Origin of the sequence: Fibrobacter sp. UWR3 (genome assembly GCF_900143055.1) — a bacterium.
GTDB lineage: Bacteria > Fibrobacterota > Fibrobacteria > Fibrobacterales > Fibrobacteraceae > Fibrobacter.
On sequence record NZ_FRCW01000002.1, the window covers coordinates 343,040 to 400,710 of the forward strand.

The following is a 57,671-nucleotide window of genomic DNA, read 5'->3' on the forward strand; positions in this document are numbered from 1 at the left end:
CAAACGGGACGCCCGTGAGCGACAAAGCCACAGGCGTTAAGCCGTGGCGATCGCGAGAGCGAGTGAGGAACCGGAGGTTTCGCACCCTAGACGACGAACGAGCGGTCTTATAAAACCTTTTTGCGTTGTAAAACAACGCAAAAAGGACTACCCAGGCAGGGAGACCCAGGTAGTCCCTTGTGTGTTGTGGGGATGTGCGCGGAATACGCACACCCTGTGTGTGTGTTATTCTTCTTTCTAGAAGTTCTTCAGAGGCATCTTAGAAGATGTCGCTCAGGGCGTTTCCACGGAGGAAGGCGGGCACGTCGTAATCGACGCCGCTTGCCTTCTTGATGGAACCGGGGTCATCCTGCACCGTCTTAGAGGCAACGGTAGTCGCGAGGGCTTCCTGACGCATGAAGGTCGGGGTCTCGAGCGACTTCGCATCCATCTGCACAGACTTCGCCGGGGCTTCATGAACGCCGTTCATGTCGTCGGTATCGGCGATTTCGGAGAATTCCTGGGTGTCGTGCAGGGAAGCGTTCGGCGTGCCGAGCATGACTTCTTCGGCAGGAGCGGTTGCCGAGAAGCCCGGGGCGGCAAAGCCGACCGGATTTTCAACGGAGGGCATCGGGATGGTGCCACGCGCGATGGCGGCAAAGTTGAAAGCCGTCGGGCGCGGGGTCGCCTGCACCGGCTGCGGAGCCACGGGGGCCTGCTGCACCGGGGCGGCAGGAGCAGCGGGTGCTGCCTGCGGGTAGTTGGCGGCAGGGCCACCGATGCTGTTCACGAGGTCGGTCGGGCGCGGGGCAACTGCGGGCTGTGCAGCCGGCTGCGTGAAAGCAGCGGGCTGGTTGCCGGTACCACCGCAACCAGTCGCGATGATGGTGATGCACACCTTCTCGCCAAGTTCCGGGAGGAGGATATCGCCGATGATGATGTTCGGGTCACCCATGTCGCCCACAGCTTCGTAGATGTGGTCCATGGCCTCGCTGTATTCCATCATGGAGAAGTTTTCGCCGTGGGACACGTTCACGAGCACGCCGGTAGCGCCTTCCACGTTCACGTCTTCCAGGAGCGGAGAAGAGAGCGCCATATCGACGGCCTTGAGGCCGCGGCCGTCGCCTTCGGCAATGCCGGTACCCATGAGGGCGGAACCGCCGTTGGTCATCACGGTCTTCACGTCGGCAAAGTCAACGTGGATGAGGCCGTGGCGGAACATGATGTCGCAAATGCTGCGCACTGCGTTGCCGAGGATTTCGTCGGTAAGCTTGAACGCACCGTCAAGAGTCATGCTCCTGTCCACGATGTTCATGAGCTTCTTGTTGTCGACGACAATCATGGTATCGACCTTGTCGCGCAGGTCCTTGATACCCTTGTCGGCATTACGGCCACGCACAGGGCCTTCGTACCTGAACGGCTTGGTCACGACGGCAATCGTGAGGATGCCCATTTCGCGGGCAACCGCACCGACCACGGGAGCAGCGCCCGTACCCGTACCACCGCCCATACCGGCAGTGATGAAAATCAGGTCGGCGCCCTTCATGGCTTCCTTCAGGTCGTCGATGTTCTCTTCGGCTGCCTTGCGGCCCACATCGGGCTTCGCGCCGGCGCCAAGAGTCTTCGTCGTCTTCTGGCCAATGGCAATCTTGTGGTCAGCGAGGCTCAGTTCAAGAGCCTTCGCATCGGTATTGACGGCATAGTATTCTACGCCTTCAATGTTCATGCCGACCATGCGGTTTACGGTGTTTCCGCCGGCGCCACCTACGCCGAACACCTTCACCTTCGCGTTATTGAGGGTGGTTTCGTCCATCTCGATGTGGGATGTGATTTCACTCATGGTTTATCTCCCTGTGATTGTTTGAGTGTTTGATGTTTTAGTTAAAAGTACGTGCGAACCATGTCCTTGAACCATTGGATTCCCTTCTTTACGGAAACAGTCAACTGCGCGCCCGTATCGTGCTTCTTGTTTACGCTCTGCTGGCGTGCAGCATAGTGCAAGAGGCCGATGCCGGTTGCATAGGACGGCTTATGGAACGCTTCCTGGATACCGCTCGTACCCTTCGGGTAACCGATGCGGACCGGTTTCTTGAATACCTTCTCGGCAATCTCGTCGATGCCCTCGAGAGCGCAGCACCCGCCGGTAAGCACGATGCCACCGTTGATGAGGCCGTCAATCTTGTGGGTCTCGAGATTATCCTTGATAATCTTGAATATTTCTGCCACGCGGGCAGTAATCACCCTTGCAAGGAGTTCGCGGGAGCACTGCACGTCGCCACGGTCGCCGACGCCCGGAACCGGGAACGTCTCGTCTTCGAGAAGGTTGTTCAACTTGCAGGTACCGTACTTCTTCTTGATCTCTTCGGCCTTGGAGAGCGATATAGGCACCTTGAGGCACTTGCTGATGTCGCTGGTAATCTTGTTGCCCGCGAGGTCGAGCGAGGCGGTGTAGCGGACAGACTCGCCCACGAACACGGCGATATCGGCAGAACCCGCGCCAATATCTACCAGGGCAACGCCCAGTTCCTTTTCGTCGGGAGTAAGCACGGCGTATGCGGCGGCAAGGGGTTCGAGCACGAACTCCACGGTATGCAGCCCCGCGCTGCGCACGCACTTGTCAAGATTCTGGATGGCATTGAGCCTCGAGGTGACCACCTGCACTTCCACGCCCAGGCGACGGCCGTTGAGGCCCTTCGGGTTACGGATGCCCGGCTGGTCGTCGAGCGTGTATTCGCCGGGGAACACGTGGATTATCTGGCCCGCGTTCTCGGGAATGGTGCTCGCCTGATCCTTGACGGTCTCAATATCCTGGCTGCGGACTTCGCCGGTCGGGAGCGTAATGAGGCCCCTGTAATTGAATGAGGACACGTGCTTCCCTGCAATGCCCACGTAAACATCGTGGACATCCACGCCCGCTGTCGATTCGAGCGTCTGCGCGGCCTTCTTCAGCGTTTCGACAACGTTGTCGAACTCGTCTGCGTTCTTCAGCGGAAAATCGCCGCATTCGAGCACGCGCACGGAAGATCCATTCGCCACACCGACGAACAGATTGATTTTAGAGGCACCGATGTCCAGACCGAACAGCAAGTCCTCTTTCCTTATTTCATTTTTGGGTTCATCCATTGACACACCTCTTATCAAAGTTCCTTACATAGGCAAAGCCAACAAATCGTAAATCCACTTCACCTGCACAACGTATATCTTGCGGGAATCCCGCCTTGACCATATCGTAAAGGGCGAACATGTCACGGTTCCAGCCCGACTGGGGGTAAAGCACGTGGAAAGCGACATCCCTGAAAAACACCTCGAAGGCGCGGTCCTCTGCAGACCACCCCACCTGCGACACGAGCGAATACTGCCTGGGGTCGAGTTTCTGCATTTCGGCGAGGAACCTGCTTATCGCCTTCACGTTCTCGAGCGAGCCCTGTTCCACGACGGGGAGGCGGAACGCGGTCGACGTAGAAAGCGGAAGCGGGAGGCCCCTCTCGGAATAGACGGTCGCCTTCCCCGCATCGAAATACGACACAACGGGTTTCGATTCCTCGAGCGAGATGGACATCGAAGACGGGAAATGCTTCGTGACCGAAACGGACCGGATGAGCGGGGAGCGCATGAGCATCTTCTCGATAGAATCGGGAACGACTTCCGACATGAGCATGCCCGGTTCCACCTGCGCGTTCTGGATAACGTCTTCCCAGGTGAGCATTCGGTTACCCTCGATATCGATATACTTCAGGTGGCGAAGCTCGAGCGGGTTGAAGCGCTGCACATAGAAGCGGTTTTGCCACAGAGCGACACCTGCAGCCACGACGAGGATGCAGAGAATCCAGCCACAACGCTTGAACCAGCGTAAAGCACCCTTGAACCCGCGCTTGATCTTCTCCTTGCGGGCCTGCTTACGCTTGCTCTCGTTATAGCCTATGCGACGGCCTAGAAATGTCGTCCCGGATTCGCTCAAATACATTCCTCCAAGATACGGGTCCCGAGTTTATAGATGTTGCCTGCACCCATGAGAACGACCACGTCGCCTTCACGGAGTTCTTCCTTGAGGATAGGCAAGATGTTCGCCTGGTCGCCCACGAAGCGCGCATTGCGGTGCCCGCGGTCGCTCGCGCTGTTTGCCACGAGTGCGCCGGTAACGCCTTCAATGGGGCGTTCACGCGCGGGGTAAATGTCGGCAACCAAAAGCACGTCGCAGTTCGCGAACGCCATGCCGAAGGCTTCGTGCTGGTCGCGGGTACGGCTGAAGAGGTGCGGCTGGAACGCCACCACGATTCGCTTGTCGGGGAACGCCTCGCGGAACCCGAGAAGCGTGGCGGTCGCTTCCGTCGGGTGGTGCGCGTAGTCGTTGAACACCATAACGCCCTTCTTCTCGCCCATGAATTCGAAACGGCGGGTCACCCCCTGGAATTCGGCGCATGCCTTGCGCGCGATATCGGGTGCAATGCCTTCCTCGTTCGCGAGCGCCACGGCGGCAGTTGCGTTGAGCACGTTGTGGCGTCCGGGAATCTGGAGCCTGAATTCGCCGAGGCTCTCGCCATCGTTCAGGATATCGAATACCGGGTAGCCCTTCTCGAAACGCAGGTTATCGACGCGGTATTTCGCCTGGCGGCTAAAACCGTAGGTAATCACGGGTTTCCTGACGCGCGAAAGGATTGCCTGCACGTTCGGGTCATCGAGGCACAGAATCGCCTGCCCGTAGAAAGGAATCTTGTTCACGAACTGCACGAACGCATCCTTGATATCCTCGATGTTCTCGTAGGTATCGAGATGGTCGGCATCGATGTTCGTGACAATCGCCGAAGAAGGCATCATCGAAAGGAAACTGCGGTCGAACTCGTCGCTTTCGGCAATCAGGTAGTCGCCGCAGCCCACCTTGGCGCCGCTGCCCTTGCCCTTCACCACGCCGCCCACGATAATTGTCGGGTCGAGGCCGGCCTCTTCCCAGATCTGGCCCACGATGGACGTGGTCGTCGTCTTGCCGTGCGTACCCGCAATCGAGAGCGTGTACTTGAGGCGCATCAGCTCGCCGAGCATTTCGGCACGGCGAATCACCGGAATGCGGCGATTGCGCGCTTCCACGAGTTCGGGGTTGTCGTGCGGGACAGCCGAGGAATAGACCACGAGGTCCGCGTTTTCCACATTCTTCGCCTCGTGCTTCGGGGCAATCGCGATCCCGAGCCCCTTCAGGTAATCGATAACCGGGCTCTCGCCCGTATCGGAACCGCTCACCACAAACCCATTGTCGTGAAGCACTTCCGCGATGCCGGACATACCGGCACCACCGATGCCTACAAAGTGCAGTTTACGGACACGCTTACAATCATTTATCTGCATTATGCGTTTTCCTTTTCCATGATGACTGCCGCAATGCGGTCTGCGGCATCGGGCATCCCGAGGCCCTTTGCCGCGGCGGCCATCTTCTCAAGTTTTTCTTCGTCCGAGAGGAGCGAGAGCGTCTTGTTCCACAAGTCGTTCGGGTCACTGTCGAGTTCCACGAGGGCGGCACCCGCCTTCTCGACCACACGGGCATTGTGTTCCTGGTGGTTCGCAGTCGCGTGCGGGAACGGCAACAGGATAGAGGGCTTGCCGAAGGCAAGGATTTCAGCGAGGGCCGATGCGCCCGCACGGCTGATAATCAAGTCCGCATGGCTCATGTAGGAATAGATACCGTCGAGGAACCCGCGAATCGCCACGTTCGGGACATTCCCCACGCGGGCGGTAATCGTATCCACGTTCTTCACGCCCACCTGCCACACGACATTCACGTCGTCGCGGGCGGCGATATCCTTGATACTTTCTTCAATCTTGTTGTTGATGCCTACGGCACCCTGCGAACCGCCCACGATAAACACGGCCTTCTTGCCTTCCGCAAATTCAGCCGGGCGCGGAAGTGCACCCGCATCGGGGAGCTTACGGACCGGATTACCGAACACCATGCACTTTTCTGCGGGGAAGAACTTCGCCGCATCGTCGGAGGTCACAAAAATCGTCTTCGCGTAACGCGAACCGACCTTGTTCGCGATACCCGCAACCGCATTCTGTTCCTGCAGGTACACGGGAATGCCGAGCGAGCCTGCCGCAAGCACAATCGGGAGCGACACGTAACCGCCGGTAGCGACAACTACATCGGGCTTTACCTTCTTGAGCACGCTCTTTGCACGCACGAGCGACTTGGAAAGCTTGAACGGGAGGGCAAGATTCTTGAGGAACGGGCCACGGTGCAGCGGTTCTGCCGTAATGTACTCGTAAGGCCAGTTCTTTGCCACAAGACGTTCCTCCATGGAATCCTTACGGCCTGCAAACGTGATGTCTTCGACACCCATCTTCTTTAGGCTCTCGGCAATGGCGACTGCCGGGAAAATGTGGCCACCCGTGCCACCGCATACAAACAGGAACTTTTTCATGTTTCAGCCCTCGTTATATTAAATCCACCTATGGTGTAGGTATCCGTGTTGATGCCGCCCATATAGGGTTCGGTCAACTTCTTGCCGGTACCCGCCTTTGAAATATTCAAGAGAATCCCGATAAAGAGCCCAGCAACAATAAGGTTCGTACCGCCATAACTGATGAAAGGCAGCGGCTGACCCGTCGTAGGCATCAGGCCCGTACTCACGCATACATGCACCAAGAAATTGAAGAAAAGCGAAACCGTAAGCGCCACCGCCAGGTACTTGCCGAAACGCGTCGTAGAATTCCTCGCAATCTCGAAACCCTGGTAGAAAAGGATGCTGAAGGCGGCAAGCACGGCCAGCGTGCCCACGACACCGAATTCCTCGCCCACCACGCTGTACACCACGTCCTTGTGGGCTTCGGGCAGGTACCCCAGCTTGTGGGCGCTGTTACCGACACCCGTGCCCAGGATTCCGCCGTTACCCAGCGCTTCCAGGGATTGCTGCGTCTGGTACATCTTCTTCTTTACAAGTTCGGTCTGCATCGCAGGGTCACCCGACGAGAAGAACGCATCAAACCTGTCCTTAACATGCTGGTATATGGGTTTATCCTTGCTCCCAGAAATGGCCTTGACAAGTTCCTTCAACATGACCACGACAGTACCTGCAGCAGCGGCAATGCCGTAACTCTTGAGCATATGCTTGAAGTTTGCGCCAGCCACCAGGAGCATTATCGTAAAGATTCCAGCAAACATGCCGACCATCGAGAAGTTCGGCTGCAGGGCAAGCAGGATTGCCGCAATCAAGAACGGGATGCCAGGCTGGATAATACTGCACTTGAGCGACTTGATTTCGGTACCGGCATCGGAAAGCTTTGTCGCCACCATCAAGATAAAACCGAACTTGAGGATTTCGGAGGGCTGAATACCCCAAATCCAGCGATTCGCCCCATTGATGGTCGGGCCAAACAGGACTGCGGCAAGCGTCAGGGCGCACCCGACAATAAATACCGGGCGGGCCGCCTTTTTCCAGATGGAGTAATCCACCCGGGATGCAACAAACATGGCGACAAACGCAATCAGGACCTTGCTGCAGTGAGCCTTCAGGTAGAATTCGGGATCCCCGTACTTCTTTATCGCAGCAGGAGCGGACGCAGTATAAACGACAGCAACGCCGAACAGTATCAACAGGATTGTCGATACCAACAGCAGCTTGTTTACGCCTACGGACTGGTTGTTACTCATCGCTATCTAAAGCCTCTTTACCTACAGTTGCTAGTCCTTGGAAACCGGAGAAAGTTTCGTGAGCGCATCCACGACCTGCTCCATGTGCATGCCGCGGCTGCCCTTCACCAGCACGACATCGCCTTCCGACACGACATCGCCCAGAAATTCAATCACTTCCTGCACGGAATCGAAGTGGTACGCCTGCGCCATGCCGGCAGCACGCGCTCCCTTCACGAATTCCTGCGCATCCTTGCCTACCGCAAGGAGGAGGTCAAAGTTCATCTCGGGCACGAGGGCGCCGATTTCCTTGTGCAAATCCTTGCTCGCCTTGCCCAGTTCGAGCATGTCGCCGAGCACCGCGATGCGGCTCCCGCGAATATCCATGTGGCCGATGGTCTGGAGCGCCATACGGGTAGAAGACGGGTTCGCATTGTAGCAGTCGGACACAATCTTGAAGCCCGCCGCCTTGCGGATTTCCATACGCATGTTGGTCGCACGGAAGTTCCCGAGGGCACGCGCGATGGTGGTACGCGGCACGCGGAATGCATCGCCCACGGCAATGGCTGCAAGCGAGTTGTAGAGGTTGTGCGTGCCCGGCACGTTCAGCACAAAGTGCGTACGCCCGATATAGAAATCGGCACAGGCATTCTCGTTCCAGGTAAGCTTTTCGGGCTTGATGATACCGCGCTTCACGCCGAAGGTCACCACGTTCATGTTCCTCGTCTTGCGCACCTTGCAGAGGCGCGGGTCGTCCGCATTCACGATAAGCGTGCCGCCCGCCTTCAGGCCTTCCCTGATGGTGATTTTCTCCCTGAAGACTCCGTCCAGGTCACCGAGACGCTCAAGATGCGAGGCGCCAATGTTCGTAATTACCGCCACGTCGGGTTCCACCGCAAGCGAAAGCGGGCGAATCTCGTCGGGGCCACTCGTGCCCATCTCGACGACGGCCGCCTCGTGGCTATGCTTCAGCTGGAACAGCGTCATCGGGACACCGATATGGTTGTTGAAGTTCCCCTGCGTGGCGTGCGTATTGTATTTCGCAGAAAGCACCGCCTTCACCATTTCCTTCGTGGTGGTCTTGCCGTTACTGCCGGTAATGGCAACCTTCTTCACCTTGAAGAGGCGCTGGTAGCCCTTCGCGAGCTTGAGGAGGGCCTTGGTGGTATCGTCCACCGGGGCGTACATCTTGATGGTATTCTCTTCAACGGATTCCTTGTTTACTACGCTCATCAGCGCTCCATCCTTTTCCATTTGAGGAACAAACTTGTGGGCATCGAAACGCGTGCCCTTTATAGGCCAGAACACAACGCCCTTGGCCTTCTCGCGTGAATCCAGGCAAAGATTCACCTTCCTTTTCAGAGTGCGGGCCGGAACGCCGACTGCATCGGTTTCCAGGATTTCCAGCATCTGTTGCACTGTCAAATCAAGTTTCAGCATTCTTCCATCGCCTTCACCGCCTGTTCGCGGTCGTCAAAATGGTGTTTCGTCTTCCCGACAATCTGGTAATCCTCGTGCCCCTTGCCCGCAATCACGAGCCAGTCGCCATCCTTCAGGGCAGCACATGCCTTGCGAATCGCCTCGGCACGGTCGGGGACAACCTCGAACTTTTCCGTCTTCATTCCGGCACGCACGTCCTCGATAATCGCAAGCGGGTCTTCCGTGCGCGGGTTATCGGAGGTGAGCCAGGCCTTGTCGGCAAGGGTTTCCGCAATATGCCCCATAATCGGGCGCTTGGTGCGGTCACGGTCACCGCCACAACCGAACACGGTCGAAAGCGTACCGCGGCAGAGGCTGCGAGCCGTATTCAGCACGCGCTCGAGGGCATCGGGCGTGTGGGCGTAATCCACAATCACGTGGCGGCCACCCTTGTTCCAGACCTTCTCAAAACGGCCCGGCACACGCACGCTCGCAATTGCCGCACGCATAGCGAGTTCCTGAATCCCGATGGCATTCGCCCAGGCGAGCACCAGCAATACATTATCCACGTTGAATTCGCCACATAGCGGCGTTTCCAGCTTTTCCTTCGCAATCATCGGGAGCAGCATCTCGAGCCCTTCCTCGGTGCTCTTCACCGCCCCCTCAGGCTTCACGTCGGCCTTCGCATTCCCGAGGCGCGATACGGCAACCGCCTTGCGGCCGGCCGCTTTCATCTCGTCAAAAATCTTTTCGCCATGCGCATCGTCGATGTTCAGTACCGCAACGCCATCTTCCGCAAGATACTTCGTGAACAGGAGTTTCTTTGCCTCGAAGTAGTTTTCCATCGTCTTGTGGTAATCGAGATGGTCCTGCGTGAGGTTGCTGAAGAGCGCGCTCCTGAAGCGGATTCCCGCCACGCGCCCCTGCACCAGCGAATGCGAGGAGGCTTCCATCACCAGGTCGGTGCAGCCCGCCGCCACGGCCTTCGCGGCAAAAGCGAACAGGTCCAGAAGCCCGGGCGTCGTAAGCGTCGCCACCACGGAGGTATCGCCAATCTTGTTCTTGATGGTCCCGAGGAGGGCCGTCTTCTTGCCCGAAGACTCGAGCATTGCGTTCATCAGGAAAGCGCTCGTCGTCTTACCGTTCGTACCGGTAACGGCATGGCAGGCCAGTTTCGCGAACGGGTCCTTGTAGAAAATCCTTGCGGCCTCGAGACGCGCCGCCTTCACGTCGGACACCTGAATCCACCTGGAGGTAAGCCCTTCGGGCGCAGGCAACTCGCTCACCACGGCAACGGCACCCGCGGCAACGGCATTGCGCGCAAATTCCTCGAAACCTTCCGTCGAAAGCGAGAAGAACAAATCACCAGGCTTCGCACGGCGGGAATCGTCGCACAGAACCTTCACAGACAAGTTCTGCATCAATCCTTCCGAAATCATCAGCCTCTCTCCTTGAGCGTCAACTTGCAAATGGTCCCCTTGCGGAGTTCTTCCTCGGGCTTCGGGGACTGCGCCACTACGCGGCCCTTGCCTTCGTATTCCACATTCACGCGTATATTGCCCATAATTTCCATAGCGTCACGGAGCGAAAGCCCGTTCAGGTCCGGCATTCTGGATGCCGAAACGTTCCCGAGCGAAAGCACAATGCCCGCATCGCCCGTTCCGTCCACATTCTGCGACATCACGCGGTTGCCTTCACCCACGAAGGTAACCTTGCAGCCCTTGTCATCGGCAAGTTTCTTGGCGCCATCGACAGTCAGGCCCATAAATTCCACATCGCAAGGGTTCTGCGGCTTGACCTGCGCGAGGTTATGCGAAAGCGGCGATGTTTCCGGATTGTAGTAGATGCCTTCCATAATCCGGCGGAAAATCGGGCCCGCGGTAAGGCCGCCCACGTGCTTGCCCTGCGGGTCATCGACCAGCACCAGGCACACGTAGCGCGTATCTTCCACAGGGGCAAGGCCAATGAACGATGCCACCTGATGGTCGCGGTCATACTTCTGCGTTTCCTGGTTGAACTTTTCTGCCGTACCCGTCTTGCCGCCGAACAGCACATCGGGAATCTTCTTCGAGACCACCTTCTTCGCTGTACCGCTGTTCACCACGCGGTAAAGCATGGAGCGGATTGTCGACGCCGTGCTTTCAGAAATCACGCGGCGCACGGGAGTCGGCGCTCTTTTCTCGACAACGCTATCCTGGGCATCGCGCCATTCACGCACAATCATCGGTTCCATCAATACGCCACCATTCGCGACTGCCGCATAAGCCATCGCCATCTGGATAGGCGTCACGGAAACTGCGTGGCCAAAACCCATCGTCTTCAGCGTACGGTCATCGCGCTTGAGTTCGTAGGGCTTGAGCAGGCGGCCATTTTCCTCGCCGGCAAAGAACTCCGACGTCGGCATACCGAAACCAAAACTGCGCGCCATGTGGTAGAGCTTGTCCGCGCCCACCTCGTCGGCAATCTTTGCAAACACGATGTTCGAGGATTGCACCATCGCCTCGCTCATGTCCATGTCGCCGTAGATATGCGTATCGCAAATCTTTTCCGATTTCGGGTTCCATTTCCAGCACTTGCCCTCGTTCTCGTAAACGCGGGCCGGGTCAACCACCTTGTTCTCGATTGCCGCAGCGGCGGTAATCACCTTGAAGGTAGAACCCGGTTCGTACGACATGGAGACGATATCGTTTTTCGACATGCGGCCAACGCCCTGCGTCTTGGAGTTCGGATCGAACGTCGGGTAGCTCGCCATCGCAAGTATTTCGCCCGTGTACGGCTCCACCACAACCGCGCTCGCGCTCTTCGCGTCAAATTCCTCGACACCGTCCTTAAGTTCCCTCTCGACAATTTCCTGTATGTTCTTGTCGATGGTAAGCACGAGGCTCATACCGGGTTCGGCCTTCGCCACTTCGCGGGAACGCGTGTAAAGGTCCTTCACCCCGACCCTGAGGCCACTAACGCCCCTCAGCTTTTCGTCAAAGGTAAGTTCAAGGCCCATGCTGCCCTTTCCATCGTGCCCCACCTTCCCGATGAGCTGGCTCGCAAGCTTACCCTGCAAGAAAAGGCGGCTATAGTTGTTCGCCGAATCGCTGACATTATCCGCGAACACGTTTCCATTACGGTCCAGAATACGGCCACGGTCGGCATGCACGTTTTTCGTGCTGACCACCATGCTCTCAGTCTGCGTCTGGTAAACTTCGCGGTTCACCACCTGGATGTTTATCGTCTGCCACGCAAGGATAGCGATGAGGCTCATCAGGAGCCACTTGATAAAGGCGAGCGGTTCTATCTGGACTTTGTTATTCACCGGCCCCTCCTTCGCCAATGACCTTCACCGGCACGGCATTCAATTCAAGCCCAGCAACCTTGGCAAAGTCCTTCAGGCGTTCCAGCGAAGAATACTGGTTCACCTTGAGTTTCAACTGCAGTATATCGCTCTCCAGGACAGTCGTCTCGTTCGAAAGCCTGCTATATTCCTTGTAGAGCGCGTTGATCTTGTTCTGCAAGTATAGCGGAGTCATGATACCGATCACGATAGCGAACGCGGCGAGCACGACGATCAGAGCGATCATCTTGTTCGTCTTCAGTACAGGCATTTTCACAGTTTCGCTCATACCCGTTCGTAAACCCTTAGTTTTGCAGAGCGAGCCCTGCTGTTGTTCGCAATTTCTTCGTTTGTCGGCAAAATCGGCTTGCGATTGACCTTCCTAAGCTTCTGGTGATTGCCACCGCACACGCATACCGGCAGGTTCTCCGGGCAAATGCAAGCGCGTTCGAATTCGGCAGCCGTTTCCTTGACACAGCGGTCTTCCACGGAATGGTAGCTCATCACCACCAGGCGGCCACCCACCTTGAGGCAATCCACCGCGGCGCGGAGGCTGTCCTCGATTTCCTTCAGTTCACCGTTCACTTCCATGCGTACCGCCTGGAATACGCGGGCCAAAAGGCCGTTCACTTCGCGCTTCTTGTCGGGGAATACCGATTCCACAACAGACTTCACGTCCGAGGGCAAGATGGCACGGCCTTCCTTTTTGGCGATAGTCGCCATTTCTACAAGGCGGGTCGCAAGTTTGAACGCACGGTCCATATCCGAATTCTTGCGGAGAGCACCGGCAAGCGTTTCTGCATCGACATTCTTGAGCCATTCCTGCGCAGAGGTTCCTTCACGGCGGTCCATGCGGAGGTCGAGCGGGTTATCGCCCACAAAGGTGAACCCGCGCTTGGAATCGTCGACCTGGTGGCTGCTGATTCCCAAATCGTAAAGGATGCCATCCAGAGTGTTCGGCGCAATCTCGTTCTTCAGCTCGCCAAAACGCACCGGATGCACCACGAACTTGCACTTCACACCCGCAAGGCGCTTGGTTGCAAACGCAACCGCTTCCTCGTCGCGGTCAAACGCGTGAAGCGTTCCTTCTTCGTTTAATTTATTTGCAATCGCGTAGGAATGTCCGCCACCGCCCAGCGTACAGTCGCCATAGGTACCGTCAGGCTTGATGTTCAACCCATCAAGGCATTCGGCAAGCATCACGGGGTCGTGATAGAACACGCCATCGGTAGCGCCGGCAAGAGCCGCAGAATATTCGTTTGTCTGTAAATTAGTTTGTCTGAGGTCAGCGTTTGCCATCAAGACCTCCCGACGAACCGATTAGGCGGAACATTTCGTCGAACGACTTCTGAGCAGCATCGGTATCGATCTTGCTCTTGTTTTCGAATCGTTCGGGGTTCCACAATTCCAGAGAGCGTCCACGACCGGGAGTGTAAACCACTTCTGTCGTGAGACCCGCATATTCCAACAATTTCTTGGGAATAAGAATGCGGTTCTGGCCATCCATTTCTACTAGGCTGGCATCGAGCTGTTTCCGGAATTCATCGGCTCGAGGGCGATCTATGAACGCATCGAGTTCGGCCATGAATTTGGCGTACTCAGGCAGCATGTACAACCGGAGGGTGTGGTCCGGGTCGCGAGCGACTACGAACTCAGTCCCTTCGGAAGCCCACAGCTGGCGACGGAGTTCCCTAGGGAAGGAAGACCTTCCCTTTCCGTCTATCGCCGTCTTGGCGCTGCCTATGAAATAACCTAAATCCATTTGATTCCTTGACACACTTTGCCACAACACTTATAACACATGGTAAAATTAAACATTTTCTACCACTACGGCAATAAAATTTTGGAATATCGCCCCCAGAAACCGGAAAACTTACAGAAAGCATACCTCGTACCGAGGTCCGATTTTGTTTTAGTGTTCAGATGTGCATTAACAAAAAAAAATGACCCTATCGGGCCAAGTTGGATTTATCAAACTAAATTTTGACTACGCTATGAAAAAGTTCAAGCTTACCAAACTGAAGATCAAGATCATCGCGATTGTCCTATTGTACCCTACCCTAGTCGTAGGGCACAACATCTATTTTGATGAAACTACGCTCTTCGGCATGCTGGCGCTGCCCTCTACCATCTGGTTCGGCCTTGCCATTTTCATCATGTGCAATGCCGGAGCGCTCCCTCCTGGAGCCAAGCCATACGAATACGTGGTCGAAGACGAGTTCGACAAGGCGCTAAAGAGCATGAAAAAGAATAAGGGAAAGGACAACAAGCCCAAAAGAAAATACCAAGGGCTTGATAAGTGAGACAAGGGAGGGCTAAAAGCCTTCATTTTGACATTTTAGCAGACCAAATCGGTTAAAAGTAGTCATTTAGTCTGTTTTTTTACAAACAAGGTAACAACATTTGTCTTTTTTCCAAACAAAATATGACAAAAAGAAGTCCTTTTAACACAGAATCTGCGCTAAAAGGCGTTAAAGCAGCAAATTTTATCACACACAAACTAATATATTGCAGACTAAACGTCCACAAGCAAGGCATTTGGTCTGCTATTTTGGCAAAAAAGCCTTGCGGATTATTTGCACGGGCACCTAGCGATTTTCACGCAAATACTTGATGGCGGCAAGGCCCGCAATGGCGCCCTCGCCCACGGCGACAGCGACCTGCAACGTACCGCCGGTGCAGTCCCCCGAGGCAAACAGGCCGGGAACCGTCGTCATGTAATCCTTGTCCAGCACGACGCTGCCGCCGTCAAAGGCGGCTCCCGCCTTCCGCGCAAGATCCATGGCACTTGCGCTGCCGAGGGCGACAAACAGTCCGTCGAGTTTCAGTTCCTCGCCATCATCGAACTTTACGCCGGCAAACGTTCCCTCGCCCACAAGGCCCGCGAGCTTTCGCTTGTCAATCCTTACTTTGTCTGTGAATTCAGCCGTCGGTTCCACACCATTCGTAAGGAGCGTCACACTTCCGACCACATTCAGGAGTTCATTGCATTCATGCAGGGCATACTCGCCCGACCCAAGAACCGCGACATCCTTCCCGCGGTAAAAGAACGCATCGCACACCGCGCAGTAGCTCACGCCGTGGCCTTCCATCTCGGCCATACCCGGGAGAGGAGTCTTCTTGCGGGCAGAACCCGTCGCCATGATGCACGCGCGACCACGGTACTCGCCCTTGAGCCCCGTCGCCACGAATTCCTTCCCGTCGAAGAACAGGTCGGTCACCTCGTCCTCTACAAGGTTCGCCCCAAGACGCTCGGCCTGCTTCTTGCCCACCTCATAGAGTTCTGCGCCCGTCAGCGGTTTCTCGAGCCCGTAATAATTCTCTATCATATGCGCCTTTTCGAGCGCACCGGCGCCCTTCCCGACCAAGATAACGTCCAATCCGGCACGCAACGCATAAAGCGATGCTGAAACGCCTGCCGGGCCCTGTCCAATAATCAACATATCTGCCATAAATACCTCTCGTTGTAAAAATACGAAATTTCCACACATTTTTTTACACTTGTTTTCAAAAAGCGGTTTTGCATACGGGACAAATTAAGTTATTTTAGATAATAGAATAGAGGATTTTATATGGAATGTAAAAAGCCCCGCGACATGTTCGTCGAAGCAGGCTACGGCCCGAACTTCGCCGACCAGCTAATCCAGAACGCATTCAGCAAACTCTTCGAGGGCGACCCCATCGACGAGCGCGTGTGCTTTGATGCAGCCGACGACATGGCATACATCATCGACATCGGCCACGACGACATCCGCTCCGAGGGCATGAGTTACGGCATGTTCATTGCCGCCCTCACCGGCCACGACAAGCTTTTCCAGAAACTCTGGAACTTCGCGAAGAAATACCTGCGCAACGACGACGGCCCGCACAAGGGCTACTACTCCTGGCAAGTCTCCACCACCGACTTCTCGATGATGGACCCGGGGGCTGCCCCCGACGGCGAGGAATACATCGCGGCAGCCCTCCTCATCGCCGCAAAGAAGTTTAGCCGCGACGACTACAAGCAGGAGGCCATCGAACTCATCAACTGCATCAAGAACAAGCCGTTCAACGAACTCGTGGGCCCGATGATCGACCCCGAAAGGAAGCTCATCAAGTTCTCGCCCGTGCTGGGCAACGACTTTACCGACCCGAGCTACCACACCATCGCGTTCTACCGCGCCTACGCCGATGCGACCGGCGACAGCGAGTGGCTCGAAATTGCGAAGAACAGCATCGAGTACCTGAAGAAGGCCGCCCACCCCGAAACCGGCCTCTGCGGCGACTACTCCGAATACGACGGCACCCCGAAGGCAATGCCCTGGTTCCCCGAAAGCAACTGCTTCAGCGGAGACGCCTGGCGCGTTGCGCTCAACCTGAGCCTCGACTACGCACTCTTTGGCGGCGACGAGAGCGAGAAGGAAATCTGCACGCGCCTGCTGAACTTCTTCGAGAACAGGAGGCCCTACCTCTCTGACTACGCGACCGACGGCGGGCCCTACCCGCGCCAGGGCCGCAACGCCACGCTGGGCATTATCGCGATGAACGCAGCCGCCACGCAGGTACTCGATTCCGAAGACCCGCTGGTAAAGCCCTTCGTCAAGGACCTCGCGGCACTTTCCGTCCCGTTCCGCTTCTGGCGCTACTACGACGGCATGCTCTACATTATCGGGCTCTTGGCCACCGCCGGTAAGATTGAATTCTAGAACAAGGAGAACACGATGAAACAGAGAACCATCCTCATTGGCGCTACCCTTGCGGCAGCACTTGCATTCACCGCCTGTGACGACATCCGCGTGCAGGAATTCCCCGACGGAAAGGTGCGCATGGAAACCACCTACGTCAAGGACAAGAAGCAGGGCCTCGAGAAGGAGTACTACAACAACGGCACTCTCCGGCGCGAGACCACCTACAACGCCGACCGCAAGGAAGGCCTGCAGAAGGAATACTACGAGGACGGCACGCTCCAGGCCGAAACCCCGTTCGCCGACGGCTACATCGAGGGCGAAGTCGTGAAGTACCACAAGAACGGCAAGCTCGCCTCCAAGGCCAAGTACCAGAAGAACAAGCAGGTTGAATTCGGCGAGGTGTTCGACCCCGACGGAACTCCCGCGACCGACGGCAGCTACAAGGACCCGCGCGACGGATACGCCTACCAGTGGATTCGAATCGGCACGCAGCTCTGGACCGCAGAGAACATGAACTTCGGCACCTACGAAGGTTCCGTGTGCAACCAGTGCAACCACTGGGGCCGCCTCTACAACTTCGAGAACGCGAAGAAGGCCTGCCTCGAAGGTTTCCACATGCCCACCAAGGATGAATGGAAAACACTCCTCACCTTCGCCGAGACAAGCGGCAAGGTCGGCACCGTGCTCAAGGCCGGCTTCGGCTGGGACCCCATCAAGGAAGGCGGCAACGACTACGGCAACGGCAAGGATGAACTCGGGTTCGGCGTGAAGGCCGGCGGCGCACACTTCGCGAAGAGCGATGTTCCGCTGAAGGAACGCAAGTTCGAAGATGCCGGCAAGAAGGCCTACCTCTGGACAGCCGAAGGCGAAGTGCTCGTGTTCTACCACGACAAGGACATCGCGAAGTTCGAGAAGTTCAATCCCGAATTCGGCGCAAGCCTCCGCTGCCTGAAAGACTAGGCAACAATGTGAAATGTGTAGTGAGGAATGTGGAATGAAAAATTGCTCCGGCCAAACCGGAGCGATTTTTTTCAACGAGAAACTTCTTTCGTCTTTCGTCTATAGCAAGTCTCGCAGAGACTTGCGTCCTTTCGTCTAAATCACGTCGTGTATTCCGCGTTGATCTTCACGTAGCCGTAGCTCAGGTCGCAGGTAAACGCGCTTGCGGATGCCTGCCCAATGTTGAGCACGAGCGTTACTTTGTATTCACGCTGGCGCACCACGGCATGGAGTGCCGCCGTCTGGGCCTCGTCAAGCTGGAGCGGGCGCCCGCCTTCCAAGACCTTCACGTCGCCGAAGTACAGGTCGGTGTGTTCGGCCACCATGTTGCAACCGCTGGAACCCGCGCTGCTGAGGATGCGGCCCCAGTTCGGGTCTTCACCGAACATCGCGCACTTCGCAAGGTTGCTGGTACCGATAAAGCGCGCCATGCGGAGCGCTTCTTCGTGGCTTTCGGCCTTCTCGATACGCAGTTCGATAAGCTTGGTGGCACCTTCGCCATCACGCACGATGTCTTTTGCGAGGCTCTGCATGATGAGCATGAGAGCAGCACGGAACTCGCCCTGTTCGCTCAAGCTCAGGTCCTCGTAACGAAGCCCGCTCATGCCGTTTGCTAGCAAGATGCACGTGTCGTTCGTGCTCGTGTCGCCGTCCACCGTAATCGCATTGAAGGAATCGGCGATGTCGGCACGGAATTCGGCAAAGAAGTCTATGGGGAGCGAGATGTCGGTCGTGATGAAGGCAAGCATCGTCGCCATGTTCGGGTGAATCATGCCCGAACCCTTGCAGGCGCCGCCAATCGTAATCACGCCCTTCTCCGTCTGGATTTCCACGGCGTGGCTCTTGAGGGCAAGGTCGGTCGTGAGGATTGCGCGCCCGAATTCCTCGGAAGCATCGGCATGCAGTTTTTCCACGAGCTTCGGGATTCCCGCCTCGATCTTGTCCATCGGCATCAGGTGGCCAATCACGCCCGTGCTGCAAACGAGCACGCTCTTCGGGGTAAGGCCAAGAGCCTCCTCGGTCATCACGGCCATGCGTTCGGCATCCTTGTAGCCCTGTTCGCCGGTACAGGCGTTCGCGTTGCCGCTGTTCACCACGACTGCAGTCGCGAAGTGTGCGTGTTCAAGCGCAGCCTTGTCGTACAGTACCGGAGCGGCCTTCACCTTGTTGGTGGTAAAAACGGCGAAACAGCGGGCCGCCTTCTCGCTTTTCAAAAGCGCCATGTCGGCGTTACCGCTGGCCTTGATGCCAGCGCAAATTCCAGATGCGGTAAAGCCCTTGGGTGAGCAAACGCCGCCTTTTTCCAGCACAGTGTACATAGTATCTCCTAAAAAGAAGCTTTCTTTGCGATTCGGGGCTCGCAACGCCCGTTAAAATTTTTACCTTGTAGAGCATGGAAAAGATCAAGTTTACACAGGAAGCTTTCGACAAGCTCATCAAGGACCTAGAAAATTTAAAAAATGTTGAACGCCCGCGCGTATTGCAGGAACTGGTTGATGCCCGTGCGCAAGGCGATTTGAGCGAAAACGCCGAATACCACGCAGCGAAGGAACGCCTCGCCTCCATCGACAACATCGAGATGCCCAGGCTCCAGGACCAGATTGCCCGCGCCGAAGTCGTCGCGTTCGACCCGAATTCCGACACCATCCGCTTTGGCGCGAAGGTCACGCTCCTCAACGCAAAGACCAAGAAGAACGTCGTGTACCAGCTGGTGAGCCCCGAAGAGGCAGACGCCCTCAACGGCAAAATCAGCTTCAAGAGCCCCATCGGAGCCGCCCTCATGGGCCAGAAGAAGGGCGAAACCATCGAAGTCACGACCCCGAGGGGCGTAAACAAGTTCCAGATTATCGACTTCAGCTAACTGGACCCGCAGATGATTATCGCGCTCATCGGCAATGACGATTTCTCGAAGGACATGCGCATCGAGAAATTCCTGCAAGATACCCTCGGCGACCGCAAAGACGACCCGATGGCAAAGCAGATTCTGTTCGCGACGGACCCGAACATCGCCTCCATCGCGGAGTCGGTCATTACTGCATGTGACAGCGTATCCATGTTCTCGCCCGAACAGACGGTCGTCGTCCGCAAGGCCGACGAACTCAAGGCCGACGACACGCGCGAACTCACCAAGTGGCTGAGCCACAAGCCCAACTGCACACTCCTTTTCGAGTTCTCGAAACTCGACGGGCGCGGGGAACTGTACAAGACACTCAAGAGCGTGGGCGAAATCGAGAAATTCGACGAACCGCCCCAGTACAAGATGGCCGACTGGATTGCGGCCGCAATTCCCTCGCACTTCAACAAGGCAATCGACAGGGACGCCTGCTACTACCTCGCCGACGCGCTCGGCAACAAGACGAAAATCGTCTGCGAGGAAGTCGAGAAGGTCCTGATGTACGACCCCAACTGCAAAAAAATCACGCTCGACCTCGTGAAATCCATGGTGGTTCCGCAGCGCAAGAACGCGTCGTACGAAATAAACACGCCGTTCGGGCTACGCGACGTGAAGGCATACACCCGACTGCTGAACGAAATGTTCAGGAACGGCGTGGAAGCAGTCCCCATAGTCGCATCGCTCTACTACTACGCCATTGACCTGCTGAACTTCATGACCCTGACCGAAAAGAAGATGTCACCTGCCGATGCCGCAAAGGCCATGGGCAAGAACGACTACGTGTTCAACAAGCTGGGGCGCGCCCCGGAATGCGCCAAGCGCTGGAGCAAGCCTCTGCTCTGCAGGGTAATTCGCCGCCTCTCCGATATCGACTACGAAATCAAGAGCGGAAAGTGCAGCACGAAGATCGCACAAGAACTCGCCCTCGCTGCACTCGTCGTGCGATAGTGCAACTAGGGACGGCATACGCACGGCTGGCCCTCCCTCTCTAAAACAATTCCAATATAAACAGAGAAGCCCGCTTGGAGCGGGCTTCTTAAGTTCTTGAAGGAACGGCTTAGTTCCAGTCGTCCTGGACGTCGTTTGCAGCAGGTTCCGGTGCGGCGGGAGTTTCCGCAGCGGGCTCGGATGCCGGAGCAGGTTCTGCGGCAGGGGCAGGTTCCTGTGCAGGAGCCGGACTGGTTGCTGAGCCTGTCGAAGCATCAGCGGCAGGAGCGCTCTGAGCAGCGGGCTGTGCTGCAGGAGCAGCCTGTTGTGCAGGCTGTGCAGCCGGAGCCGGCTGTTCCACCTTCTGCATCTGCGGAGCGCCCTGTTCAGCCACTTCGGCGGAAGGTTCGGAAAGTTCCACGTTGCCGATGTAATTGCGGATAATGCGCGGGGTCACGAAGATCACGAGGTCCTTCTTGACCACGGAATGACGCGTATACTTGAAGAGGTTGCCGAAGAACGGAATGTCCTTGAGGAACGGAATGCCGCTCTCGGATTCCTGGGTCTCGTTACGGGTCAGGCCGCCGATAATCACGGTCTCGCCGTCAGCCACCACGACCTTCGTCTTGGCTTCCTGCGTACTGATCACGATTTCGCCCTTGGAGTCGTAATCGTAGGAGTTGTTTTCCGGGTGCAGGTCAAGCAAGATGCGGTTGTCGCCCGAAACGTGCGGGGTAACCGTCAGCTTGATACCGGTTTCGACGAGCTGCGTAGAAGATTCACCGCTATCGTCAATCACGCGGATAGAAACCTTGTCACCCATGAACACCTGGGCTTCGGTATTGTCGAGCGTAGAGACCTGCGGGCTCGCGAGCACTTCGGTAGAAGCGTCACCCATCAGGCTCGACACGGCGAGCTTCAGGTTGTTGTCGAACAGGCTCGTGGTAATAGTCGTTGCGGCACCGCTAACAGCAGGCGTTGCACCGTTGTTCGGGAAGGACGTAACCATGGCAGCGCCACGGCTAGACCCAGCCTGGCTTCCGTAAGTACCGTTTGCCGCACCCGGAGTCATAGAGACGTTGTTGCCGAGCATCGCGCTCCAGTCCACACCGAGTTCGCGGGCGCGCTGGCTGTTCACCACCACGAGCTTCGCAGTAATCATGATCTGGAGGGTTTCCACGTCAAGTTCGGTAAGGGCGTTTTCCATCTGCTCAATCTTAGAATCGGTATCGTACACGATAATGGAGTTCGTGCGTTCCACGACGGTGATACGGCCACGACCGCTCTTCATGCTTTCGAGCACCTTCACGAGTTCGTCGGCCTTCGCGTGGTGAATCTGGAAGTTCTTGCGTACGAGCGGAGCAGTATCTTCCTGCTGCTTTTCCTCGTCGGCAATCTTCTTCTGCTTGGCCTGGTAAGTACTCTGGCGCTGAACCACGATGTACTTGTCCTGAATAACCCAGGTGAGGTCATTGATTTCGCAGATAATGTCGAGCGTTTCCTGCCAGGTTTTCTTGGTGACCTTGATGCTCATCTTGCCCTTCACATCGGGAGCAAGCAAGATATCGACACCCGCAACCACAGAAACAGAGCGGAACACGGCACTGAAGTCAGTGTCCACGAACGAGAAGTCGTACAGCTTCTTGTTGGGTTCCACGGAACCCGACGCGGGGGCAGCACAGACCGAGGAGAGTCCCACTACCAGGGACAGGACCATGAGTATTTTAATCAGCTTTTTCACTTTTGACCCCCAAATTTATCGGGAAGACCCATAGAGTAGCGACGGCTCACGCCAAATTCTTGAATAAGGAAGAGCACGTCTGTTTGTGTGATTTTAAGAACTTTTCCGTTGAGAATCTTGTCGCCTTCCTTAAGCGTGTAGGATATGGAAGGATTCTTGGATTCCACGAGGAGCGCCATCGGGACATCGGATTCCCAGATAATACCGACAAGTTCGACCTGGTCGATGTTGATGCCTTCTTCCACGAGGCCCTTGATTTCGACAAACGGGTCACGACGGCCGAAGGAACTGTAGGTCACGCGGTCATCGTAGAGGCCGTCGAGCTGGCTGCCAGCAATCTCGCCATTTTCGGAAAGAATCTCGCCCCTTTCCTTGTCGACCTGCTTGAGGCGCTCCGTCTGCACGGCGGAAAGTTCATCCATGTAACTGACTGCGCGCTTGTTCACGAAGCCGATGTGGCTACCGAACTGCACCTTGCAATAGAGGCCCGAAACATCGAGGCTCACGAGGCGGTCACCGAAGGTGAGGCGCTTGAGCACCTGCGAGTTGTCGTTGGGCGCGGCAAAAAGTTCAATTTCGTCGGCGACGACAATGAGTTCACGTACCACAGGGCGCAGGTGGAATGTCTGCGAACCCGAGACGAGCTTCTTGCTTTCCTTGTCGTGCTTGCTCACGAAAGTTTCAAAGGAGGGCTTTTCTTCGGCCGACTTCATCCAGTCGCGCACGAAGATTCCATCCGGATGGGCGCTCCAGAAGAGGAAGCCATCCTTCTTGATAGTCGTTTCCCGGACCTGCAAAATAAGTGCACCTTCCTGCACCACGATAACGGGCTTCGCGTTCTGCTGCAACTGCACCTTGAGGCCGTTCGCACCCCAGGTCACGTGCTTCACGAGCGTACCCGCACCAATCTTGAACACCGGCGACTTTTGCGGGCCGGCAAGCCCGATAACAATCGTACCCGCCTTGTCCGGACCAGTCACGTTCTGCAGTTCAATCGGGGTGGTCGCCACCAGGCGGAACTGTTCCATGCCGGAACCCACGAGCACCGTCATTTCCTTCAGGTTCGGGAGGAGTGCAGAAATCTTGCCGCCTTCCTTGATAGCCTTGTCGAGGTTCTTCTGTTCCTCGGCAATGCGCTTCTCTTCTTCCTTCGCGGCCTTTTCTGCAGCCTTCTTCTCTTCGAGGGCGCGCTTCTCGGCTTCTTTCCTTTCGGCAGCCTCGCGCTTGCGTTCCTCGAGAGCAGCCTTTTCCGCAGCCTTCTTTTCTTCGAGAGCACGCTTTTCAGCCGCCTTCTTCTCTTCGGCTAAACGCTTCTTTTCTTCGGCAGCAGCCTTTTCTGCGGCCTTCTTGTCGAGAGCGGCCTGCTTTTCGGCAGCCTTCTTCTCTTCGGCAAGGCGCTTCTTTTCTTCAAGGGCAGCCTTCTCGGCGGCCTTCTTTTCTTCGGCGGCACGCTTCTTCTCTTCGAGGGCGGCCTTTTCAGCAGCCTTCTTCTCTTCGGCAGCGGCCTTCTCGGCAGCCTTCTTGCGGTCAGCAAAGAGCTTCGAGAGCGTCCAGGCCTTCCCGCCCTTGCCGGCGAGTTTCAGCATAAAGTCCGACTTGTTGAGAGCAATCTCGTTCTTGTCAGATTTAATCGCAGAACCGACAATCAAGTCAATCTTCAAGAAATCCGACCCGCGGAAGGGTTCCTTGTAGACCTTCATGGACTTGACCCATTCCGAGGAGGGGTCAATTTCAAACGCACCCATGCCAAGAGCGAACTCACTCGTCGAAAAACCGAGGGTAAGCTTGTGCGACTTGGCATCGTACTTCTGGAAGAATGAGGGCAAATCCTTGTCCGAGGCAAACTTGAACGTGACGGCGCAATTGCTCTTATCGCAACCGAAACTCACATCCTTAATCTGAGCAGCGTTCACGGCCACCGCGACGAACAGGAACAAAGTAATTAATTTGTTCATCATCATGGGCCAACCTTCTTGGATGTATAGGTGGTCAGGTTAAACGACACCGACACCGTAATGGGAGTCCAGCCGTGGGTTTCCGCCTTCTGGAGTTCGGCGGCAATTCCCGAGTAGCGGTTCAACCTGAGGTTCGTAATCGCCGTCGGGTAATTGAAGTTCGCAATTTCAGCAAACAGGTAGCCCAGCATGTGGTAACCCGAGTTGACCGCGATGGAGTAGCGGTTCTCGATGTAGTGTTCCTTCTGGGAAGAACCTTCCGGATTGAACTTCTGGATCTGCACGCCCGAACTGCGTAGCACGGCATACAAATCCTGCAGGCGCAGCGGAACCTTTTCCTCTTCGGGGAACATTTCCTTCAGCTTTTCGAAATCCTTCTCGGCCTGCACCAGCTGCAGTTCAAGCTCCGCAATGCGGTGCTTCTTCGCGTTAATCTTGTCGAGTTCGGACTGTGCAGTGCTGAGTTCAGATTCTAGTTGCTGCTTCCTTTGTACATACGGGTTATACACGTAGTCGTATGTGTAGTAGATAAGACCCACAATAAGGAGACATACAACAATCAGGTATATGTTCTTCTTGTCTTTAAAATCGAAATTACCCATGCTAGCCCTCCCCCAGGTCCTGCTTCAGGACTATCTTGATGGTAAAGCTATACGCTTCCTCGCCATCGACCTTGGTGGTAGCGATAGTCAGGAGCGACACCTTTTCAACGCTTACCTGCTTCTCGAGCTTGACCATGTACTCGGCCACTTCCGAGAAGTCAAACGTCATGCCCTTCATCTCGAGGTTGTCTTCCGACACCTGGTTGAGGCTCGTGAGCCACATGTTGGGCGGCAGCACCGACGACACGTTTTCGAACAGCACCACCCAGCGACGCTTGCTCACCTGGATGCTCTTGAGCGCATTAATCTTGGTATTGACAATCGCCTGTTTCTGTTCGAGGTCGCCAATCTTCGTGAGCAATGGACGTTCACGTTCGACTTCTTCCTTCACGCGAGTCACATCGTTCTCAAGGCTCATGATTGTTTCGTCAATCAAAATGTTCGCGTACATGAACCCGACAATAGCGACAATCAATGCCAGCGTAGGCCAAACAATGCGGCGGTCAGTAATCCACGAAAGATCCTTCTTGACCTTGCGGTACTCCGGAGGCAAGAGGTTAATCGAAATGCATATCGAACGCTTTGCGGCGTTCTTCGCTTTCGTCTTCGTCTTAGTCTTTGTTTTCTTTTCTGCCATTAGTCAAACTTCCTCATAGCAAGCCCAAGCGCTGGCGCAAGGATGTTGGATAAAGCGAGGGACACGCCCGATTCGCCCACCACGCTCGCATCACATTCAACGTAACGGAACGGGTTCACGGTGTCGGTCTCTATGCCGGAACGTTCGGCGATATATTCCTTCAAGCCCTTGATGGAGGCGCCACCGCCGCCGAGCAAGATCTTGTTCAGCGGTTCGGAATCTTCCGAAGAAGAGTAGTAGCGGATACCGAATTCCACCTGGGCCATAATGTCTTCAAAGGCAAGCTTCAAGGCCTCTTCCACTTCGGCTTCGGCAAACCCGTCCACGATGCCCAGATCGCCCGTCTCGAAAATCTCGTGGCACTTGGCGGCATCGACACCGAGCGTCACGCCGAGCTTTGCAATAATCATGTCAATCGAGCCACCGGTCATGGCACGCATGGAGTGGAACTTGCCCTGCTGGATGAACCCGATGCTCATCTTCTTTTCGCCGATGTTGATGACGGCGGTAGTCTGCTTGAGGTCTTCTTCGGAAGCGGTCGCCGTGTAGGCGTTCAAAAGGCCGAAGATATCGACGTCCATCGCGGTGAGCTTGAGCCCCTTCACGGTAAAGAACTGGGCCCAGGAATCAAGAAGCGCGTTTTTCGCGGCAACGACGTTCGCCTTGACTTCCTCGCCTTCGCGGGATTCAATCTCGTAGTCAATCACGTTGTCCTGGTCATCGAAGGGCGGACGGGACTGCGCGGTCTGGAGAATAATCGCCGACTCGTTGCCGTTCTTCGGCACCTTCACGCTAATCCTGTCGACCAGCACGCCGCCGGCGCCAGCACCGCAGTTCACGCATGCGACAATATCGGTATTGGCATCGCGGGTATGGCGCATCATCATCTTGGTGAGCGCCTCGCTCAAAAGTTCGTAGCCGTCCTTTTCCTTCTTGCCGTCGGGACCTGTCGTAGGTTCGCCCTCGCGACGTTGGATTTCGCCGTTAATGACGGAGCCTTCCGGAACGGGTTCCGTATCAATCTCGACGACAACATGGCCACCGCGACTGTTGTGGTAAACCTTCACGTACTTGATGCTGTAATGGCCAACATCGATGCCGATAGTCTCGCGTTCACCGCGAATTCGAGCGAGCAAATCTAGTGCCAAAGTAAACTCCGATCGGAAACAATACTACCCTAATTCTACCTTTATAAAAGCAAAATGTCAAGAGAAAAATGCATCTAAGTCATTAAAAATCAACTAGTTAGCGCATTTTCGGCCATTTCTTTTGCCTTTTTCGCTTATTTACCTCAAATATGTACTGCAAAACGCGTTCCTGGGTCCATCCGAAGGCTCCGGTAAAGGACGCCGTCATGGAGAAAAGTTCCGGATAATCGCTGTTTTTATGGCCTAAACTGCGCAAAATCTCAATTTCCACGTCTTCGGGGCCAAAACTCGGGAGTTCGAAATGGATATGCACGTGGGTACCGCCCGGGTATTCCTGCGGAAGCCCGATAAGGATACCGCCGGCAGACAGGTCGTAGAGGACGCCCGAAATCTTGGAACCATCGGCAAGGGTGACTTCGACCGGGAAATTGACAATTTCACGGAGCCAGCGACGCAGCTGCTGCTTTTCAAGATCGTTCGAATGGCGAAGGACAAGCTTCCCGGGTTCGCTATCCATTACCTTCACATACGCAGAATAGACCGCGTCCTCAGGACGGGTCCAGCGGATGCGGACTTCCTTGCCCACGTAGGACTTGCCCGGACCGAAACTGTCGTCGTAAGAGACCTTCCAGTACTTCTCGCGGCGTGAAAGGATTTCGGAATGCTTGAGCTTTGCCCCGCCGTCGAACAGGATGTCGACACGGTTACCCACGTTGAACTGGCGCGTACACACGATTACGGTGAGCGGATTCGCCGCATCGAATGCAAGTTTCTCGCGCAGCCCCGTTATGGCGTCCAGCGTCTCGTCACGAACCTTGTCCACATCGCGGAAATCGTAGAAGTCGCATACGGCTGCCTCGAACAGGTGCGAGGAATTCAGCACGGCATCCTTGTTTTCGAACTTGGATGCACGGACCAGTTTCTCCATTGTCCGGATTTCCTTCGGCGTAAGGCCGCGTTCTTCCACCTTATTCTCGAAATCCTTCGTCCCGAACATTTCCGCGTTTTCGCGGCGGTCATTGGAACGATGAATCTCAATGAGGACTAGGAGCACCAGTCCCAAGATGGCGATCGAACAAATCCAGAACAACTGAGCAGGCAGAATCACGAGCTATCCCTCGTTCCAGTTTCCGTTGATATAAGTGCCGAGGATACGGGAAGGCAACTTCTTGCCCAGGAGCGGGCAGTTGCGGGTCTTGCCCGCAAACATCGAGGAAACGACTTCCGTTTCTGCATCCGGGTCAAGGAGAACCAGACTCGCCTGTCCGCCCTGCTTAAGCGCTGCGGGTTCAATTCCTGCAAGCTGTGCCGGGGCGGTGGAAAGGAGTTCCACCGCGCGCGCGGCGGAAAGCCGCGTGCAGAGCGGTTTCCAGATTGCGGGGAGCGCGACTTCCAGCGAAACCGCTCCCGGCACCGCATCCTCGAAATTCACTTCCTTGTCCTGCCTGAGCACCGGGTCGTGGTTCACGCTGATTGCATTCACGGTTCCCGACTCGAGCCCTTGCCACAAGGCCTCGCGGTCTTCCGCAGAACGGAACGGCATAGGCACGTTGCAGTGCGAGTCGAGGTCGAACAGGCAGCTGTCGTCCAGGAGCAGGTGGTAGATATCCACGTCGCAGGTCACGTCCACGCCCTGCGTGCGCGCACGTTCGATAAGCTTGAGCGTCTCGCCGCAGCTCACCTGCTTCAGATGCACCGGCACCTTCAGGAAGCGCGCCATTTCAAGAATCCGGAACGCTTCCATCGTCTCGGCGATGCGCGGGATTCCCTTCATGCCGAGCGTGTCGGCGAAACTGCCCTCGTGCACGAGCCCGTGGTGGCGGAGCGAGTCATCGAGCGGCATAAAGAAGAAGCGCTTGCCCGTCATGGAACCGTATTCCATCGCAAGGCGCAGGAAGCGCGAACGCGAGCAGTTGTGGTTGCCGTCGCCGAAGCCGACCACACCGCCTTCGGAAAGCTCCACCATTTCGGCGAGGTCCTTGCACTGGTAGCCCATGCTGAACGCGCCCAGGAAGGCGAACGAGAGGCCGCAATTCGCGCTAATCTGCTGGATGGCGGCAAGCTTCAGGGAATCGTCTATGGCGTTCGCGTTGCTTTCGTAAAGGCCGCCGTAGAAGCCGCCACGGCGCATGGCCTCCACACCGTCCTTGAAGGTGTAGATGTCGTCGCGCAGGGGTTCCTTGAAATCGAGCCCGAGGCCGAAGAGCGCCGGGAGGGCGACTGCGCCCTTCGCATCAAATTCAGGTGTCCCTTCGGGTGCGGACGAGGCCCAGGCCCCATCCACGAGGCAAATCTTCGCAGGTTCAGCAATCTTCCCGTCAACAAAGGGGCGGACGTTGTTCAAGACGATATTACGCATTTGCACGACCTCCAGCCAAAAGGTAAAGCACGGCCATTCGCACGGCCACGCCGTTGGTCACCTGGTTCAGGATGACCGAATTTTCTCCGTCGGCAATTTCGCTGTCGAGTTCCACCCCACGGTTGATGGGCCCAGGGTGCATGACCAGCACCTGGTCCTTCACGTTTTCGAGCAGGTCGTGCGTGATGCCGAAGGTGTTGCGGTATTCGCGCATGCTGGGCAACAGGGCATCGTCCATGCGTTCCTTTTGCAGGCGAAGCGCGATAATCGCATCCGCATTTTTCACGGCCTTCTTCACATCGCTTTCCCAGGTGACCTTGTCCATCAGTTCGGTATTGCGGGGGACCAGGGTGCTCGGTCCGCAGAGCGTCACGTGCGCACCCATCGTCGTCATGCCCCAGAGGTTACTGCGGGCCACGCGGCTGTGGCGGATATCGCCCACAATCGTCACGTTCTTGCCTTCGAGGGTTCCGAGCTTTTCTTCGATGGTGAGCATGTCGAGCAGCGCCTGTGTGGGGTGCTCGTGCGCACCGTCGCCCGCGTTCACGATAATCGCATTGCTGTTGTCGGCGAGGAACTTCGGGACGCCCGTCCCCTTGTGGCGGACGACCACGATGTCGATCTTCATGGCCTCGATGTTACGGAGCGTATCGACAAGCGTTTCGCCCTTCTTCACGCTGGAGTTGGAACTCGTGAAGTTCACCGTATCTGCAGAGAGTCGTTTTTCTGCAAGCTCAAAACTCGTGCGGGTGCGGGTGCTGTTCTCGAAGAACAGGTTCACGACCGTCATGCCGCGCAGGCTCGGAACCTTCTTTACCGGGCGTTCCAGAATTTCGCGGAACTGCTTCGCGTTATCGAGAATCATGCGGATATCGTGTTTCGATACCCCGCGCAGTCCAAAAAGGTGTTTAATCTCAAGCGCGCTCACGCTATGCCTCCACTTCTACGAGATAAACGGAATTTTCACTGTCAATGGGTTCAATCATCACGCGGACTTCCTGGTTCTGTGCGGTCTCTACCGTAAGGCCCACGCAGTCCGGGGCAATCGGGAGTTCGCGGTGGCCGCGGTCCACCAGCACGCAGAGCCGGATGGCGGCGGGGCGCCCGAGGTCAAGAATCGCCTGCATGGCGGCACGCACCGAGCGGCCCGTGTAGAGCACGTCGTCCACGAGGATTACCGTCTTGCCTTCCACGGAGGCGGGCATCTCGGTAAAGCGCATCTCGGTAGAGGCGCTGGGCTTGCGGTAGTGGAAGTCGTCGCGGTAGAATGTCGCGTCAAGGCAGCCCATCTCGATGGGCTTGCCGAATTTTTGCGAGAGCCTGTCGCTCAGTTTCTTTGCCAGCGGGATTCCGCGGCTTGCCATGCCGAGGACAATCAGGTTCTCGGCGGAAGGGTGCATTTTCGCAATTTTCGCGGCCATTTCGTCGAGGGCGAATTCCATGGCCTGCGCGGAAAGCAATTCCTGGATACGTTTGCAGTTGTCTTTCATATCGTGTTTTAATCTAGCATTTTTTATAGAAAAAGAGGAAAACCGCACCTTATTTTTGTATATATACAATGCATAGAGAATTAACCTATCAAACACTGGAGTTTACATGTTCAATCAGCTGGATAAACCGCAGCCGGGCGAAACCATCGCCATCATGACCACCAACCACGGAGTAATGAAGCTCCGCCTCTTCGAAGACCGCGTCGGCGAATGCGCCACGAACTTCATCGAACTTGCAAAGCAAGGCAAGTACGACGGTGCCCCCTTCCACCGTATCATCAAGGATTTCATGATCCAGGGCGGCGACTTCACCCGCAGGAACGGCACCGGCGGACACTCCGCCAAGGGCCCGGGCACTACCATCGGCGACAAGTACGACCCGTGCCTCACCCACATGCGCGGCGCCCTCAGCTGGGCAAAGACCGCCATGCCGAACTCCATCGGCAGCCAGTTCTTCATTGTCCACGGCGACAACGTGCACTTTTTGGACCACGACCAGGTGGGCCCCGGCCCGGCTGACGGCTACTCCGTGTTCGGCCAGCTCTACGAAGGCTTCGACGTGCTCGACGATATCGCAAACGTCAAGACCGACCGCCGTGATGCCCCTTACGATGACGTGATTATCGAGTCCGTGACCATCGAGAAGGCGTGATTAGTTATTGGTCATTAGTTATTAGTCATTAGTTCTGTAATTTGGGTCTTCGGCCCCTTTTTCTAGAGCCAGTGACCATTGACTAATGACCAGTGACCTTTTTTTATAATTTTTTTCAAAATTTCCCTTGACACGCCCATTTTTTATTCTATATTTGGTGCACCTTTCGGGGTTATAGCTCAGTTGGTAGAGCGCCTGCATGGCATGCAGGAGGTCAGGAGTTCGACTCTCCTTAGCTCCACGAAAAAGACTCGCTCAAAAGCGGGTCTTTTTTTATACCCGGCCACGCAGGGAAAAACGGAGCCGCCGTAATAAATATGTATCTTTCTCCACATGAATACGGTTTTGAACAAAGTTATATGCTTCGCCCTCGGTTGTGCAGGCATTTCCCTTGCACAGCAGTCCCCCTGCAACGAAGAAACCATGGATGCGTTCGCCTACGAGGACTGCCTCGCTGAACATAACTTGACTGTTCCCGGCGCAGAGGCCAAGCCCGCAAGCGACGGCCCCCGCCTGACGGTACTCGGCGCAAAGCAGCCCCCGTACAGCCCCTTCAACAAGGACGCCTACCTCACCTCGAGTTTCGGCGAAAACCGCGGTACGCGCTACCATGCAGGTTTCGACTTCTCTACGCAAATGGAGGAAGGCTGGGTCGTCTACGCCCCCGAGAACGGAACCGTGACCGAACTGAGCGTATCGCCGTTCATGTACGGGAAACTCATGCTATTCAAGGGCGAAAGCGGCAAGACGTGGGCGTTTGCGCACCAGAGCAGTTTCGGCAAGCTCGACGAGATGGTGATGGCAAAGCAGTACGCCACCAAGAAAAACGACGTGAAACTGAAACCCAACGTGCGCTACAAGAAGGGTGACACGCTCACCTTCGCCGGGAGCAGCGGCATCGGAAACCCGCACCTGCACCTGGAAGTGCGCCTCGACAACGACCGCATCATCAACCCCGTCCTCGCGGGGACTGTCATCAGCGATACCATCGCACCGCAGATTTTCGGGGCAGCCGTATGGCAGGGCAACGAATTCGCGACCACCAGCGCAGAGGCCTTCAGCAAGGGCTGCGCCGTAAACCCCGTAAAGAACGAGTTCCCGCTCCACATGGCAATCAAGATTGCCGACTACAGCCGGGAACCCAAGGACAACCCGATGTCCATCCGCCGCATAGAAGTGTGGCGCTACGACGAGAAGGTCTACAGCAAAACGTACGACACGCTCAGCTACAAGAAGATGATCAACATCAGGGACGAGCTCCTGTGGGCCGAAGAAGCCGACACCGCCGGCGACTGGCACTACATCGGCGCAAGGATTGCCCCGCTTTCCTCGTACCGCCTCGAGGTGGAGGACTTCGCGGGCCACGTCACCACGCGCAAGTTTACGTTGCACCCCAAGTGCAAGGGTAACTCGCAGCTCGCGACCACCCAGTTCCAGACTTCCCCGCTCTACACCTTCCTTGCAAAGCCCATGATCGACCTGTTCCGCTGCGAATCGGGCTACACCTTCAAGGCAATGGGCAGCAAGGACGCGACACTTTCCGAAGACCTTTGCAAGGTGTTCAAGCACAAGCCCACGCTGCTTGCAAAAATCGTGGAGACCTACCCCGACCTGAAGGCAATCCAGTACAGTGCCGACGCGAAGTCCACCGGCAACGGGCGCGAGGTCGACGAGACCATCGCCGTGTTCCCCTTCGGCAAGCACCAGACCAGCATCAACTGGAATACAAAGATTGGCGATATCGCCGTTGGCCAGAAGATTAGCGGCATCCCGGTCGGGCACGATTCCACAATCCGCGTGCTCGCCGTGACACGCACCCGCACCGACAGCGTGGACTACCTGGAATTCCACCCCAAGGGGCTGCAGTTCCGCGGAAAGTGGGACGTGTGCATCGAGAACCCGGACAACCCCGCACCGCTCTACTGGCTGGGCGAAACGAGCCGCAACTGGTTCATATTCAGCAAGCAGAGTTCGGGTAAAAAGCGCTGCGCCAGCACGAACGAACTGCGCGACATCGCAAGCATCCAGAACGACGAGCCCCCGACACTCGGGTTCCCCTACTGGGCAGACGCGATGGCGTTCGGCCTGAACCAGCCCGTGCTCAGGATTCCCCTGATATACAAGTACGACGGCATTCCCGACGGCAACGCAATTAACGTAAAATCGGGCAAGAACTGGATTGCGGCGGAATACGATTCCGAACCGCGCGAAATCGTGATCCTCGCAGAAAAGCTCCCCGATGCAGGCGAAAAAATCAACATCCAGATTCAGGACGAGGCAAAGCACAAGGTAAGCTACGACATCACCATCCCGGAGATGTAGCAAGCCCTTTCAATCCAAGACAAAAACCTCGTTTAGGGATTAAACTGCGCGGCGAACTAGAGTTCGCCGTAATGTGCGAGCGTACGCCGGTTGTTTAACGCCGCGCGCACCAGATCGCGAACGACTCCCCTCATGCGCGGGTAATCGTCCGGATGTATCGCCAGACGGGGAATACCTACCGGCAACCTCATGATAAGCGACCCGAAGGCTACCGCAAGTTTTTCAAGGCTTGCAGGCAGTCCCGCAAAACTTGCCACCGGAGAGGCATAGCGAAAACCCTTCGCCGTCGTGAGGGAAAAACGGTCTTCGTAGAGCATTTTCGCTGCACGCACCTGGCCCGGAAGATGCCGGTTCGAATACCACGTCGGCGGAATAAACGCCGCAGGCAGCGTATGCGTCACGACGCTCGTGGAACCTTCCGCAGAAAAAAGATCGTTCCAAGCCTTAAGGCCGCACTGCAACAGGCGCGAGGATTCGTACTCGCAGAGCCCCGCAAATTCGGCCTCGCCCCCCGTAAGGTTCATGCCCACAAGGCCCATGTAACTGCGTCCCTGGCTGAATTCCGCCTTGTGCTTGTATCCGTGCAGGGCAAGTTCAAAGCCCTCCGATTCCAGTTGCAACAGCGTGTCACGGAACTCGCGCACAGCCTCCGGCGTAGCACCGTCGGTGCAGGGAATCACGAGCAGGCTGAACCCGCGCCCGCAGAGATCCTTGAGCGAGCGGATTTCGGGAACGACCTTCCGGTAATTCCAGATGTTTATATCGTGAAAGCAGAGGAGAAATTTACGGGCCATGCTGTGAAGATAGTAATATTAGACGAGAGAACGTGCCTTCGGTCTTACAGACGAAAGAGGAAAGAGGAAAAATGGCGCTTCACGCAATAAAAAAAGACTAAGATTCTATCGTCTATCGTCTTTTACCTACCGTCTAAAAACTACATTTACCTTACTATGTTCGAATCCATCATCCTCGGCCTCTTGCAGGGCCTCGCCGAATTCCTCCCCATTTCCAGCTCGGGCCATCTCGTACTCGGGCACGAACTTTTAGGCATGAACGAAGCGGGCATGTTCTTCGACATCATGCTCCACGCAGGCACGCTGCTTTCCATCTTCGTGGTATTCCACAAGAAAATCGTGAACATTATCGTGGGTTGCCTGCACCGCGACCGCGACCAGCTGCGCGAAGCGGGCTACATTATCCTGGCCAGCATCCCTACCGCAATGATTGGCCTCGGGTTCAAGGATGTCCTCGAGGGGCTCTTCGAAAATCCGCGCGCCGTATGCGTCGCCGAACTCTTCACGGGCCTGCTCCTGTTCACCTCGCAGTGGGGGCCGACAGGCGCCAAGCATCCGGAAAATGAAGGCGTCAAGATGAACTGGTGGCGAGCGCTCGTGACCGGCGTCGTGCAGGGCATCGCCTGCATCCCGGGCATCAGCCGCAGCGGTTCGACCATCAGCGCCATGATGTTCATGGGCGTGAACCGCAAATACGCGGGCGAATTCAGCTTCCTCATGAGTATCCCCGCCGTCGGTGGCGCGGCCCTCCTCGACTGCATCAAGTGGGCCAAGTGCCAGAGCGCAGAAAAAGTCGCGCAGATGGCCCTCGAGAGCCCCGAAAAGGCGCTCGCCTGCAAGGATGCGGGCAGCTTTACCCCCGAACTCCTCGTGGGTATGGTCGTGTCGTTTATCTTCGGGATTATCGCCCTCAAGTGGCTCATGAACTTCGTGCAGAAGGGCAAGTTCCAGCACTTCGCCTGGTACGTCTGGGCCGTAGGTATCCTCGGGCTGATCTTCCTGTAGTAATTTAGCCGCCCATCGGTACGGAGGATCCTTCCTAAGCCCCTCCCCAACACGCTTAAAAAAAACGGTGCCGCAGGCGCGACACCGTTTCACTATGTCTAATTGATGGAAAGATTATTCCGCGAACAGAGCCGTAGAGAGGTAGCGATCGCCGGTATCCGGGAGAAGCGCGACAATCGTCTTGCCCTTGTTTTCGGGACGCTTCGCGAGTTCCTTTGCAGCCCAGAGAGCCGCACCGGAAGAGATACCCACGAGCACGCCTTCCTTCTTGCCGATTTCGCGGCCGGCTTCGAAGGCAGCCTCGTTCTCGACAGCGATGATTTCGTCGTAGACCTTGGTGTTGAGCGTATCGGGAACGAAGCCCGCGCCAATACCCTGGATCTTGTGGGAGCCCGCGACGCCCTTGCTGAGCACCGGAGAGCTGGCCGGTTCCACAGCCACGACCTTCACGTTCGGGTTCTTGCTCTTGAGGAATTCGCCCACGCCGGTCACGGTACCGCCAGTACCCACGCCCGCCACGAAGATGTCCACCTTACCGTCGGTGTCTTCCCAGATTTCGGGACCGGTAGTGGCCCTGTGGGCGGCCGGGTTGGCCGGGTTCACGAACTGGCCCGGAATGAAGCTGTTCGGGATTTCCTTCGCGAGTTCGTCGGCCTTCGCGATGGCGCCCTTCATGCCCTTCGCGCCTTCGGTCAGCACGAGTTCGGCACCGTAGGCCTTCATCAGCTGGCGACGTTCCACGCTCATGGTCTCGGGCATCACGATGATGATGCGGTAACCGCGGGCGGCGGCGACAGAAGCAAGGCCGATGCCGGTGTTGCCCGAAGTCGGCTCGATGATGACGGAACCGGCCTTGAGCTTACCGCTCTTCTCGGCGTCGTCGAGCATCGCTTTGGCGATACGGTCCTTCACGGAACCTGCGGGGTTGAAGTATTCGAGCTTAGCCAAGATCTTTGCTTCGAGATTGTTCGAGGCTTCGACGTGAGTGAGTTCGAGGAGGGGGGTGTGACCAACAAGCTGGTCGGCGGAGGTGTAAATCTTAGACATTTTGAAATTCCTTTTTTTTGTGATCCCCGCTAGTGCGCGTAGCCATCAGAGCGGGGATCTTGTTTAAAATTTTGTTGATGTTAAGCCGCGGTCGACGGCCCGAATGAAAAGCCTACTACCAGGGCTAACATCGAACAGAATTAAGGTAAAGTCCGTACATACTATAATTCCTTAGATGGCGTTCAGTGCCTGGTCGAGGTCGTTGATGATGTCCTCGTAGTGTTCCGTACCGATGGAGAGGCGGATTGTGGCGGGGCTGATGCCCGCGGCGGCGAGTTCTTCCGGAGTGAGCTCGGAGTGAGTCGTCGTGTAGGGGTGCACCACCAGGCTCTTCACGTCGGCGACGTTCGCGAGCAGGCTGAAAATCTTGAGGCTGTCGATGAACTTGAACGCTTCGGCCTGGCCACCCTTCACGTCGAACGTGAAGATGGAGCCGCCACCGTTCGGGAAGTAGCGTTCGTAGAGCTTGTGGTCCGGATGGTCGGCAAAGCTCGGGTGGTTGACTTTCGCGACCTTCGGGTGCTTCACGAGGAACTCGAGAACCTTCTTGGTGTTTTCCACGTGGCGGTCGAGGCGGAGCGAAAGCGTTTCCGTGCCCTGCAACAGAAGGAACGCATTGAACGGAGAAATCGCGGCACCTTCGTCACGCAGGAGAATGGCGCGGATGTAGACGATGTAGGCAGCGGCGCCGGCAGCGGCCGTGAAAGGCACGCCGTAGCTAGGGTTCGTCTCGGTAAACTGCGGGAACTTGCCGCTGGCAGCCCAGTCGAACTTGCCACCGTCAACGATGACACCGCCGAGAGTCGTGCCGTGACCGCCGATGAACTTCGTGGCAGAATGGATCACGATGTCGGCGCCATGTTCCAGCGGGCGAATCAAATAAGGCGTACCGAAGGTATTGTCGATGAGCACCGGAATCCCCCGCTTGTGGGCAATTTCAGAAATCGCCTCGATATCCGGGATATCGGAATGCGGGTTGCCGAGCGTCTCGATGAGCACGAGCTTCGTGTTTTCCTTGATGGAAGATTCGACTTCCTTCAGGTCGCGGGTATTCACGAAGGTCGTCTCGATGCCGAACGGACGGAGCGTATGTTCCAGGAGGTTGTAGGTACCGCCGTAAATGGTGCGCTGGGCAACCACGTGGTCACCCTTGCGGGCGAGAGCCGTGATGGCGTAAGTGAGGGCTGCTGCGCCAGAAGCGACGGCAAGGCCAGCGATACCGCCTTCGAGGGCAGCGATGCGCTTTTCAAAGACATCCTGAGTGGTGTTGGTGAGGCGGCCGTAAATGTTGCCCGCATCCTTCAGGTGGAAACGGTCAGAGGCGTGCTGAGCGTTATGGAAAACGTAGGAGGTGGTCTGGTATATAGGGACTGCGCGGGAATCGGTTGCGGGGTCTGCCTGTTCCTGGCCAACATGGAGCTGAAGAGTTTCGAAGTGGAGCTTGTTCTGAGTAGTCATGTATAAAATTCCTTTTTTCTGTTTTGCCATCCCCGTGCGGGATGCTTGTTAAATAGTGCCCCTTTATTTCAAGCCGGGGCCCAGCCTGGCGGATTTAAGCTCCGCGAGCCTCACTTAGGGTACACATTCGATATTTCATAAGCTATCCTGCCTTCGCGACTCTATCGCCTTGCTGTTTCTAGGTTTTAAAGTTTCTGGGCGGCATTTCCGCCCGACGGAGAGTAAATTAGAACCATTTCCCCACCTTTTCAATAGGAAAATAAGCCGGCATATAAGAATTTTGCTTACATTTTTCTTACTAATAGATTTTACCTATAACTGTTTATAAGACAAAGGAGGTGAACATAAAAAAAGGAGGGTTGCACCCTCCTTAAATACTTGGCTTAGCCTACAGTCCGCAGTTCCAGGACTTTCCTGCAGGCACCTTCCCCTTGGCTTCGGGAGTATTGCGCAGGAACTGGTCGAGCTTGACGCTATCCAGGTAATTCTTGATAAGGGAACTGAGCTCTTTCCATACCGGGAGCGTTGCGCAAATATCGGCGCGGTCGCAAGAATTCTTTTCGTCATCCAGGCACGCGACCGGCGCGACGGACGTTTCTACAAGCGAAAGGATTTGCCACACGCTACATTCCGCAGGGTCGCAGTCAAGCTTGTAACCGCCCGCCTTTCCGCGGGCACCCGCCAGCAACTTGCCTCGCACCAGCGCACCCAAGATGCCTTCGAGATACTTTTCCGACAAGCCTTCCTTCTCGGCCAGTTCCTGCAACTTCACGTACTCGTCCTTGTCGTGCTGGGCAAGGTCGATCATCACGCGAAGAGCATATCTGCCTTTAGTAGAAATACGCATGTCTTTATCTCGAGCCGAACTTCCTAGTACGTGCCAAGCAGGCTACGGACCTTCTCCATCATGGCCTTGGACTTCACGCGGGCCTTCTCCTTGCCATACGCGAGAATCTTGTCGATTTCCTCGGTGTGGTTCAGCAGGTAGAAGTACTTTTCGCGGGCAGCACCCAAGTGTTCTTCGAGAACGTTCTGGAGTTCCTGCTTCGCATGTCCCCAGCCCATGCCACCGGCGCGGTAGCGGGCAGCGAGAGCCTCGGTCTGTTCCGGAGTCGCGAAGAGTTTGTACAACTTAAACACGTTGCAGGTATCGGGATCCTTCGGTTCCTCGATGCCCTGGGAGTTCGTCACAATCTTGCCAATCTTCTTCTTGAGGGCCTTGCTCTCGAGGAAGATGTCGATAACGTTGTCGTAAGACTTGCTCATCTTGCGGCCATCGAGACCCGGGATGATGCCGGTCGTTTCCTGGAACACCGGTTCAGGAATGGTGAACACGTCCTGCCCAAAATGCTTGTTGAACTTGATGGCGATATCGCGGGCGAATTCCACGTGTTGTTTCTGGTCCTTGCCCACGGGCACGATGTCAGCGCTGAACATCAGGATGTCTGCATCCATCAGGCACGGGTAGCAGTAGAGGCCCATGTTCACGTTCGCATCCGGGTCCTCGCCGGCGGCTTCGTTCTTCGCGACCTTGTCCTTGTAGGCGTGGGCGCGGTTCATAAATCCCTTCGGCGTAAAGCAACTGAGTGCCCAGCTGAGTTCGAATATTTCGGGAATGTCGCTCTGCTTGTAGAACAGGCCCTCTTCGGGGTTGAGTCCCAGCGCAAGCCACGTCGCCGCAATCTTGTAGATGTTCGCGCGCATCTCGGCACCGTTCTGCACGGTGGTAAGGGCGTGGTAGTCGGCGATAAAGTAGACCGTATCGTAGGTCTTGGAAAGTTCAAGAGCGGGGCGGATGGCGCCCAGGTAGTTGCCTAAATGCGGCGTGCCGGTGGGCTTGATGCCCGTAAGGGAAATCTTTTTCATGAGCGCAAATATAGCAAGATTTGCAGGACGGCCAAAATCTATACGTGTTATTTATTTAAATTTATAGAAAATGATGCAGAACGAAAAATACATACTTGTAGATAACGAAGAAAGTCTTGCAAACCTTGTTGCGGACCTCGAACTCTACGATATGGCGGCCGTCGATACCGAGGCCGATTCCATGCACCATTACCATGCAAGGCTCTGCCTCATCCAGATTACCATCGGCGAACACCACTATATCGTGGACCCTCTCTGCGGAGTCGACATTTCTCCCCTGTTTTCCACGAAGGCGATGCAGACCGTCATTTTCCACGGTGCGGACTACGACCTCCGCCTGCTCTGGCAAGCCTACCAGTACTCCCCCAAGAGCATCTTCGACACGATGCTTGCCGCAAAGTTCCTGGGAGCGCAGCATCTCGGACTAGCCGACCTCGTGCGCGAGAACTTCGGCGACGAACTGAAGAAAGAAAACCAGCGCGCCGACTGGACCATAAGGCCCCTGCCGCTCGAAATGTGCGAATACGCCATCCACGACACGTTCTACCTGCACGAACTGTGCGCCATCCTTTCAGAAAAGCTGATTGCGGCCGGGCGCATGGGCTGGCTCATGGAGCAGTGCAACGCCCTAATCGAGCACGCAAAGATGCCGAGCGAAAGGACCCGCGAGCAGTGGAGACTCACCGGTTCAAGCCTCTTCAACCCCTGCAGCCTGAATATTCTCAAGCATCTCTGGGAATGGCGCGAGACCCAGGCCGAAGCCATGGACCGCCCGCCCTACAAGGTAATGCCCGCAGAACTCATGCTCGCCATCGTGCGGGCAATGAACGCTCACTATCCCGAAATCAAGATCGAGAACCTGCCCAAGCTGCCCCGCAACTTCAGGGACGAACGTCTTGATTCGTTCAAGGCGATGCTCGAGAGCGCAGTCGCCACTCCGGAAAGCGAATGGCCCGAACGCCTGCCCAAGGCGCCTCCCCCGCCGGTCATCCCGCACTCGGAACTTCTCGCCGCCCTCAAGATATGGCGCGACGAGGAAGCCGCAAAACTCAAACTTGACCCGTCCCTCCTTGCCAACAAGGGGCAACTCATCTGGCTCGCCGCTCCCGGCGACATGCCCTGGGAAGTACGCTACAACGAGGCGCACCTGATGGAATGGCAAAAGAAAATCTGGAACGGAATCCTCCGCGAAAAGCTCCCTTCTGCAAAACGTATCGGCGAGGACTAGCATGAACATGGTCACCGCCTTTGTCGCAATCATCCTCGTGATGCTCGTATTCGGGAGCAGCCAGATTGTGGAACTCGTGCTCAAGAAGCGTCGCGAAAAACGGGGCGAAGACATCATCAGGGACCCGTGGACGGAGATTCACGAAATTCCCGGTTACAGGAACTCAAGGAACATCGCCGCGTTCTACCCGCTCAAGGGCGAGGCAAACATCATGCCCATCCTCGAGGAACTCGCGCTCGAGGGCAGGCTCCTTCTCCCGCGATGCGAGGGAGAAGGCATCATGAATTTCTACAAGGTAAATAGCCTGCGCAAGGACCTCGCGAAAGGACACTTCGGAATCATGGAACCGCGCGAAGGGCTCGAAAAATTCGAAGGCGAAATCCCCATATTCCTCGTTCCGGGCACAAAGTTCAACTGGGACGGATGCCGCGTAGGGCACGGCAAGGGCTACTACGACAGGTTTCTCGCCAAGTACCCCAAGTCATACAAGGCGGGCATCGCCACCCCGGCACAGATATCGCAGGAGCCCCTCCCGCAAAAGGAAACCGACATCCGGATGGACGTGATTATCGCCTGCAAGGAACGGTACTAAAAAGCAAACACAACAAAACGGAGCATTTCAATGGGTTTCAACAATGACGGCAACCGTCGCGGTTTCAGCAGCGACCGCAGGCAAGAATTCGGATACGAGCGCCGGTTCGAAAAGAGGTTCGACAACCGTGGCGAGAAAAGTTTCGACAGGCGTCCGCCTGCAGAAAAAGTCGTCACCGCCATGGGCGATGCCGACGCCAAGCCCCAGGTCGCGGTCGGCGGCATCAAGGAAGTCACCGACGTGCTTACCAAGGAACCACTGAAGGTCCACCGCGTGCTCTTCATGCACCAGTCCGGAAACCCGAAACTCTACGAACTGCAGAAACTCGCAAAGAAGGCGCACGTTCACGTGCAGCAGGTCGACGGTAAAATCCTTGACAGCTACGCGCGCCCGAACCAGGGTGTAGTCGCCCTCATGAACGAGAAGGAACTTCTCGGCTGGCTCGACGTGCGCGAGGAACTGTTCGCCGCAAAGGAAAAGGGCGAGAAGAAACTCATCGCAGTCGCGACAAACATCGAGGACCCGCGCAACCTCGGGGCATGCATCCGCAGTTGCCTCGCCCTCGGGGTCGACCTGTTCCTGATACCCGCGAAGGGAATGTGCGGGATTACCCCGAGCGTCGCCCGCACGTCTGCCGGCGCGCTCGAGAAGATGCGCGTATGCAGGCCCGACAACCTCGAGGCCGCCATCGGTGAACTCAAGATGGCCGGCTACCAGGTCGTAGGCCTTGACGCCGATACCGAAACAAACCTCGCCGACTACAAGTTCGCAGACCAGGTCGTTATCGCCGTCGGCGGCGAAGACGTAGGCCTCCCGCCGTTCGTGAAAAAGCAATGCGACGCCATCCTCCGCATCCCGATGATGCCCGAGGCCCATTCCTACAACGCGTCCGTGGCCCTCTCGCTCGGGCTATACGAATTCGCGAGACTCCGCATCAAGGCATAGGGCCAACGCGCCGCCGGCAAAAAATTATCTTGAAACCATAGACAGCACAGAGGTCTCTTATGGAAAGCGCAAGAAAAATCATCAACACGTTCCTCAAGACGAAGTACAGCCCGAACGAACTGAAGGGCGAACTCTTCAAGGTGGGCGAAGCCGCCAAGGAAGAGGGCTGGACCTTCATGGACGCGAGTTTCCAGCTTGGCGGAAAGGCCCGCGACGAAGGGCTTTCTCCGGACGAAGTTGAACAGATCCTCCGCCGCGCTTTCTCCTCCGAGAAGCGTTCCTCCGAACGCGAAGAAACCCCTGCCGCACCCGCAGCACCCGCTGCCGCTGCGCAGGCGGAACCTGCCGCCATGGCAGCCCCGGTAAAACCCGCGATAATATCGCCGCTTTCTACCGGCATGATTTCGATGGAGCAGATGCTTGCGCTCGGCCTCGACACGCAGTCCATGGAACTGTTGCAGAACTTCAAGATCGACCCCGAAGCGCTTTCCATCCCGTGGCCTGCAGCCGACTGGCGCAAGGACCTCGCGAAGCTCCTGGACATCGCCTTCGAGACCGACGAGACCATCGAGTTCAAGATTTCAGACACGCCGAACGCGACGTCGGAACTCGTGTCGAACATCGTGGGCCGCGACGACGCCATCAAGAAGATAATGAAGAGCCTCGACAGCCAGGAAGGCGCGCTCATCTGCGTGAACGCGACCAAGGGCGGGGCCGACGCCGGCGACGAAAGCTGGCGCTACCGCTACGCCGTCATCGACAACCCGAAGATGTCCTTAGCCAAGCAGCTCGCCTACTACAAGGCATTGAACCTCCCGTGCGCCGCCCTCGTGAACACAGGCGCAAACTCCGTGCAGGCGTGGGTAAAAATTGGCGCGAACGACCGCGAGGAATACGACGAGCGCATTGACTTCCTGTTCAAGACGCTCGACTCCCAGGGATTCAAGGTGGACGCCTCCAACAGGAGCCCCACCATGATGGCCCGCATGCCGGGCGTGCTCCGTGGTGGCAAGCAGCAATACCTCATCGGCACCGAACAGGGCGCGAAGAACTTCAAGGAATGGAAGGAATGGGTCGAGTACTCCCTCGACGGCAAGCCGCTTATCGAACTTGCCAGCGACAGCGAGGAACCGCCGAAAAAGGACGCAAGCATTATCGAGAACATGCTGCGCGCAGGCGAATTCTTCCTGTTCCAGGCTCCGCCCAAGAGCGGAAAGTCGCTCGCCCTCATGGACATGGCGCTTTCCATCTGCTACGGCGAGGACTGGTTCGGCAATTCCACTTCTTCCAACGACGTGCTGTTCATCAACTTCGAACTCACGAAGTCCGTATTCCTGAACCGCCTGCACCTGCTCGGCAACAAGCGCGGGCTCAACGCGAGCACCCCGAAGTTCGGCTTCCTGAACCTGCGCGGTACGGCTCTCTCCCCGCTCGAAACCGCACAGCTTATCGCAAAGAGAATCGAGGGCGCCAAGAAACTCGAGAATCACGACTACCGCGTGGTGGTCATCGACCCGATATCCGCCGTGCTCCACAACCCGAAGTCCATGCGACTCACCGGCTCGCCGCACCAGATTCTGATGCAGATGGTCGATACCATCATCGCGCTTACCGGGTGTGCAGTCGTTACCGCATGCAATAACGACGAGTACCCGTATCTCGAATCCCGCGCCGACAGCGTCATATCGCTTTCACCGGTGGAAGGCGGCCTGAACCTGTTCCAGATAAACGGCTCGTTCCGCAAATTCCCGAAGATGCTCTCACGCGAATGCTCGTGGATTTACCCGCGGTTCCTCGTATAGTTACAAAGAGTTCTAGCAAATGTTCGACAGACAAAAGAAATACTCCACTCGCGCTCCCAAGAAGCTTGTCGCAGGCAGGTTCCACAGCGCTCCCGCAAAGTCCGTCCCCGAAAAGGACTCTGCAGCGAAGAAGGCTACCCCCGTACGCAGGGTCCTTCCGTTCGAAGAAATCAAACGGCAGCTTACGGCATGGGCCGAAGACAACCGCATTCCCGGAAAGTTCCAGGCTTGGTTTACCAAGGAACCCGCGAACGACCACTGCGACTGGCGCATACTGAACAAGCTCGTGAACAACCACGAATCGCTCGTGCTCGACGCCCCCGCACGCGACATAGATGCACCCGCAGTAGTGAAGAACGTTTTCGACCAGCTGCACAAGGACCACCTGCACACGCTCAAGAAGGCTCTGCGCCAAATCTGGTTCAGGGCCACCGGCGACGGACGCTACGCGCTCCTCGTGCAGGCGAACATCCACGGGCGCAATTCCGGCCACGAGATAAAGTCGTTTATCGAATTTTTGCAGCACAACTGCCCGCAGGTCATCAGCTGCCACCAGGTGCAGTGCACGCCGAACCACCTGTTTGACCCCGCCCTCCTGCAGAACACGCGCGTCGACGTGAAGGCCGCGTTCGGGAGCGCGTTCATGCCCATCGCGGGCACGGGCCTTTCCATGCACGTGCTGGACTGGGCCCCCAGAATGAAGGACGCGTGGCTGGAACTCCCCCTCCGTATCAAGGACGCAGTCCACCCCGCGAAAGGCGACCGCTTCTTCGAGTTCTACAGCGCATCGGGCTACGTTTCCGCAAGCCTCGCCCAGGACTTCGAGCAGGTCGAATCCCTCGACTGTCGCGAGACCGCGATGGAATCCGCAAAGATGAACGCGCGCAGCCTTGCAGGCAACAACATGCGTTTCCACCGCAGCCACCTGGACCGCGCCTTCCTCGAAAAGTTCTTCGGACAGCGCGACAACGAGGGCAAGTGGACATTCTATCTCAACGAACCCGAGGCAGAACCCATCACGAGCGACCTCGTGCAGGCCATCGCCGCCTCGCGCCCCGAACGCATCCTGTTGCAGGTGACCGACCTCGAGAACGCCGCAAAGCAAATCAAGCGGTTCCGAGCCGAGGGCTACATGCTCCGCAAGAACATCCCGCTCTACCTGGAACCGGGCAGCGGCAAGTTCGAGCTGCTCATGCTGTTCGTGCCCGACCGGGCGGGTCTTTTGGGCGGATTTGCGGCCCAGAACGGCCAAAAACGCTCCGTCAAGCGCCCCCAGGAGCGCATTTCGGGCAAAAATCAGGCCGATATACCCCATTTTGTGCAAAAAAAGAGTACTCCCAGGGCAAGAAAAGATTAAATTATAAGCAGTTAACTCGTTTTCATTCAAAGGGTTACAAGGTTTTCTATGAATTTCTTCAAGTGTGCGACAATCACCCTCGGACTTTCGGCCCTGGTCGTTTCCGCCTACGTGGTCAAGGAAGGCGACACCCTCTGGGACCTGAGCGACGAATACCTGCACGACCCGTTCGCCTGGCCCGACCTCTGGGAAAACAACAGGCACATCCAGGACCCCCACTGGATTTATCCCGGCGATTCCATCTACCTGGGCGACAGCGTACGCGAAGAACCGGTAATGCAGATCCCGGCCGACAAGAAGAAATACCCCTGCAAGGCGGCTGTAGCCGATTCTAACCTCCCGAAGGGCAAGGGCTACCAGATCCAGAGCGTCGGCTGCGACGAGAACGACGAACGCAACGGCGAATTCGAGAACATGCTCGGCAACCTCCGCGACAAGGACAAGAAGCAGAAGAAAAAGAAACAGGAAGCGGATTCCTACTACTACAAGAAGCGCCCCGAGCCGAAGATTTTCAACGGCTACTACCAGATTCTCGCCCCTGAAATCTACACGCTCGATTCCCTGAAGAACGACAGCAGCTTTATCTCCATCCGTTCCGGCGAAAAGAAGGAACCCATCCTGCACATTCCCGAAATGGAAGTGGTCGTGGGCATCGGCAAGAAGACCTACCCGAATCTCAAGAAGGGTGACCTCGTAGAAATTCTCGACGCGAAGAAGATTGAAGTGCCGGCCCGCAGTGGCGGTTTCGAGAAGTTCGCGCTCCTCAAGCTTTCGGGCGTTGCAAAGATTGTCGCCATCGGTGACACGCTTTCTCGCGCGATGATCATGCAGAGCTTCCGCGAAATCAAGATTAACCAGTCGAAGGCCCGCCTCAAGCAGCCGATAAGCCCCATCAACGTTACCGGCTATGGCGACGTTCCCGAGTCCAACATCGATTCCATGGCGCAGATCCGCTACGCGATGGACCCGATGCTCATCATCGGCAGCTATTCCTACGTGCTTATCGACAAGGGCGCCGAACAGGGTTACGGTACGGGCGACGCCATCGCCATCTGGGAAGCCGACAAGTCCGACGCCTCCATCCCGCCGCGCCTGCTCGGCAGGGGCATAATTGCACGCGCATCGCAAAACGAAGCGGCAGTGCTTGTCCGCGAAGCCTATTCCAACAACCGCCGCATCGAAACCGGCCACAGGGTCTCCGTGACCCACAAGGCGAACATAGCCAAGTGACAAAGGCTCTCCTCATCACGGCAGGTCTTGCCCTCTCGCTCTCGATGCTGCTCATGGCAAGTTGCGTCCTGGTACTTCTATTCCCAAGTATCTCGGCGAGCCTACCCCTATAAAGCGGGGTGGCGATGCACTTCTCGAAAGGAAACCTGATACTCATTCTCGTGTTCGTGGGCGGCATCATTTTGCCCACGGCAATCCTGTCGTTCCTCGGGTTCCGGAACATCCAGAACGAGATGTTCCTCGCGCAAAAGAACTTCGACGAGAACCAGGCCGCTCTCGAGAAAGACATCGAGGATGCCATCGAGAAGGAACAGGAAAAAATCTACCAGGAAACGAAGGCTGCATCGCTGTTCCTGTACGAACAACCGCGCAGCCTGCTCGAATTCGGCAACGCGGCCTCGTTCAAGGACGTCGCGGGCATCGAGGCCATATTCCTCTACAACAACGGCAAACTCGTCTATCCAGATATATCGTCCAAACACTTCTACCCGACTCACGATTTTTCGTCCGTAGTCGCAAGTCCGAACGAGCAGAGGCTTTTCGAAGCGGAACAGGACTCAGGCAGCAAGGAGGTCCTGCTCCACAGGCTCATCAAGACAAACTCGCTCTTTACCACCAAGAACGAGCAAGTGCTGAACATCCTCGGAATCGTGCGTCTCTGCTACAAGGAAAAGAACTACGACGAGGCGCTGAAGTGGCTGAAGGTCCTCGAGAACAACCCGCACCTGCAAGGCTACCTGCATGCAGACCTCACCCGCTCGGTGAACCTGCTGCACTTCGAAATTCTCGTCAAGCAGAAGAAGCACGCCGAAGCCGAGGACTACAGCCTTTCCGTGCTGAACCAGTTCCTGCAGAGCGAAAGCATCGAGGACATCCCTTCGGCAAAGTTCTTCTTCGAGACGGCCTTCTCGCAAATACTTTCATTCGAGGACCTCTCCCAGGAGAAACGCGAATCGTTCTGGAACCTGCGTGCGAACTTCAACCGCCAGCTGGGCTACATGGAAATCCTTTCCAAGTACCGCAAGAACTTCGAAGACCTCCTGAGCAACGACTTCATGTCGAAGGACGGAATCCTCTACCGGAGCAGGGACGATGTTACCTTGTTCAAGATGGGCTACCCCTTCCTTTCGGGCAACCAGATTGTAATTGCAAAGATTGACACCGAAGCGTTCCGCGCGCGGCTTATCGAAAGGGTCAAGAACGTATCGCAGCGCTGGAAGAACGTTCCCTTCTCCATTATCGACGAGAAGGATTCCCTGCTCGCGGGCGCCATCCCCGACAGTTCGGGCGTGATATCGCAGACGCGCATTTCGGGAGCGTTCGACTGGGAATTTTCGCTCTACGAAAAAGACATGAAGGAAATCCGCAGGGAATCGCGCCAGCGCATGTACCTGATGTACGGCCTGTTGCTGTTCTCGCTCATCACGGTCGTGTTCGGTTCGTTCTTCATGCTGCGCTTCATCATTCAAGAACACAAGCTGCTTGCCATGAAGGCGAACTTCCTTTCGAGCGTATCGCACGAACTCAAGACGCCGCTCACCTCCATCAAGATGTTCGCCGAGATGATGGCCCGCGGGCGCGTCACCAAGGTCGAGAAGGTCCAGGAATACTCCGGGCTTATCGGCAAGGAGGCTACCCGCCTCGAGAACCTCATCGGGGCAATCCTCAACTACACCCGCATGGAGCACGGCACGGGTGCGTTCAAGTGGGAACGTCTCGACTTCTCGGTATGCGCGAAGAAGGTGTTCGAGGCCGTCGAGGATATCGGGGTCGAGAAGGGGCTCGAGTTCCATACAAAGTTTGAACCCGGCGCCTACGTGATGGGCGACTACACCGCACTCTACAGCCTCGCCCAGAACCTCATCGAGAACGCCATCAAGTACACGAACGCTCCCGGCGAAATCACCATCAGCGTCTATAACGAAGAAGACCGGGCCGTATTTTCTGTCGCCGACACGGGAGTCGGCATCGATTCATCTGAACAAAAGAATATATTTAACGATTTCTACAGGGTCGGTGACGAAATGACCCGCAGTACAAAGGGTTCCGGACTCGGGCTTGCCATCGTGAAGAGGGTCGCCGAAACGCACAAGGCAACCATCTCGCTATCGAGCAAACTGGGCAAGGGTTCTACATTTACTGTCAGATTCAAGAAGGTGGACTGATATGCAACACAAGATACTCATCGTTGAAGACGAAGAAATCATCCGGCTCGGGCTCCAGGATAACTTCGAGCTCGAAAACTACATTGTCGAGACCGCCGCCGACGGCGAAGAGGCCGTCGCGAAGGCGGACTCGTTCCTGCCACACCTCGTCATTCTCGACCTGATGATTCCCAAGAAAAGCGGGTTCGAGGTCTGCCGCATCATACGCAAGAAGCACCCGGAATGCTTCATCATCATGCTTACCGCAAAAACCGAAGAAACGAGCAAGGTCGCAGGCCTTGAAATGGGCGCCGACGACTACGTAACCAAGCCCTTCTCCATACTCGAACTGCTCGCCCGCGTGAAGGCGTTCCTGCGACGCACCGAAGTCGCCGCCCCGCAAGAGGCGCCCGCCCCGCAGGCGCAGGATTCCATCGACTTTGCCGACATCCACCTGGATTTCAAGAAGTACGAAGCCACCAAGGGAGGCGAGCCGCTCGAGATGTCCGCCCGCGAGTTCCAGATTCTCAAGTACTTCTGGCAGCACCGCGGCGAGGTCGTTCTCCGCGAAGACCTGCTCACCGATATCTGGGGCTACACTCCCGACAACATGCCCTCGACGCGCACCATCGACAACCACATCGTGAACCTGCGCAAGAAACTCGAGGACGACCAGACGAACCCGAAAATCATCGTCTCCATCCGCGGCGCGGGCTACAAGTTCGACGCATAAAGGTACAGCAGATGTTCACCCGGCAAGACACACGCATCGCAAAGAGAAAGGCGTTTATCGCCTTCCTTGCGGTATTCTGCATTTGCAGCGCGAGTGCCTTTGCCGAAAAGATGAACGCCCTCATACAGGAAGCCATATACGATTTCGAGATGAAGGGCGAAACCGCCGAAGCAATCCGCCTGCTCGAGAAGGTCAGCACGCAGGGCGACAAGGAAGACCGCGAGAACGCCTTCTTCTACCTCGGGAAAATCAAGGAACTCGCAAGCAACAGGAACTCGGCGAATTTCTACTACCAGCAGAGCCTGAACACCACCCGCGACACGGACCGCGCCTACTGGCTATCGGAACGCGAGGCCGCCACCAGCAATACGAACGACGTGCTCATCAAGAACAAGTTCACGCTGCGTTCCCCCATCGCGAAGGTCTTCAAGAACGAGGCCACCTACCTGCTGCTCCAGAACGGGAACATCAAGAAGGTGCTCGCCGATACCATCATCGACATCCGTACGGGTATTCCCGCACGCTCCGACATTCTGAAGATTGACGATTTCGGAATCTGGTACCAGAATGTCGACAAGGACAGCCTGCTCTACAAGCCCCACAACACCAAGTACCCGTCCAAGAAATATCCCGTCGTCGCCACTAAGGAATTCTTCTCGAAGGGCGACTACGCCGCCGCACAGAACGGCCACACGCTCTCCCTGCTGAACAAGAAGGGAATCATCGCCCAGGTAAAGGAAACGTTCAACGGCTGCCACGTAGAAGACTTCTTTGAACCCACCGGGCACTATGTCCTCAACTGCACCGACAACGCGCTCCATTTCGTCTCGAGCGCCGACGGCAGCGAATCCTTCGCGCTCTCGCAGTTCGACGCCATCAAGAACGTCATTACCGACGACAACTTCATCTACCTGCTTTCGGGCAACTACCTCTTCTGCTACCAGCCCAGGGCAAGTTCCTCCCCGCTGTGGCGCGTGCTGTTCAGCAACGCCGAAGTCGTGATTCCCTTCAACAAGGGAATCGTCGTGCTCGAGGCATCCGGCAGAATCACGCTTATCGACAAGGCGAGCGGCATGGTCAAGAACACCATCCGAAGCGATGCAAGTTTCATATACCCTCTCGCGCTCGGGACGCTCGGGCTGTTCTCCAACGAGGGCGACCTGATTGCGGTCGACACGCTGCTACACCCGCTCTGGCATTTCAATTTCGCGCGCCCCATCACGGCGGCCCCCATCCATACCGAGAACGGCATATTCCTCGTATTCGACGACACGCACCTCATGAGCATCGCGCCGCACTATTACGGCAAAAAAGCCCTGCAGTCCGACCTGCTTACGCTCAAGGCCGCCGCCATGGCCGAGGCGGGCGCATGGGACGAGATTGCCCCCCTGCTCGATTCGCTCCTGAAACTGGAACCCGGAAACGCGGAGGCATGGCTCTACAGGGCGCTCCTGCTCGAATCCACCAAGGGTAGCGAGAAGGACCGCCAGAAGGCATGGTCCGAGGCGGTAAGGCTTTCCGTAAGTACCTCGCACACGAGCAGCATCATCCTCGGGCGTTACAGCAAGGCAATCGGCGCGAAGTTCGTGAGCCTTTTGAACATCACGCCCAAGACGCGTTACCCGCAGTTCTTCGGCCACAAGAAGAACATCTACACCATCGACCCCGCCGCAGAGAAACTCATCTGCATCAACGCCGACAACGGCGAGCAGCGCTGGGCCAGGAACCTCCCGCGCATGACCGACAGCCCCGTAATGAACAGCGACGAGAACACGCTCGCCATCGCCTCGGGATTTGCGCTCTACATCTACGACCTCGACCACGACGCCACCCCGCAGACGCTGCAGCTTCCCGGAAAGGCGTTCAGCATCCAGCAGACGCCAAGCGCCATCTACATCGCCACCTGGAACGGATTCCTGCTCAAGGTGACCCGCTCCGAAAACAGGCTCGCCTGGTCGCGCAAAATCTACTCGTCGCCTTTCATCTTCACCCCGCACGAATCCACCATCTACGCGGCAAGCCTCGAAGGCGAAATCAAGTACATCGGCGACAACTCGGGGCAGGCGAACGAGTTCAGCCCGCGACTCCCGGGAAGCGTATCGCAAGTCGTGAAGGCCGATACCACCATCGTGTTCGCGACCGACAACAACCGCCTCTATCTCTACAGCGCTGGCGACATCACGAAGGATCCGGCGCAAATCCTGCTGGAATCCACGGTACTCTCGCTCCAGGTCACGCGCGACCATGACTCTAGAAACATCCTCGTCGGCCTCGCCGACCAGAGTTTCCTCCTGTATTCCTCGTCGGGAACGCCCCTCTGGAAATTCCAGGGCAAGAACTCCATCTTCGGCAAGCCCTACATAGAGGGGAACCTCGCCTGGATAGACCAGGGGAACGAGGTCATCGCGGTCTCCCTGAAAGACGGGAGCGTGGTCCACAAGTTCAATACCCCCGGCGGAGCGGGTACCCCGTTCGTCATGAACAAGACCCTCTACAGCGCATCTTCAAAGCGCCTCCTCTACGGTTTCTCGCTGTAAAAATCGCGTGACGGCCATCACTTTTTGTAAATAATTGGAGATATTTGCAAAAATGGGGCAATTTATTCCACTTTGGAACTACTGTAAAGAAATTTTAGTAGCAATTTTCTAACATTCTCACTAGATTTTAATATTATGAGCGATTTTGTCAAAATAATGCATAAAGCCGTGGCCGGCTCGCTGGTAATCCTGGCGGGCGTATTCGTGGCCTGCGAAAAGGAATCAGCCGATAAATCCGTCGCAGAAAACTCCGAATACCCGCGCGCAGAGACACTGTATATCGGCGGTTTCGACTGGGCCCCGCCCACGACGTTCAACCCGCTGGACTACGACCCGAACTTCCCCATCGACGGAAACGTCCGCCTGATGTACGAGACGCTCGTCACCTACAACCAGATTACCGACAAGCTCGAACCGATGCTCGCCGATTCCTTCACGAGGACGGATTCCAGCATCGTGGTTCACCTCGACAAGAATGCCAAGTGGAACAACGGCACCCCCGTTACCGTCGACGACGTCATCTACTCGTTCCATATCGATTCCATTCTCCCCACGCCGCGTCACGGCAACTGGGAATATCTCACCTCCGTCACGGCAGACAATAGCAACAACATCACGTTCCTCTTCAACAAGAAGAACAAGAACCCGCTCATAATCCTGAACGCTATTGCCGAAACGTCCATCCTTCCGAAGTCGGTCTTTGAACCGATTATCGAGGGCGCGAAGGAGGGCAAGGCCTACAACTTCGGCAAGGTCGTGGAATTCAAGAACGACAATTCGCCGGTCGTCTCGGGCCCGTACAACCTCAAGACGTTCTCGCCCGACAAGATTGTGCTCGAGCGCAACGACAGCTACTGGGGCAACGTGAACCACGGCGGCAAGGCGCCTGCGCCCAAGTATATTATCCATTCGCTCTACAACGGCAACAACCACTTCAACAGCGCGATGACGAAGGGCCACCTCGACGTGTCCTCCATCTTCCTGCCGCAGATCTGGAACAAGGCGAAGGATAACATCCGCGCCTGGAGCCGCGAGGAACCCTATCACCTTCCGGGTTCCATCACGACGCTCATCATCAACCACCAGGTCGAGCCGTTCAACGACCCGGCATTCCGCCAGGCCCTCGCCCACGCAGTGAACTTCGAGAAGATCAAGTCCCGCGCCATATCGAACTACACGCCGGCAATCCAGGCAGGCTTCATACTGCCGTTCGGCCCCGAGGCGCGCTTCTTCAACAAGGAAGATGCCGACAAGTTCGGTTATTCCTACAACATCGAGAAAGCGAAGGAAATCCTTACCGCCGCAGGCTACACCTGGGATACCGAAGGCAAGCTCGTGGACAAGCACGGCAAGCCTGTACGCCCCATCAGCCTCGAATGCCCGCAGGGCTGGACTGACTGGGAAGACGTCATCAAGGTCGTCGCGGAATCCTTCGGCGAAATCGGTGTCACTGCCGAACAGAACTTCGTGGACTACAGCGTATGGGACAAGGACCTGCGCCAGTGCACGTTCGACCTCGCCATGAAGACGCAGACCGCGGAACTCTCCGCAGCCACCCCGTGGACGCGCTTTGACCAGGTGATGGGGAACGTCGCCCTGAAGCCCGTCGGCGAGGACGCATTCTCGAACCAGGGACGCTACAAAAACGACGAGGCGAACAAGCTGCTCGCGAAAATCCCGACGATTGCCTCCGAGGATGAACTCAAGAAGGCATACCGCGAACTGAACAAGATCTTCATGGAAACCATACCGGTTCTCCCGGTCATGTACCGCCCCACGCAGTACTACCAGTTCTCCACCAAGCACTGGACAAACTTCCCCACCGAAGAGAACCCCTACGCACCGCCGCAGCACCTGATTGTCGCCGCAGGCGTGAAGGCACTGTGGGAAATTCAGCCGGTCAAGTAGACAGCGCAGACATTTAAATACAGAGGCTAGTTTCTAGCCTCTTTTTTTTATTCCAGGCCTGCTTTTACTTGCTTTTCATCGCACAATTACGCATCTCGTCGCACACTTGCAAGCGAGCCCCTTTCTAGCACTAACGCTATAGAGAATATTTTTATATCTTTAACATGTAGTGAAAACTAAGGAGACTATCGTGGGTAAGACTCGCTTTATTTTGCCGAACCTGTTTACGAGCTTAAATTTCCTTCTGGGTGTATTTTCTATCTGCTGGACCACCGGGGCATTCGCCACCGCCGACCCGATTCTCATGGGCGCCTACTTCATTATCCTGTGCGTCCTGCTCGACAAGCTCGACGGTTTTGCCGCACGCCTCGTGAACGCGAGTTCGGAATTCGGAGCGCAGTTCGACAGCCTCGCCGACCTTATCGCGTTCGGCCTCGCACCCGCCTTCTGCATCCTCTTTGCCTACAAGAACCTTGCCCCCACATTCTTCGAGGCGAACATCCCCCTGATGGTCATCGCGTTCTCCGTTTACGTACTCTGTGCCGCCATGCGCCTCGCCAAGTACAACGCCTGCGATAGCGATAGCTACCACCACCACTTCTCCGGAGTCCCCACCACGTTCGTCGGTGCCATCAACTCCATCCTCATCGTGTTCCTCAAGAACGTGGGCCTGTTCCAGAATGCCGACAGTTCCGCCCTCTATCTGCCTGTCGCAGTCCTGTTTGTCACGGGCCTCCTGATGGTCGCCCCGCTGTTCCTCCCCAAGTTGCAGCCCCGCAAGAACAAGGCTTTCAACATCTTCCAGGCAGTGCTTATCGTGATTACCTACGTCTGCGGTTTCTTGTTCATCACAGAGAAGATGATTATCCTCGAGTTCCTGCTCGTGCTCGTCGCCTGCTACATGACCATCGGCCTTGCCGTCGGGCTTATCCAGCGCAAGAACATTATCGAGGAAGCAAAGGCCGCGAAGGCCGAGAACTAGTCTTGCGCCGCGAGGAATCGCGCGAAAGATTCACCGTAACGTTCAAACAGGAGCTCCGGCGCCAGGCGCGGGAGCTCTAGCGTTATGCATTCAACCCGGTGTTCGCTGCACCATGTCCCGAAACTGCCCGGAGTGGGGTAACCGATATCGGGTTTCCACGGGAGGTTCAGGGTTCCATGCAACCGCTCCACGAGGGGCGTGCGTGCGGGGGCGTCGATGCACCCGATGGGGGAATGCATCGCAATTACGGACTCCGGCTTCAGCGACTCTATGAGGGCGACAAGCGCCTGCGTCTCGGGCTCGCTGCCGGGGGCCTTCCCCGGGCTTAAAAGCGTATCTCGGGCGGATTCCAGGATAGAGCGCGACTGCACGTGGGCCGGGTTCCAGTTCGAAGTCGCGAAGTTGCGGTTCAGGTCCACCCCGTTCGCGTTCCCGCGGGTCCCGAGAGTGGCACCGTCGGGGTTCGCGCACAGCACGAAGGCCATGTGCTCGAAGTTCGTGTCGAAGGCGCGCAGGCAGCGGCTCAGCAGGAACGTCGTTTCGGGTTCCTCGCCGTGAATCGCGGCGAATACGAGAAGCCTGCAGGCGCTACGGCACGGGTAGTAATGGAGCGGGGCCCCCAGTACGGAGCGGCCGTATTCGCGGGCTTCGAGGCGGACAATGCCGCGATGTTCCGGAGTGAATTCCATGCAGGCCATGAGAGTCTAGATAAAGTAAGGGTAAATGAAGTCTTCTGCGAGGGAATCGAGACGCGCGAGAATGACGCGCTTGCAGGCGATATCCGTAGCCTCGTAAATCTTGCGCAGGGTATCGAGCGAGAAGTTATCCAGCAGGCGGCGCGACGTGGGCAGGTGCGCAATGTGCCAGCCTTCGGGCTTAATCTTCCCGCGGCCGGGCACGAACACTCGGCTGAACCCAAAGGCCTCGTTTGCAGCAAAGCGCGCGTCCAGGAACTTGTGGAACTTGGCGAACATTCCCGTGCATTCGTCGGGCGTGAGCTGTACCTCGTAACCCTCGGGGCAGGCATTACCGTCTACCACGTCGATATCCGTACCCAGGTGGTGGCGGCTCGCGCCCGGCAGTGCCGACCACGTGAGGATAGCGTACATCAGTTCTTCCTCGTCCTGCGGGCGCTGCATCGGCTTGCCAAATTCATCGAGCAGGGCGAGTTCCCCGCGGGCCTTACGGTTCCAGATAGAGAGTTGCTTCTCGAACGGGCGGTATGCCGATTCCAGACGCAGCCTGAATCCGTTTTCTTTCAGGAGGGCATCAAGACGCGCGAGGTCACTGCATATATCTTTGCATACAAAGTAACCATTCTGGAATTCAACCAGTTCGGGCGAGCCAAGGCCATAAGGCAAAAGATCCGCAGATTCCATATCCGTAAAACTCATGGCAACTTCCCTCCCATCCTTTCGACAAGTGCCTTCCAGTCGGCGACACTCGCCTTTTTCTTGCGACCGGCGGGCCTCTTTGCATGCGGAGCCAGCGCCGCCGTGAGCGGGGCCGGGTTCGCGTGCGTCCACGCAATCGCGAGCGCGTCGCTCGCATCAAGCGGCAAGTCGGAAGGTTCTATCCCGAGTCGTGCGAAAATCATGTTCGCCACCTGCTCCTTGGCCGCACTCCCGTCACCCGTGACGGCCTGCTTCACCACCTTCGGCGGGTACTCGTTGAATGTCATCCCGCGCTTGCGGCAGGCTACCAGGATAGCCCCGCGTATATGCCCCAGCACCAGAGCGCTCTTCGCATTCTTCGCAAAGAACACGCCTTCCATGGCAAGCGAGTCGGGCTTGTACGTATCGAGCCTCGATTCCAGTTCCGTAACGATATGGAGCAGACGGTCTTCCACAGGGCGGCCCGCCGGGGCATGCAACACCCCGTATTCGAGCACTTTCGTGTGCCCGGATCCCGCCTGCAGGAAGGCGTACCCGGTCGTGATGGAGCCGGGGTCGATACCTAGAATTATCATGCGCTTTAAAATAGATAAATAGAATAGTTGTTATATCGCGGGGATTGACTTTTTAGGCTTATAAATATAGTTTAGGAGAAGAGTGTAATCGGACAAAACATGAAACGCTTTTTTGCCATATACTTTTTTTTGATGTTCGGCTTAGTCTGGTCGAGCCCTTCGGTGCTGTTGACAAGCGACCGCCACGTGACTGCATGGAACTTCGTCAATTACCGATTTAGACTTACGAACACGTCAACTGCGCCTGTCCTAAATCCCGAAATCAATTATTATGCTGCTCAGGCTCCGCTTGGGGCTGAAGTGGATGTTTCCTCCGGTCTAAATCCCGTAACGGCATCCGTGG

General features: G+C 56.6%; 51 protein-coding genes and 1 tRNA gene (1 of these 52 cut by a window edge). 21 read left to right on the forward strand and 31 right to left on the reverse strand.

All coding sequences use genetic code 11. The annotated features are described in order from the left end of the window. Window positions 1–259: 259 nt before the first annotated feature. Genes ftsZ through BUA44_RS03700 form a run of 12 tightly spaced genes read right to left on the reverse strand, consistent with a single transcriptional unit; the run spans window position 260 to window position 14,100 of the window. Entirely contained in the window at window positions 260–1,819 is a 1,560-nt protein-coding gene (gene ftsZ / locus BUA44_RS03645) for a cell division protein FtsZ (protein WP_072808671.1), read from the reverse strand. 41 nt (window positions 1,820–1,860) lie between these two features. Further along, window positions 1,861–3,102, reverse strand: a complete 1,242-nt coding sequence (ftsA, locus tag BUA44_RS03650; protein ID WP_072808673.1) for a cell division protein FtsA — start codon at window positions 3,100–3,102, stop codon at window positions 1,861–1,863. Continuing rightward, window positions 3,095–3,943, reverse strand: coding sequence for a cell division protein FtsQ/DivIB (locus tag BUA44_RS03655; RefSeq protein WP_083535464.1), 849 nt, complete (start codon window positions 3,941–3,943; stop codon window positions 3,095–3,097). Before BUA44_RS03655 ends, ftsA begins: the two co-directional genes overlap by 8 nt. Beyond that, window positions 3,934–5,316 (reverse strand): UDP-N-acetylmuramate--L-alanine ligase, encoded by a 1,383-nt coding sequence (murC, locus tag BUA44_RS03660; protein WP_072808677.1) that lies wholly within the window; start codon window positions 5,314–5,316, stop codon window positions 3,934–3,936. The genes BUA44_RS03655 and murC overlap by 10 nt, the downstream gene beginning before the upstream one ends. After that, the gene (murG, locus tag BUA44_RS03665; RefSeq protein ID WP_072808679.1) at window positions 5,316–6,386 is read right to left on the reverse strand and encodes an undecaprenyldiphospho-muramoylpentapeptide beta-N-acetylglucosaminyltransferase; all 1,071 of its coding nucleotides are present in this window, start codon (window positions 6,384–6,386) and stop codon (window positions 5,316–5,318) included. Before murG ends, murC begins: the two co-directional genes overlap by 1 nt. After that, entirely contained in the window at window positions 6,383–7,615 is a 1,233-nt protein-coding gene (locus BUA44_RS03670) for an FtsW/RodA/SpoVE family cell cycle protein (protein ID WP_072808681.1), read from the reverse strand. The genes murG and BUA44_RS03670 overlap by 4 nt, the downstream gene beginning before the upstream one ends. Before the next feature lie 30 nt (window positions 7,616–7,645). Continuing rightward, the gene (gene murF / locus BUA44_RS03675) at window positions 7,646–9,034 is read right to left on the reverse strand and encodes a UDP-N-acetylmuramoyl-tripeptide--D-alanyl-D-alanine ligase (RefSeq protein WP_072808683.1); all 1,389 of its coding nucleotides are present in this window, start codon (window positions 9,032–9,034) and stop codon (window positions 7,646–7,648) included. After that, window positions 9,028–10,452, reverse strand: a complete 1,425-nt coding sequence (locus BUA44_RS03680; RefSeq protein ID WP_072808685.1) for a UDP-N-acetylmuramoyl-L-alanyl-D-glutamate--2,6-diaminopimelate ligase — start codon at window positions 10,450–10,452, stop codon at window positions 9,028–9,030. Before BUA44_RS03680 ends, murF begins: the two co-directional genes overlap by 7 nt. Beyond that, window positions 10,452–12,320, reverse strand: coding sequence for a penicillin-binding protein (locus tag BUA44_RS03685; RefSeq protein WP_255370448.1), 1,869 nt, complete (start codon window positions 12,318–12,320; stop codon window positions 10,452–10,454). Before BUA44_RS03685 ends, BUA44_RS03680 begins: the two co-directional genes overlap by 1 nt. After that, on the reverse strand, window positions 12,313–12,615 hold the full coding sequence (locus BUA44_RS03690; RefSeq protein ID WP_143151850.1) for a hypothetical protein: 303 nt from the start codon (window positions 12,613–12,615) through the stop codon (window positions 12,313–12,315). Before BUA44_RS03690 ends, BUA44_RS03685 begins: the two co-directional genes overlap by 8 nt. An 8-nt stretch (window positions 12,616–12,623) precedes the next feature. Then, window positions 12,624–13,637 (reverse strand): 16S rRNA (cytosine(1402)-N(4))-methyltransferase RsmH, encoded by a 1,014-nt coding sequence (rsmH, locus tag BUA44_RS03695; protein WP_072808689.1) that lies wholly within the window; start codon window positions 13,635–13,637, stop codon window positions 12,624–12,626. Continuing rightward, entirely contained in the window at window positions 13,624–14,100 is a 477-nt protein-coding gene (locus BUA44_RS03700; protein WP_072808691.1) for a division/cell wall cluster transcriptional repressor MraZ, read from the reverse strand. The genes rsmH and BUA44_RS03700 overlap by 14 nt, the downstream gene beginning before the upstream one ends. Before the next feature lie 232 nt (window positions 14,101–14,332). Here BUA44_RS03700 and BUA44_RS03705 point away from each other — a divergent pair, with 232 nt between their 5' ends. After that, window positions 14,333–14,641 (forward strand): hypothetical protein, encoded by a 309-nt coding sequence (locus BUA44_RS03705; protein WP_143151851.1) that lies wholly within the window; start codon window positions 14,333–14,335, stop codon window positions 14,639–14,641. 285 nt (window positions 14,642–14,926) lie between these two features. Here BUA44_RS03705 and BUA44_RS03710 read toward each other — a convergent pair whose 3' ends face one another. After that, window positions 14,927–15,790, reverse strand: coding sequence for an NAD(P)/FAD-dependent oxidoreductase (locus tag BUA44_RS03710; RefSeq protein WP_072808695.1), 864 nt, complete (start codon window positions 15,788–15,790; stop codon window positions 14,927–14,929). Window positions 15,791–15,910: 120 nt separating this feature from the next. On the opposite strand from BUA44_RS03710, the gene BUA44_RS03715 reads away from it, so the two are divergent. Both BUA44_RS03715 and BUA44_RS03720 read left to right on the forward strand, forming a co-directional pair. Beyond that, window positions 15,911–17,023: a glycosyl hydrolase family 8 gene (locus BUA44_RS03715; RefSeq protein WP_072808697.1), complete on the forward strand. Its 1,113-nt coding sequence runs from the start codon at window positions 15,911–15,913 to the stop codon at window positions 17,021–17,023. A 15-nt stretch (window positions 17,024–17,038) separates the two neighbouring features. Continuing rightward, window positions 17,039–17,965 carry an FISUMP domain-containing protein gene (locus BUA44_RS03720; protein WP_072808699.1) on the forward strand — a complete coding sequence of 309 codons (927 nt, stop codon included), beginning with the start codon at window positions 17,039–17,041 and terminating at the stop codon, window positions 17,963–17,965. 140 nt (window positions 17,966–18,105) lie between these two features. Here BUA44_RS03720 and argJ read toward each other — a convergent pair whose 3' ends face one another. After that, window positions 18,106–19,323 carry a bifunctional glutamate N-acetyltransferase/amino-acid acetyltransferase ArgJ gene (argJ, locus tag BUA44_RS03725; protein ID WP_072808701.1) on the reverse strand — a complete coding sequence of 406 codons (1,218 nt, stop codon included), beginning with the start codon at window positions 19,321–19,323 and terminating at the stop codon, window positions 18,106–18,108. A 74-nt stretch (window positions 19,324–19,397) separates the two neighbouring features. On the opposite strand from argJ, the gene greA reads away from it, so the two are divergent. Then, entirely contained in the window at window positions 19,398–19,865 is a 468-nt protein-coding gene (gene greA / locus BUA44_RS03730; protein WP_072808703.1) for a transcription elongation factor GreA, read from the forward strand. Window positions 19,866–19,877: 12 nt separating this feature from the next. Beyond that, window positions 19,878–20,846 (forward strand): DNA polymerase III subunit delta, encoded by a 969-nt coding sequence (holA, locus tag BUA44_RS03735; protein WP_072808705.1) that lies wholly within the window; start codon window positions 19,878–19,880, stop codon window positions 20,844–20,846. Window positions 20,847–20,955: 109 nt separating this feature from the next. Here holA and pilQ read toward each other — a convergent pair whose 3' ends face one another. The 9 genes from pilQ to pyrR form a co-directional block, all read right to left on the reverse strand. After that, a complete protein-coding gene (gene pilQ / locus BUA44_RS03740) occupies window positions 20,956–22,566 on the reverse strand; it encodes a type IV pilus secretin PilQ (protein ID WP_083579456.1) in 1,611 nt (536 codons plus the stop codon). Continuing rightward, window positions 22,563–24,527: a hypothetical protein gene (locus BUA44_RS03745; protein WP_255370449.1), complete on the reverse strand. Its 1,965-nt coding sequence runs from the start codon at window positions 24,525–24,527 to the stop codon at window positions 22,563–22,565. The genes pilQ and BUA44_RS03745 overlap by 4 nt, the downstream gene beginning before the upstream one ends. Continuing rightward, complete coding sequence (locus BUA44_RS03750; protein WP_072808707.1) at window positions 24,524–25,123, reverse strand: type IV pilus inner membrane component PilO; 600 nt, start codon at window positions 25,121–25,123, stop codon at window positions 24,524–24,526. The genes BUA44_RS03745 and BUA44_RS03750 overlap by 4 nt, the downstream gene beginning before the upstream one ends. 1 nt (window position 25,124) lies before the next feature. Then, window positions 25,125–25,760 (reverse strand): PilN domain-containing protein, encoded by a 636-nt coding sequence (locus BUA44_RS03755; RefSeq protein ID WP_072808709.1) that lies wholly within the window; start codon window positions 25,758–25,760, stop codon window positions 25,125–25,127. Further along, entirely contained in the window at window positions 25,760–26,908 is a 1,149-nt protein-coding gene (gene pilM, locus BUA44_RS03760) for a pilus assembly protein PilM (RefSeq protein WP_072808711.1), read from the reverse strand. Before pilM ends, BUA44_RS03755 begins: the two co-directional genes overlap by 1 nt. 97 nt (window positions 26,909–27,005) lie before the next feature. Next, complete coding sequence (locus tag BUA44_RS03765) at window positions 27,006–28,016, reverse strand: PilZ domain-containing protein (RefSeq protein WP_072808713.1); 1,011 nt, start codon at window positions 28,014–28,016, stop codon at window positions 27,006–27,008. Window positions 28,017–28,019: 3 nt separating this feature from the next. Further along, window positions 28,020–29,267, reverse strand: coding sequence for a dihydroorotase (locus BUA44_RS03770; protein WP_072808721.1), 1,248 nt, complete (start codon window positions 29,265–29,267; stop codon window positions 28,020–28,022). Next, on the reverse strand, window positions 29,260–30,195 hold the full coding sequence (locus BUA44_RS03775) for an aspartate carbamoyltransferase catalytic subunit (protein ID WP_072808723.1): 936 nt from the start codon (window positions 30,193–30,195) through the stop codon (window positions 29,260–29,262). The genes BUA44_RS03770 and BUA44_RS03775 overlap by 8 nt, the downstream gene beginning before the upstream one ends. Before the next feature lies 1 nt (window position 30,196). Continuing rightward, window positions 30,197–30,757, reverse strand: coding sequence for a bifunctional pyr operon transcriptional regulator/uracil phosphoribosyltransferase PyrR (pyrR, locus tag BUA44_RS03780; protein ID WP_072808725.1), 561 nt, complete (start codon window positions 30,755–30,757; stop codon window positions 30,197–30,199). Between the two features lie 106 nt (window positions 30,758–30,863). Between pyrR and BUA44_RS03785 the strand changes: the two genes are divergently transcribed. From BUA44_RS03785 to BUA44_RS03795, 3 genes are all read left to right on the forward strand, one after another. Continuing rightward, window positions 30,864–31,409 (forward strand): peptidylprolyl isomerase, encoded by a 546-nt coding sequence (locus tag BUA44_RS03785; RefSeq protein ID WP_072808727.1) that lies wholly within the window; start codon window positions 30,864–30,866, stop codon window positions 31,407–31,409. 168 nt (window positions 31,410–31,577) lie between these two features. Then, window positions 31,578–31,650: transfer RNA gene (locus BUA44_RS03790), tRNA-Ala, on the forward strand. A gap of 92 nt (window positions 31,651–31,742) precedes the next feature. Continuing rightward, on the forward strand, window positions 31,743–33,731 hold the full coding sequence (locus tag BUA44_RS03795) for a M23 family metallopeptidase (RefSeq protein WP_072808729.1): 1,989 nt from the start codon (window positions 31,743–31,745) through the stop codon (window positions 33,729–33,731). A gap of 56 nt (window positions 33,732–33,787) precedes the next feature. Here the strand turns inward: BUA44_RS03795 and BUA44_RS03800 are convergent, their stop codons facing one another. Next, entirely contained in the window at window positions 33,788–34,525 is a 738-nt protein-coding gene (locus BUA44_RS03800) for a DUF2334 domain-containing protein (protein WP_072808731.1), read from the reverse strand. Between the two features lie 156 nt (window positions 34,526–34,681). On the opposite strand from BUA44_RS03800, the gene BUA44_RS03805 reads away from it, so the two are divergent. Next, the gene (locus BUA44_RS03805) at window positions 34,682–35,530 is read left to right on the forward strand and encodes an undecaprenyl-diphosphate phosphatase (RefSeq protein WP_072808733.1); all 849 of its coding nucleotides are present in this window, start codon (window positions 34,682–34,684) and stop codon (window positions 35,528–35,530) included. Window positions 35,531–35,644: 114 nt separating this feature from the next. Here the strand turns inward: BUA44_RS03805 and cysK are convergent, their stop codons facing one another. From cysK to trpS, 4 genes are all read right to left on the reverse strand, one after another. After that, window positions 35,645–36,577, reverse strand: coding sequence for a cysteine synthase A (gene cysK, locus BUA44_RS03810; RefSeq protein ID WP_072808735.1), 933 nt, complete (start codon window positions 36,575–36,577; stop codon window positions 35,645–35,647). A gap of 171 nt (window positions 36,578–36,748) precedes the next feature. After that, window positions 36,749–38,035: an O-acetylhomoserine aminocarboxypropyltransferase/cysteine synthase family protein gene (locus tag BUA44_RS03815; protein WP_072808738.1), complete on the reverse strand. Its 1,287-nt coding sequence runs from the start codon at window positions 38,033–38,035 to the stop codon at window positions 36,749–36,751. 388 nt (window positions 38,036–38,423) lie between these two features. Continuing rightward, entirely contained in the window at window positions 38,424–38,882 is a 459-nt protein-coding gene (locus BUA44_RS03820; RefSeq protein WP_072808740.1) for an RrF2 family transcriptional regulator, read from the reverse strand. 23 nt (window positions 38,883–38,905) lie between these two features. Further along, window positions 38,906–39,901, reverse strand: coding sequence for a tryptophan--tRNA ligase (gene trpS / locus BUA44_RS03825; RefSeq protein WP_072808743.1), 996 nt, complete (start codon window positions 39,899–39,901; stop codon window positions 38,906–38,908). A 70-nt stretch (window positions 39,902–39,971) separates the two neighbouring features. Here trpS and BUA44_RS03830 point away from each other — a divergent pair, with 70 nt between their 5' ends. The 11 genes from BUA44_RS03830 (at window position 39,972) to BUA44_RS03880 (ending at window position 55,359) form a co-directional block, all read left to right on the forward strand. Then, the gene (locus BUA44_RS03830) at window positions 39,972–41,129 is read left to right on the forward strand and encodes a ribonuclease D (protein WP_072808745.1); all 1,158 of its coding nucleotides are present in this window, start codon (window positions 39,972–39,974) and stop codon (window positions 41,127–41,129) included. A 1-nt stretch (window position 41,130) separates the two neighbouring features. Next, complete coding sequence (locus BUA44_RS03835; RefSeq protein WP_255370450.1) at window positions 41,131–41,721, forward strand: 5-formyltetrahydrofolate cyclo-ligase; 591 nt, start codon at window positions 41,131–41,133, stop codon at window positions 41,719–41,721. 30 nt (window positions 41,722–41,751) lie between these two features. Beyond that, complete coding sequence (locus tag BUA44_RS03840; RefSeq protein ID WP_072808747.1) at window positions 41,752–42,666, forward strand: TrmH family RNA methyltransferase; 915 nt, start codon at window positions 41,752–41,754, stop codon at window positions 42,664–42,666. 59 nt (window positions 42,667–42,725) lie between these two features. Next, window positions 42,726–44,468 carry an AAA family ATPase gene (locus BUA44_RS03845; protein ID WP_072808749.1) on the forward strand — a complete coding sequence of 581 codons (1,743 nt, stop codon included), beginning with the start codon at window positions 42,726–42,728 and terminating at the stop codon, window positions 44,466–44,468. A gap of 19 nt (window positions 44,469–44,487) precedes the next feature. Further along, window positions 44,488–45,825: a hypothetical protein gene (locus BUA44_RS03850; protein WP_072808751.1), complete on the forward strand. Its 1,338-nt coding sequence runs from the start codon at window positions 44,488–44,490 to the stop codon at window positions 45,823–45,825. A gap of 48 nt (window positions 45,826–45,873) precedes the next feature. Continuing rightward, window positions 45,874–47,055 carry a LysM peptidoglycan-binding domain-containing protein gene (locus BUA44_RS03855; RefSeq protein ID WP_072808753.1) on the forward strand — a complete coding sequence of 394 codons (1,182 nt, stop codon included), beginning with the start codon at window positions 45,874–45,876 and terminating at the stop codon, window positions 47,053–47,055. Window positions 47,056–47,180: 125 nt separating this feature from the next. Then, the gene (locus BUA44_RS03860) at window positions 47,181–49,220 is read left to right on the forward strand and encodes a sensor histidine kinase (protein WP_072808755.1); all 2,040 of its coding nucleotides are present in this window, start codon (window positions 47,181–47,183) and stop codon (window positions 49,218–49,220) included. Window position 49,221: 1 nt separating this feature from the next. Then, on the forward strand, window positions 49,222–49,932 hold the full coding sequence (locus BUA44_RS03865; RefSeq protein WP_072808757.1) for a response regulator transcription factor: 711 nt from the start codon (window positions 49,222–49,224) through the stop codon (window positions 49,930–49,932). 11 nt (window positions 49,933–49,943) lie between these two features. Continuing rightward, window positions 49,944–52,469, forward strand: a complete 2,526-nt coding sequence (locus tag BUA44_RS03870; protein ID WP_072808759.1) for a PQQ-binding-like beta-propeller repeat protein — start codon at window positions 49,944–49,946, stop codon at window positions 52,467–52,469. Window positions 52,470–52,604: 135 nt separating this feature from the next. Then, window positions 52,605–54,377, forward strand: coding sequence for an ABC transporter substrate-binding protein (locus BUA44_RS03875; RefSeq protein ID WP_072808761.1), 1,773 nt, complete (start codon window positions 52,605–52,607; stop codon window positions 54,375–54,377). A gap of 169 nt (window positions 54,378–54,546) precedes the next feature. Next, the gene (locus BUA44_RS03880; RefSeq protein ID WP_254794722.1) at window positions 54,547–55,359 is read left to right on the forward strand and encodes a CDP-alcohol phosphatidyltransferase family protein; all 813 of its coding nucleotides are present in this window, start codon (window positions 54,547–54,549) and stop codon (window positions 55,357–55,359) included. On the opposite strand, the gene mpaA is transcribed toward BUA44_RS03880, so the two are convergent. Genes mpaA through ruvC form a run of 3 tightly spaced genes read right to left on the reverse strand, consistent with a single transcriptional unit; the run spans window position 55,356 to window position 57,328 of the window. Then, window positions 55,356–56,057 carry a murein tripeptide amidase MpaA gene (mpaA, locus tag BUA44_RS03885; RefSeq protein ID WP_255370451.1) on the reverse strand — a complete coding sequence of 234 codons (702 nt, stop codon included), beginning with the start codon at window positions 56,055–56,057 and terminating at the stop codon, window positions 55,356–55,358. The genes BUA44_RS03880 and mpaA overlap by 4 nt on opposite strands. Before the next feature lie 6 nt (window positions 56,058–56,063). Then, window positions 56,064–56,753, reverse strand: a complete 690-nt coding sequence (locus BUA44_RS03890) for a M15 family metallopeptidase (RefSeq protein WP_072808765.1) — start codon at window positions 56,751–56,753, stop codon at window positions 56,064–56,066. Then, window positions 56,750–57,328: a crossover junction endodeoxyribonuclease RuvC gene (gene ruvC, locus BUA44_RS03895; RefSeq protein ID WP_072808767.1), complete on the reverse strand. Its 579-nt coding sequence runs from the start codon at window positions 57,326–57,328 to the stop codon at window positions 56,750–56,752. The genes BUA44_RS03890 and ruvC overlap by 4 nt, the downstream gene beginning before the upstream one ends. 132 nt (window positions 57,329–57,460) lie before the next feature. Between ruvC and BUA44_RS03900 the strand changes: the two genes are divergently transcribed. Beyond that, window positions 57,461–57,671, forward strand: the beginning of a protein-coding gene (locus BUA44_RS03900; protein WP_178348734.1) for a S8 family serine peptidase. Its footprint extends 3,401 nt past the window's final position; 211 of the gene's 3,612 nt are visible here — the first part of the coding sequence; it begins with the start codon at window positions 57,461–57,463; its stop codon lies beyond the right edge, outside the window.

What these genes read in the sequence shown, in the direction of transcription:
- BUA44_RS03785 (WP_072808727.1), top strand. Translation starts at nt 30,864, where the DNA reads ATGTTCAATCAGCTGGATAAACCGCAGCCGGGCGAAACCATCGCCATC.
- ftsA (WP_072808673.1), bottom strand. Translation starts at nt 3,102, where the DNA reads ATGGATGAACCCAAAAATGAAATAAGGAAAGAGGACTTGCTGTTCGGT.
- pyrR (WP_072808725.1), bottom strand. Translation starts at nt 30,757, where the DNA reads ATGAAAGACAACTGCAAACGTATCCAGGAATTGCTTTCCGCGCAGGCC.
- ruvC (WP_072808767.1), bottom strand. Translation starts at nt 57,328, where the DNA reads ATGATAATTCTAGGTATCGACCCCGGCTCCATCACGACCGGGTACGCC.
- BUA44_RS03840 (WP_072808747.1), top strand. Translation starts at nt 41,752, where the DNA reads ATGGGTTTCAACAATGACGGCAACCGTCGCGGTTTCAGCAGCGACCGC.
- murG (WP_072808679.1), bottom strand. Translation starts at nt 6,386, where the DNA reads ATGAAAAAGTTCCTGTTTGTATGCGGTGGCACGGGTGGCCACATTTTC.
- BUA44_RS03655 (WP_083535464.1), bottom strand. Translation starts at nt 3,943, where the DNA reads ATGTATTTGAGCGAATCCGGGACGACATTTCTAGGCCGTCGCATAGGC.
- BUA44_RS03820 (WP_072808740.1), bottom strand. Translation starts at nt 38,882, where the DNA reads ATGCGTATTTCTACTAAAGGCAGATATGCTCTTCGCGTGATGATCGAC.
- BUA44_RS03830 (WP_072808745.1), top strand. Translation starts at nt 39,972, where the DNA reads ATGATGCAGAACGAAAAATACATACTTGTAGATAACGAAGAAAGTCTT.
- BUA44_RS03855 (WP_072808753.1), top strand. Translation starts at nt 45,874, where the DNA reads ATGAATTTCTTCAAGTGTGCGACAATCACCCTCGGACTTTCGGCCCTG.
- BUA44_RS03745 (WP_255370449.1), bottom strand. Translation starts at nt 24,527, where the DNA reads ATGATGATGAACAAATTAATTACTTTGTTCCTGTTCGTCGCGGTGGCC.
- BUA44_RS03800 (WP_072808731.1), bottom strand. Translation starts at nt 34,525, where the DNA reads ATGGCCCGTAAATTTCTCCTCTGCTTTCACGATATAAACATCTGGAAT.
- BUA44_RS03835 (WP_255370450.1), top strand. Translation starts at nt 41,131, where the DNA reads ATGAACATGGTCACCGCCTTTGTCGCAATCATCCTCGTGATGCTCGTA.
- BUA44_RS03770 (WP_072808721.1), bottom strand. Translation starts at nt 29,267, where the DNA reads ATGCGTAATATCGTCTTGAACAACGTCCGCCCCTTTGTTGACGGGAAG.
- BUA44_RS03860 (WP_072808755.1), top strand. Translation starts at nt 47,181, where the DNA reads ATGCACTTCTCGAAAGGAAACCTGATACTCATTCTCGTGTTCGTGGGC.
- mpaA (WP_255370451.1), bottom strand. Translation starts at nt 56,057, where the DNA reads ATGGCCTGCATGGAATTCACTCCGGAACATCGCGGCATTGTCCGCCTC.
- BUA44_RS03720 (WP_072808699.1), top strand. Translation starts at nt 17,039, where the DNA reads ATGAAACAGAGAACCATCCTCATTGGCGCTACCCTTGCGGCAGCACTT.
- holA (WP_072808705.1), top strand. Translation starts at nt 19,878, where the DNA reads ATGATTATCGCGCTCATCGGCAATGACGATTTCTCGAAGGACATGCGC.
- BUA44_RS03705 (WP_143151851.1), top strand. Translation starts at nt 14,333, where the DNA reads ATGAAAAAGTTCAAGCTTACCAAACTGAAGATCAAGATCATCGCGATT.
- ftsZ (WP_072808671.1), bottom strand. Translation starts at nt 1,819, where the DNA reads ATGAGTGAAATCACATCCCACATCGAGATGGACGAAACCACCCTCAAT.
- BUA44_RS03870 (WP_072808759.1), top strand. Translation starts at nt 49,944, where the DNA reads ATGTTCACCCGGCAAGACACACGCATCGCAAAGAGAAAGGCGTTTATC.
- BUA44_RS03755 (WP_072808709.1), bottom strand. Translation starts at nt 25,760, where the DNA reads ATGGCAGAAAAGAAAACAAAGACTAAGACGAAGACGAAAGCGAAGAAC.
- BUA44_RS03845 (WP_072808749.1), top strand. Translation starts at nt 42,726, where the DNA reads ATGGAAAGCGCAAGAAAAATCATCAACACGTTCCTCAAGACGAAGTAC.
- greA (WP_072808703.1), top strand. Translation starts at nt 19,398, where the DNA reads ATGGAAAAGATCAAGTTTACACAGGAAGCTTTCGACAAGCTCATCAAG.
- BUA44_RS03795 (WP_072808729.1), top strand. Translation starts at nt 31,743, where the DNA reads ATGAATACGGTTTTGAACAAAGTTATATGCTTCGCCCTCGGTTGTGCA.
- BUA44_RS03710 (WP_072808695.1), bottom strand. Translation starts at nt 15,790, where the DNA reads ATGGCAGATATGTTGATTATTGGACAGGGCCCGGCAGGCGTTTCAGCA.
- BUA44_RS03805 (WP_072808733.1), top strand. Translation starts at nt 34,682, where the DNA reads ATGTTCGAATCCATCATCCTCGGCCTCTTGCAGGGCCTCGCCGAATTC.
- argJ (WP_072808701.1), bottom strand. Translation starts at nt 19,323, where the DNA reads ATGTACACTGTGCTGGAAAAAGGCGGCGTTTGCTCACCCAAGGGCTTT.
- murF (WP_072808683.1), bottom strand. Translation starts at nt 9,034, where the DNA reads ATGCTGAAACTTGATTTGACAGTGCAACAGATGCTGGAAATCCTGGAA.
- BUA44_RS03700 (WP_072808691.1), bottom strand. Translation starts at nt 14,100, where the DNA reads ATGGATTTAGGTTATTTCATAGGCAGCGCCAAGACGGCGATAGACGGA.
- murC (WP_072808677.1), bottom strand. Translation starts at nt 5,316, where the DNA reads ATGCAGATAAATGATTGTAAGCGTGTCCGTAAACTGCACTTTGTAGGC.
- cysK (WP_072808735.1), bottom strand. Translation starts at nt 36,577, where the DNA reads ATGTCTAAGATTTACACCTCCGCCGACCAGCTTGTTGGTCACACCCCC.
- BUA44_RS03865 (WP_072808757.1), top strand. Translation starts at nt 49,222, where the DNA reads ATGCAACACAAGATACTCATCGTTGAAGACGAAGAAATCATCCGGCTC.
- BUA44_RS03715 (WP_072808697.1), top strand. Translation starts at nt 15,911, where the DNA reads ATGGAATGTAAAAAGCCCCGCGACATGTTCGTCGAAGCAGGCTACGGC.
- BUA44_RS03850 (WP_072808751.1), top strand. Translation starts at nt 44,488, where the DNA reads ATGTTCGACAGACAAAAGAAATACTCCACTCGCGCTCCCAAGAAGCTT.
- BUA44_RS03680 (WP_072808685.1), bottom strand. Translation starts at nt 10,452, where the DNA reads ATGATTTCGGAAGGATTGATGCAGAACTTGTCTGTGAAGGTTCTGTGC.
- BUA44_RS03815 (WP_072808738.1), bottom strand. Translation starts at nt 38,035, where the DNA reads ATGACTACTCAGAACAAGCTCCACTTCGAAACTCTTCAGCTCCATGTT.
- trpS (WP_072808743.1), bottom strand. Translation starts at nt 39,901, where the DNA reads ATGAAAAAGATTTCCCTTACGGGCATCAAGCCCACCGGCACGCCGCAT.
- BUA44_RS03875 (WP_072808761.1), top strand. Translation starts at nt 52,605, where the DNA reads ATGAGCGATTTTGTCAAAATAATGCATAAAGCCGTGGCCGGCTCGCTG.
- rsmH (WP_072808689.1), bottom strand. Translation starts at nt 13,637, where the DNA reads ATGGCAAACGCTGACCTCAGACAAACTAATTTACAGACAAACGAATAT.
- BUA44_RS03890 (WP_072808765.1), bottom strand. Translation starts at nt 56,753, where the DNA reads ATGAGTTTTACGGATATGGAATCTGCGGATCTTTTGCCTTATGGCCTT.
- BUA44_RS03670 (WP_072808681.1), bottom strand. Translation starts at nt 7,615, where the DNA reads ATGAGTAACAACCAGTCCGTAGGCGTAAACAAGCTGCTGTTGGTATCG.
- BUA44_RS03750 (WP_072808707.1), bottom strand. Translation starts at nt 25,123, where the DNA reads ATGGGTAATTTCGATTTTAAAGACAAGAAGAACATATACCTGATTGTT.